The 57,671-nt window shown below is 28.3% G+C and carries 58 protein-coding genes and 1 other annotated feature (2 of these 59 cut by a window edge); of the genes, 47 read left to right on the forward strand and 11 right to left on the reverse strand.

Annotated elements, in window-relative coordinates; translation table 11 throughout:
* The 3 genes in view from J1C67_RS13880 to aspS are tightly spaced (at most 16 nt apart) and all read left to right on the forward strand, a layout consistent with a single transcriptional unit that may run on beyond the window.
* On the forward strand, positions 1-497 hold the final stretch of the coding sequence (locus J1C67_RS13880; protein ID WP_167867299.1) for a coproporphyrinogen III oxidase. It extends 928 nt beyond the left edge of the window; 497 of the gene's 1,425 nt are visible here — the last part of the coding sequence; its start codon lies beyond the left edge, outside the window; it ends in the stop codon at positions 495-497.
* Between the two features lie 13 nt (positions 498-510).
* The gene (gene hisS, locus J1C67_RS13885; protein WP_167867298.1) at positions 511-1,758 is read left to right on the forward strand and encodes a histidine--tRNA ligase; all 1,248 of its coding nucleotides are present in this window, start codon (positions 511-513) and stop codon (positions 1,756-1,758) included.
* Positions 1,759-1,774: 16 nt separating this feature from the next.
* Positions 1,775-3,562 (forward strand): aspartate--tRNA ligase, encoded by a 1,788-nt coding sequence (aspS, locus tag J1C67_RS13890; protein ID WP_089971317.1) that lies wholly within the window; start codon positions 1,775-1,777, stop codon positions 3,560-3,562.
* 189 nt (positions 3,563-3,751) lie between these two features.
* On the opposite strand, the gene J1C67_RS13895 is transcribed toward aspS, so the two are convergent.
* Positions 3,752-4,480, reverse strand: coding sequence for a phosphatase (locus tag J1C67_RS13895; RefSeq protein ID WP_167867297.1), 729 nt, complete (start codon positions 4,478-4,480; stop codon positions 3,752-3,754).
* Between the two features lie 315 nt (positions 4,481-4,795).
* Here J1C67_RS13895 and recQ point away from each other — a divergent pair, with 315 nt between their 5' ends.
* The 3 genes from recQ to J1C67_RS13910 all read left to right on the forward strand — a co-directional run bounded on the left by recQ (position 4,796) and on the right by J1C67_RS13910 (position 8,872).
* Positions 4,796-7,234, forward strand: a complete 2,439-nt coding sequence (gene recQ, locus J1C67_RS13900; RefSeq protein ID WP_167867296.1) for a DNA helicase RecQ — start codon at positions 4,796-4,798, stop codon at positions 7,232-7,234.
* 142 nt (positions 7,235-7,376) lie between these two features.
* Positions 7,377-8,555, forward strand: a complete 1,179-nt coding sequence (locus J1C67_RS13905; RefSeq protein WP_089971324.1) for a pentapeptide repeat-containing protein — start codon at positions 7,377-7,379, stop codon at positions 8,553-8,555.
* Between the two features lie 44 nt (positions 8,556-8,599).
* A complete protein-coding gene (locus J1C67_RS13910; protein ID WP_089971326.1) occupies positions 8,600-8,872 on the forward strand; it encodes a metal-sensitive transcriptional regulator in 273 nt (90 codons plus the stop codon).
* Between the two features lie 104 nt (positions 8,873-8,976).
* On the opposite strand, the gene J1C67_RS13915 is transcribed toward J1C67_RS13910, so the two are convergent.
* Together J1C67_RS13915 and J1C67_RS13920 are read right to left on the reverse strand one after the other, a co-directional pair.
* Positions 8,977-9,435 carry a threonine/serine exporter family protein gene (locus tag J1C67_RS13915; RefSeq protein ID WP_089971329.1) on the reverse strand — a complete coding sequence of 153 codons (459 nt, stop codon included), beginning with the start codon at positions 9,433-9,435 and terminating at the stop codon, positions 8,977-8,979.
* Positions 9,432-10,202 (reverse strand): threonine/serine exporter family protein, encoded by a 771-nt coding sequence (locus tag J1C67_RS13920; protein ID WP_167867295.1) that lies wholly within the window; start codon positions 10,200-10,202, stop codon positions 9,432-9,434. The genes J1C67_RS13915 and J1C67_RS13920 overlap by 4 nt, the downstream gene beginning before the upstream one ends.
* Before the next feature lie 312 nt (positions 10,203-10,514).
* On the opposite strand from J1C67_RS13920, the gene glyA reads away from it, so the two are divergent.
* From glyA to J1C67_RS13975, 11 genes are all read left to right on the forward strand, one after another.
* Positions 10,515-11,747, forward strand: coding sequence for a serine hydroxymethyltransferase (glyA, locus tag J1C67_RS13925; RefSeq protein WP_089971335.1), 1,233 nt, complete (start codon positions 10,515-10,517; stop codon positions 11,745-11,747).
* 233 nt (positions 11,748-11,980) lie between these two features.
* Positions 11,981-12,361, forward strand: a complete 381-nt coding sequence (locus J1C67_RS13930) for a GntR family transcriptional regulator (RefSeq protein ID WP_167867294.1) — start codon at positions 11,981-11,983, stop codon at positions 12,359-12,361.
* 3 nt (positions 12,362-12,364) lie between these two features.
* The gene (locus tag J1C67_RS13935) at positions 12,365-13,228 is read left to right on the forward strand and encodes an ABC transporter ATP-binding protein (RefSeq protein ID WP_167867293.1); all 864 of its coding nucleotides are present in this window, start codon (positions 12,365-12,367) and stop codon (positions 13,226-13,228) included.
* On the forward strand, positions 13,221-13,862 hold the full coding sequence (locus tag J1C67_RS13940) for an ABC-2 transporter permease (RefSeq protein WP_167867292.1): 642 nt from the start codon (positions 13,221-13,223) through the stop codon (positions 13,860-13,862). Before J1C67_RS13935 ends, J1C67_RS13940 begins: the two co-directional genes overlap by 8 nt.
* A gap of 128 nt (positions 13,863-13,990) precedes the next feature.
* Entirely contained in the window at positions 13,991-14,191 is a 201-nt protein-coding gene (locus J1C67_RS19910) for a catalase (RefSeq protein WP_207253517.1), read from the forward strand.
* Positions 14,134-14,316 carry a catalase gene (locus J1C67_RS13950; RefSeq protein ID WP_207253518.1) on the forward strand — a complete coding sequence of 61 codons (183 nt, stop codon included), beginning with the start codon at positions 14,134-14,136 and terminating at the stop codon, positions 14,314-14,316. Before J1C67_RS19910 ends, J1C67_RS13950 begins: the two co-directional genes overlap by 58 nt.
* A 264-nt stretch (positions 14,317-14,580) precedes the next feature.
* Positions 14,581-15,336 (forward strand): exodeoxyribonuclease III, encoded by a 756-nt coding sequence (locus J1C67_RS13955; protein WP_167867291.1) that lies wholly within the window; start codon positions 14,581-14,583, stop codon positions 15,334-15,336.
* A 246-nt stretch (positions 15,337-15,582) separates the two neighbouring features.
* The gene (truA, locus tag J1C67_RS13960; protein ID WP_175490869.1) at positions 15,583-16,320 is read left to right on the forward strand and encodes a tRNA pseudouridine(38-40) synthase TruA; all 738 of its coding nucleotides are present in this window, start codon (positions 15,583-15,585) and stop codon (positions 16,318-16,320) included.
* A 219-nt stretch (positions 16,321-16,539) separates the two neighbouring features.
* On the forward strand, positions 16,540-16,968 hold the full coding sequence (gene mscL / locus J1C67_RS13965; protein ID WP_167867290.1) for a large conductance mechanosensitive channel protein MscL: 429 nt from the start codon (positions 16,540-16,542) through the stop codon (positions 16,966-16,968).
* A 298-nt stretch (positions 16,969-17,266) separates the two neighbouring features.
* Positions 17,267-18,010: an N-acetylmuramoyl-L-alanine amidase family protein gene (locus J1C67_RS13970; RefSeq protein ID WP_167867289.1), complete on the forward strand. Its 744-nt coding sequence runs from the start codon at positions 17,267-17,269 to the stop codon at positions 18,008-18,010.
* Positions 18,011-18,634: 624 nt separating this feature from the next.
* Complete coding sequence (locus J1C67_RS13975) at positions 18,635-19,306, forward strand: hypothetical protein (RefSeq protein WP_167867288.1); 672 nt, start codon at positions 18,635-18,637, stop codon at positions 19,304-19,306.
* 64 nt (positions 19,307-19,370) lie between these two features.
* Here J1C67_RS13975 and J1C67_RS13980 read toward each other — a convergent pair whose 3' ends face one another.
* Positions 19,371-20,522, reverse strand: coding sequence for an amidase domain-containing protein (locus J1C67_RS13980; protein WP_244980252.1), 1,152 nt, complete (start codon positions 20,520-20,522; stop codon positions 19,371-19,373).
* Positions 20,523-20,757: 235 nt separating this feature from the next.
* On the opposite strand from J1C67_RS13980, the gene J1C67_RS13985 reads away from it, so the two are divergent.
* From J1C67_RS13985 to J1C67_RS14025, 9 genes are all read left to right on the forward strand, one after another.
* Entirely contained in the window at positions 20,758-21,732 is a 975-nt protein-coding gene (locus J1C67_RS13985; RefSeq protein WP_167867287.1) for a metallophosphoesterase, read from the forward strand.
* A gap of 2 nt (positions 21,733-21,734) precedes the next feature.
* Positions 21,735-22,670, forward strand: a complete 936-nt coding sequence (locus tag J1C67_RS13990; protein ID WP_167867286.1) for a dipeptidase — start codon at positions 21,735-21,737, stop codon at positions 22,668-22,670.
* 52 nt (positions 22,671-22,722) lie between these two features.
* The gene (gene ymfI, locus J1C67_RS13995; RefSeq protein WP_089971361.1) at positions 22,723-23,466 is read left to right on the forward strand and encodes an elongation factor P 5-aminopentanone reductase; all 744 of its coding nucleotides are present in this window, start codon (positions 22,723-22,725) and stop codon (positions 23,464-23,466) included.
* Positions 23,467-23,514: 48 nt separating this feature from the next.
* Positions 23,515-24,165: an HAD family hydrolase gene (locus tag J1C67_RS14000; protein WP_167867285.1), complete on the forward strand. Its 651-nt coding sequence runs from the start codon at positions 23,515-23,517 to the stop codon at positions 24,163-24,165.
* 253 nt (positions 24,166-24,418) lie between these two features.
* Positions 24,419-26,299: a molecular chaperone HtpG gene (htpG, locus tag J1C67_RS14005; protein WP_167867329.1), complete on the forward strand. Its 1,881-nt coding sequence runs from the start codon at positions 24,419-24,421 to the stop codon at positions 26,297-26,299.
* Between the two features lie 282 nt (positions 26,300-26,581).
* Entirely contained in the window at positions 26,582-27,052 is a 471-nt protein-coding gene (locus J1C67_RS14010) for a GNAT family N-acetyltransferase (RefSeq protein ID WP_167867284.1), read from the forward strand.
* Positions 27,053-27,161: 109 nt separating this feature from the next.
* On the forward strand, positions 27,162-27,695 hold the full coding sequence (locus J1C67_RS14015) for a GrpB family protein (RefSeq protein ID WP_167867283.1): 534 nt from the start codon (positions 27,162-27,164) through the stop codon (positions 27,693-27,695).
* Between the two features lie 150 nt (positions 27,696-27,845).
* Positions 27,846-28,184, forward strand: coding sequence for a hypothetical protein (locus tag J1C67_RS14020; protein WP_167867282.1), 339 nt, complete (start codon positions 27,846-27,848; stop codon positions 28,182-28,184).
* A gap of 121 nt (positions 28,185-28,305) precedes the next feature.
* Complete coding sequence (locus J1C67_RS14025) at positions 28,306-29,250, forward strand: phosphotransferase enzyme family protein (RefSeq protein WP_167867281.1); 945 nt, start codon at positions 28,306-28,308, stop codon at positions 29,248-29,250.
* A gap of 453 nt (positions 29,251-29,703) precedes the next feature.
* Here the strand turns inward: J1C67_RS14025 and J1C67_RS14030 are convergent, their stop codons facing one another.
* A complete protein-coding gene (locus J1C67_RS14030; protein ID WP_167867280.1) occupies positions 29,704-30,417 on the reverse strand; it encodes a GxxExxY protein in 714 nt (237 codons plus the stop codon).
* A gap of 241 nt (positions 30,418-30,658) precedes the next feature.
* On the opposite strand from J1C67_RS14030, the gene J1C67_RS14035 reads away from it, so the two are divergent.
* From J1C67_RS14035 to J1C67_RS14050, 4 genes are all read left to right on the forward strand, one after another.
* Complete coding sequence (locus J1C67_RS14035) at positions 30,659-31,609, forward strand: alpha/beta hydrolase (RefSeq protein ID WP_167867279.1); 951 nt, start codon at positions 30,659-30,661, stop codon at positions 31,607-31,609.
* A 175-nt stretch (positions 31,610-31,784) separates the two neighbouring features.
* A complete protein-coding gene (locus tag J1C67_RS14040; RefSeq protein ID WP_167867278.1) occupies positions 31,785-33,983 on the forward strand; it encodes a DNA topoisomerase III in 2,199 nt (732 codons plus the stop codon).
* A gap of 19 nt (positions 33,984-34,002) precedes the next feature.
* The gene (locus J1C67_RS14045; protein ID WP_089971388.1) at positions 34,003-34,194 is read left to right on the forward strand and encodes a YwbE family protein; all 192 of its coding nucleotides are present in this window, start codon (positions 34,003-34,005) and stop codon (positions 34,192-34,194) included.
* 250 nt (positions 34,195-34,444) lie between these two features.
* Positions 34,445-34,588: a hypothetical protein gene (locus J1C67_RS14050; protein WP_167867277.1), complete on the forward strand. Its 144-nt coding sequence runs from the start codon at positions 34,445-34,447 to the stop codon at positions 34,586-34,588.
* A gap of 80 nt (positions 34,589-34,668) precedes the next feature.
* On the opposite strand, the gene J1C67_RS14055 is transcribed toward J1C67_RS14050, so the two are convergent.
* Together J1C67_RS14055 and J1C67_RS14060 are read right to left on the reverse strand one after the other, a co-directional pair.
* A complete protein-coding gene (locus tag J1C67_RS14055; RefSeq protein ID WP_089971390.1) occupies positions 34,669-36,168 on the reverse strand; it encodes a sensor histidine kinase in 1,500 nt (499 codons plus the stop codon).
* Positions 36,161-36,838: a response regulator transcription factor gene (locus J1C67_RS14060; RefSeq protein ID WP_089971391.1), complete on the reverse strand. Its 678-nt coding sequence runs from the start codon at positions 36,836-36,838 to the stop codon at positions 36,161-36,163. Before J1C67_RS14060 ends, J1C67_RS14055 begins: the two co-directional genes overlap by 8 nt.
* Positions 36,839-37,021: 183 nt before the next feature.
* Between J1C67_RS14060 and J1C67_RS14065 the strand changes: the two genes are divergently transcribed.
* The 3 genes from J1C67_RS14065 to J1C67_RS14075 all read left to right on the forward strand — a co-directional run bounded on the left by J1C67_RS14065 (position 37,022) and on the right by J1C67_RS14075 (position 40,066).
* Positions 37,022-38,263 (forward strand): M16 family metallopeptidase, encoded by a 1,242-nt coding sequence (locus tag J1C67_RS14065; RefSeq protein ID WP_089971393.1) that lies wholly within the window; start codon positions 37,022-37,024, stop codon positions 38,261-38,263.
* Between the two features lie 13 nt (positions 38,264-38,276).
* Entirely contained in the window at positions 38,277-38,915 is a 639-nt protein-coding gene (gene recX, locus J1C67_RS14070; RefSeq protein WP_167867276.1) for a recombination regulator RecX, read from the forward strand.
* 83 nt (positions 38,916-38,998) lie between these two features.
* Entirely contained in the window at positions 38,999-40,066 is a 1,068-nt protein-coding gene (locus J1C67_RS14075; protein WP_167867275.1) for a transglutaminase-like domain-containing protein, read from the forward strand.
* Positions 40,067-40,095: 29 nt separating this feature from the next.
* Here the strand turns inward: J1C67_RS14075 and J1C67_RS14080 are convergent, their stop codons facing one another.
* The gene (locus J1C67_RS14080) at positions 40,096-40,452 is read right to left on the reverse strand and encodes a tetratricopeptide repeat protein (protein WP_089971402.1); all 357 of its coding nucleotides are present in this window, start codon (positions 40,450-40,452) and stop codon (positions 40,096-40,098) included.
* A gap of 388 nt (positions 40,453-40,840) precedes the next feature.
* Between J1C67_RS14080 and J1C67_RS14085 the strand changes: the two genes are divergently transcribed.
* The 5 genes from J1C67_RS14085 (at position 40,841) to J1C67_RS14100 (ending at position 46,932) form a co-directional block, all read left to right on the forward strand.
* Complete coding sequence (locus tag J1C67_RS14085) at positions 40,841-41,788, forward strand: carbohydrate kinase family protein (protein ID WP_167867274.1); 948 nt, start codon at positions 40,841-40,843, stop codon at positions 41,786-41,788.
* A gap of 209 nt (positions 41,789-41,997) precedes the next feature.
* A complete protein-coding gene (locus J1C67_RS19730; protein ID WP_278336674.1) occupies positions 41,998-42,129 on the forward strand; it encodes a CPC_1213 family protein in 132 nt (43 codons plus the stop codon).
* Positions 42,130-42,146: 17 nt separating this feature from the next.
* Positions 42,147-42,314: a hypothetical protein gene (locus J1C67_RS14090; protein ID WP_167867273.1), complete on the forward strand. Its 168-nt coding sequence runs from the start codon at positions 42,147-42,149 to the stop codon at positions 42,312-42,314.
* 194 nt (positions 42,315-42,508) lie between these two features.
* Positions 42,509-42,776: a binding site (T-box leader), on the forward strand.
* Positions 42,777-43,249: 473 nt separating this feature from the next.
* Positions 43,250-45,892, forward strand: a complete 2,643-nt coding sequence (locus tag J1C67_RS14095; protein ID WP_167867272.1) for a valine--tRNA ligase — start codon at positions 43,250-43,252, stop codon at positions 45,890-45,892.
* A gap of 497 nt (positions 45,893-46,389) precedes the next feature.
* Positions 46,390-46,932: a GNAT family N-acetyltransferase gene (locus J1C67_RS14100; protein WP_167867271.1), complete on the forward strand. Its 543-nt coding sequence runs from the start codon at positions 46,390-46,392 to the stop codon at positions 46,930-46,932.
* A gap of 65 nt (positions 46,933-46,997) precedes the next feature.
* On the opposite strand, the gene J1C67_RS14105 is transcribed toward J1C67_RS14100, so the two are convergent.
* Positions 46,998-47,429: a hypothetical protein gene (locus tag J1C67_RS14105; RefSeq protein ID WP_089971414.1), complete on the reverse strand. Its 432-nt coding sequence runs from the start codon at positions 47,427-47,429 to the stop codon at positions 46,998-47,000.
* A gap of 211 nt (positions 47,430-47,640) precedes the next feature.
* Here J1C67_RS14105 and J1C67_RS14110 point away from each other — a divergent pair, with 211 nt between their 5' ends.
* Positions 47,641-48,939, forward strand: coding sequence for a bifunctional folylpolyglutamate synthase/dihydrofolate synthase (locus tag J1C67_RS14110; protein WP_167867270.1), 1,299 nt, complete (start codon positions 47,641-47,643; stop codon positions 48,937-48,939).
* A gap of 46 nt (positions 48,940-48,985) precedes the next feature.
* Here the strand turns inward: J1C67_RS14110 and J1C67_RS14115 are convergent, their stop codons facing one another.
* Positions 48,986-49,237, reverse strand: coding sequence for a TIGR03905 family TSCPD domain-containing protein (locus J1C67_RS14115; protein ID WP_089971420.1), 252 nt, complete (start codon positions 49,235-49,237; stop codon positions 48,986-48,988).
* Positions 49,238-49,492: 255 nt separating this feature from the next.
* Between J1C67_RS14115 and J1C67_RS14120 the strand changes: the two genes are divergently transcribed.
* Complete coding sequence (locus J1C67_RS14120) at positions 49,493-50,371, forward strand: YncE family protein (protein WP_089971423.1); 879 nt, start codon at positions 49,493-49,495, stop codon at positions 50,369-50,371.
* Here J1C67_RS14120 and J1C67_RS14125 read toward each other — a convergent pair.
* Positions 50,368-50,901: a DUF4364 family protein gene (locus tag J1C67_RS14125; protein WP_089971426.1), complete on the reverse strand. Its 534-nt coding sequence runs from the start codon at positions 50,899-50,901 to the stop codon at positions 50,368-50,370. The two genes, J1C67_RS14120 and J1C67_RS14125, sit on opposite strands and share 4 nt — an antisense overlap.
* Before the next feature lie 129 nt (positions 50,902-51,030).
* On the opposite strand from J1C67_RS14125, the gene J1C67_RS14130 reads away from it, so the two are divergent.
* The 7 genes from J1C67_RS14130 to J1C67_RS14160 form a co-directional block, all read left to right on the forward strand.
* Positions 51,031-51,789, forward strand: coding sequence for a polysaccharide deacetylase family protein (locus J1C67_RS14130; RefSeq protein WP_089971429.1), 759 nt, complete (start codon positions 51,031-51,033; stop codon positions 51,787-51,789).
* 115 nt (positions 51,790-51,904) lie between these two features.
* Positions 51,905-52,567: a single-stranded DNA-binding protein gene (locus J1C67_RS14135; protein ID WP_089971476.1), complete on the forward strand. Its 663-nt coding sequence runs from the start codon at positions 51,905-51,907 to the stop codon at positions 52,565-52,567.
* A gap of 606 nt (positions 52,568-53,173) precedes the next feature.
* Positions 53,174-54,100, forward strand: coding sequence for an ABC transporter permease (locus J1C67_RS14140; RefSeq protein ID WP_089971432.1), 927 nt, complete (start codon positions 53,174-53,176; stop codon positions 54,098-54,100).
* Between the two features lie 13 nt (positions 54,101-54,113).
* Entirely contained in the window at positions 54,114-55,076 is a 963-nt protein-coding gene (locus J1C67_RS14145) for an ABC transporter permease (RefSeq protein WP_089971434.1), read from the forward strand.
* Between the two features lie 11 nt (positions 55,077-55,087).
* Complete coding sequence (locus tag J1C67_RS14150; RefSeq protein ID WP_089971437.1) at positions 55,088-56,092, forward strand: ABC transporter ATP-binding protein; 1,005 nt, start codon at positions 55,088-55,090, stop codon at positions 56,090-56,092.
* Complete coding sequence (locus tag J1C67_RS14155) at positions 56,092-57,075, forward strand: ABC transporter ATP-binding protein (RefSeq protein WP_423231038.1); 984 nt, start codon at positions 56,092-56,094, stop codon at positions 57,073-57,075. The genes J1C67_RS14150 and J1C67_RS14155 overlap by 1 nt, the downstream gene beginning before the upstream one ends.
* A gap of 93 nt (positions 57,076-57,168) precedes the next feature.
* Positions 57,169-57,671, forward strand: partial view of a peptide ABC transporter substrate-binding protein gene (locus J1C67_RS14160; protein ID WP_089971443.1) — the start only. Its footprint extends 1,138 nt past the window's final position; 503 of the gene's 1,641 nt are visible here — the first part of the coding sequence; its start codon is at positions 57,169-57,171; its stop codon lies beyond the right edge, outside the window.

Raw genomic sequence — 57,671 nt, forward strand, 5'->3', positions numbered from 1 at the left:
TAGGATTACCAGGAGAAGGGTTAGAAGATGCGAAAAATACTGCAAGAGAACTTTTAAAACTAAAACCAGATAACCTAACAGTTCATGGATTATCATTAAAGAGAGCGTCTATACTTTATGAAAACTTTATACTTAAAAAAGGACTTCAAATAAAACCACAAACAGAATTATCAGAAATGTATGAAGAAAGTAGAGACCTTGCTGAAAAATTAGGATTAAGCCCATATTATATGTATAGACAAAAAAATATGGTTGGAAATATGGAGAACTTAGGTTATTCTAAAAAGGGAAAAGAATGTGTTTATAATATTCAAATGATTGAAGATAAACAAACTATAATAGCTCTTGGTGCAGATGCTGTATCAAAGGTTGTCTTTCTAGATGAAAATAGAATAGAGAGATTCTCTAACATTAAAGATGTTAAGGGTTATACAAGTAGAATAAAAGAAATGGTAGAGGGGAAAAGGAAACTTTTGGATACTCTTTATCTTAAATAGGAGGAAATAAAAGATGGAAATGCAAGCACCTAAGGGGACTAAAGATATGCTTCCAGAAGATGCTTATAAATGGCAGTATGTGGAGAGTATATTAAGAGATGTAGCTAAAAACTATGGAATAAGAGAAGTTAGAACTCCAATGTTTGAAAATACAGAATTATTTTCAAGAGGTGTTGGGGAAACTAGTGATATAGTAACAAAGGAAATGTATACTTTTAATGATAAGGGTAATAGAAGCATTACACTTAAACCAGAAGTAACGGCTCCAGTTGTTAGAGCCTTTGTAGAAAATAGGTTGTTTAATGAAGCTCAACCAACTAAGTTATATTATATAAGTCCATGTTTTAGATATGAAAAGGCGCAAAGAGGTAGATTCAGACAGTTCCACCAATTTGGTGTAGAAGTATTCGGTTCAAAAGAACCTTCAATGGATGTTGAAGTAATATCTGTTGCAATGACTTCACTTAAAAAAATGGGATTAAAGAGTTTAAGCTTAAACATAAACAACTTAGGCTGCCCGAATTGTAGACCAAATTTTAATGAAGCATTGAAGAAATATTTAGAAGATAATAAAGAGTCTCTTTGTGGTCTTTGCCAAACAAGGCTTGAAAAAAATCCAATGAGGATTTTAGATTGTAAGGAAAAGAAATGTGGAGAAATTACAAAAAATGCTCCAATTATCTTAGATTATATGTGTGAAGAGTGTGATACTCATTTTGAAAAAGTTAAAAAGCATTTAGAAGTTTTAGAAATTCCATACAAGGTAGATGCAAGTATAGTTAGGGGCCTAGATTATTACACAAAAACTATATTTGAAATATTAAGTTCAGAATTCACAGTCTGTGGTGGAGGTAGATATGATAAACTTATTGAAGAAATAGGTGGACCTGATATGCCAGCTGTAGGATTTGGACTTGGACTTGAAAGATTATTATTAACTCTAGAAAAAGAAGGAATAGAAATTACAAAGGAAAATCTTTTTGACCTTTATATAGGGGCAAGAGGTGACAATGCTGAAATGGAAGGATTTAAACTTGCAAATAAGCTAAGAGAATCTGGAATTAAATGTGAAACAAATCATATGGGAAGAGCTGTAAAGGCACAAATGAAGTATGCTAATAAAATAGGAGCAGCTTTTACAACAATACTTGGTGATGATGAACTTCAAAATAAAACTATAAGATTAAAGAGAATGTCTGATGGTGAACAATTTGAAGTAAGTTTAGAAAATATAGAAGAAATAGCAAATGTGCTAAAATAGTTAGGAGGAAATTACAATGGGAGAAGCTTTAGGTGGATTAAGAAGAACCATGATGTGTGGTAAGCCAAGGGAAACTAATGTAGGAGAAAAAATTACATTAATGGGATGGGTTCAAAGAAATAGAAGACTTGGGGGTCTTAATTTTATAGATCTTAGAGATATAACAGGGATAATGCAAGTTGTTTTTGGTGAAGAAATTAATAAAGAGGCCTTTGTAAAAGCACAAGCAGTTAGACCAGAATATTGTATAGCTGTTACTGGAGAAGTTGTAAAAAGACAAGATCCAAATACTAATATGGAAACTGGACTTGTTGAGATTAAATGTGAAAGTATAAAAATACTTTCCGAATCAGAAACTCCACCAATATATATTAAGGAAAATTTAGATGCAGCTGAGAGTATAAGATTAAAGTATAGATACTTAGATCTTAGAAGACCAGATATGCAAAATATATTTATGATAAGAAGCAAAACTTCAAAGGCTGTACGTGATTACTTGGATTTAAATGGATTCTTAGAACTTGAAACTCCAATGTTAACTAAAAGTACTCCAGAAGGAGCTAGAGATTATTTAGTGCCTTCAAGAAACTATCCAGGAATGTTTTATGCACTTCCACAATCACCACAAATATTTAAACAATTATTAATGGTATCAGGTTTTGATAAGTATTACCAAATTGTTAAATGTTTTAGAGATGAAGATTTAAGAGCAAATAGACAACCAGAGTTTACTCAAATAGATTTAGAAATGAGTTTTGTAGAAGCTGATGATATTATGGCAGTAAATGAAGGCTTAGTTGCTCATGTATTTAAAGAAGTAATAAATCATGAAATTAAACTTCCTATAAGAAGAATGACATTTAAAGATGCTATAGAAAAATACGGTAGTGACAAGCCAGATTTAAGATTTGGAATGGAAATAACTAATCTTTCAGAAGAAGCTAAAGCTATTGATTTCAAAGTATTTAGTGATGCACTTTCAAATGGAGGGTCTGTAAGAGCTTTATGCTTAAAAGGCGGCGCTTCAATGGGGAGAAAAGATATAGATAGATTAGGTGAATTTGTTAAGACTTATAAAGCTAAAGGGTTAGCTTATATAATACTTAAAGACGATGAGATAAAATCACCAATAGCTAAGTTCTTAAAAGAAGAAGAAATGAATGCAATTATAGCTAAAATGGGAGCAGAAAAAGGGGATATTATCCTAATAGTTGCTGATAAAGATTCAGTAGTATTCCAAAGCTTAGGTGCATTAAGATTAGAATTATCTAAGAAATTTGAATTAGTTAAGGATAAATCAGAATTTAACTTCTGTTGGATTACAGAATTTGCACAATTTGAATATAATGAAGAAGAAGGAAGATACCATGCAGCTCACCATCCATTCACAATGCCAATGGATGAAGATATGCACCTTCTTGAAAGCGATCCAGGTAGTGTTAGATCAAAAGCTTATGATCTTGTGTTAAATGGAGAAGAATTAGGTGGTGGATCTGTTAGAATTCATGAAGCTGATGTTCAAGAAAGAATGTTTAGAGCTTTAGGATTCACTACAGAAGAAGCTTATGAAAGATTTGGTTTCTTACTTGAAGCATTTAAATTTGGGCCACCTCCACATGGTGGATTAGCATTTGGTTTAGATAGAATGGTAATGTTCTTAGCTGGAACAGAAAATATTAAAGATGTTATAGCATTCCCTAAAAACCAAAATGCGTACTGTAACTTAAGTCAAGCACCGAATGTTGCAGATGCAAAACAAATAGAAGAACTTGGATTAATGATAAATACTACAAAAGAAGTATAAGATATATTAATTTGATAGTCTGTTATTTTATTTCAAGAGTCTAAATAGAACCCTCAAATTTTCTTGTGAAATATCCTTTTAGAAGGTATACTTTACAAGAAAATGTAGAGGGTTCTTTTTTAGGCATTATAAAATAAATAATAGACCAAGGATACTGGTCTATTATTTATTTTATTATGTATTAGTGACTTATATCTCTAAATCAAGTGCTTTCCCTTTACTATGTAATTGAGCTAGTAGTTTAGATGGGTCGTTCATTATAAGTTCTTCTGGCATTTCTATTTCTCTTAGCATTTTTATAGCATTATCAAAAACACCAATAGTAGTACAAAAATGGGAATCAGAACTTAAAATTATTTTAACTCCATATTTTTTACATAATAGTGCGATATTTTTACATATAATATCACTACCTTTTCTCGAGTTACCAAGTAAAGAACTATTATTTATTTCAATCATAACATCTTTATCTTTAGCCTTTTTCAGAATTTTGTCAAAGTCTAATTCATAAGATGGATTTCCAATATGTCCTAAAATTTGAATGCTGCTATATCTGTCTAAAACATTTAGAACAGCATTTGTGTTTTCTTCTTTAGTTTTAGGTTTAAAGCATACCTCATGTAGAGATGCTATAAGGTAATCTAAAGATGGATGATCACCTATATCTAAGTCACCTTCAACTGAGAGTATATTAGATTCGCAACCTCTTAGTATAATAACATTATTTATAACTCTAGGTAATACTCTTAAGTTATGAAAGTACCAAGTATGTGGGGCTCCAGGCATAGTAGGTCCATGATCTGATACTCCAAGTATTTTCATACCTTTTTCAGAGCATTGTTTAACATTTTCAATTAAAGTGCTATATGCATGACCACTGACTATGGTATGTGTATGCAAGTCTGATAAATAATTCATTTTAACATCTCCTTCGTATATATTATTTGTACTGTATATAAATATAGCATAACTTAAAATATATAACAAAAGGATAAATAAGATTGTGTAAGGTAGCTTCAACAAAATAACAGCTTAAAGTACCATATATATTGATTAGTCTATTTTTTTGAAGATGACTAAAATTATGATATAATAGAATTTGAATAGGTAAAGACTATAAAATAATTGAATAAATATAATCTTATAGTATAAGAACATATGTTTAAGTCTATAATTTAAATATGATAAAGTAAGAAGAAATTTTATTTAGTAGAATAATTAGGGGTGGAAAAATTGATTGATAAAGGATTAGAAATTTTAGAAAAATATTACGGATATAAAAGTTTTAGAAAAGGTCAAGATGAAATAATAGAAAATATATTAAAAGGAAAAGATGTTTTGGCAATTATGCCAACTGGTGGAGGTAAATCAGTTTGTTATCAAGTTCCAGCAATGCTTTTAGAAGGGGTTACATTAGTAGTTTCTCCTTTAATATCGCTTATGAAGGACCAAGTTGATGCTATAAAAGCAATGGGGATTAATGGTACCTATATTAATAGCTCTTTAAGTACTGTTGAGTTTAATAGCGTTTTAGATGGAGTTAAACAAAATAAATATAAAATTATTTATATTGCTCCAGAAAGATTAGATTCTAATGAATTTATTAATGCGGTAACACAAGGAAATATAAGTCAAATTGCAATAGATGAAGCCCATTGTGTATCTCAATGGGGACATGATTTTAGGTCAAGTTACAGAAGAATTGCAGGGTTTATAAATAAATTAGAAGTAAGACCAATAGTAACTGCATTTACAGCAACAGCAACAGAAGAAGTTAAAGTTGATATAGTAAAACAATTAGCACTTCAAAATCCACAAGTGTTTTTGACAGGATTTGATAGAGAAAATCTTTCAATTAATATAAATAAAACAGGAAATAAAAGAAATTATCTTGTAAAGTATGTAGAAGATAATAAAGAACAGTCGGGTATAATATATGCATCTACAAGAAAAGAAGTAGACTCTGTTTATGAAATTTTAAAAGAGAGGGGCAATGCTGTAGGAAAATATCATGCAGGGCTATCCGATGAAATTAGAAGAAGAAATCAAGAGGATTTCACACATGATAGATTAAATATTATGGTTGCAACAAATGCCTTTGGTATGGGAATAGATAAATCCAATATAAGATATGTAATTCACTATAATATGCCACAAAACATAGAAGGATACTATCAAGAAATAGGTAGAGCAGGTAGAGATGGAGAAAAAAGTGAGTGTATTTTGCTTTTCGCTCCAGGGGATATCCATACACATAAATACTTAATTGAAATTGGTACAGAAAATGAAGATAGAAAAAATAATCAATATAGAAAGCTTCAACAAATAGTAGATTTAGTTTATAGTAATGGATGTTATAGAAACTATATTCTTAGCTATTTTGGAGATGTTCGTGAAAAACCATGTAATAATTGTAGTAATTGTTTAAATGAAGGTGAATTAATAGATAAAACAGTAGATGCTCAAAAAGTACTTGCTTGCATTTATAGAATGAAAAGAAGTTTTGGGGCAACAATGGTAATTGATGTTTTAAGAGGTTCTAAAAATAAAAAAGTAACTCAATTTAAATTTGATGAATTATCAACTCATGGGATTATGAAGGATTATTCAAATGAAAGCCTTAAAGAATTTATAAATACGTTAATTTCTCATGGATATGTTGATTCTTTAGAAGGAACATATCCAATATTAAAATTAAATAATAAATCTATGAATGTGTTAAAAAGCGAAGAAAGTGTACAATTTAAAGAATTTAAAATTGAAAGAACAATTAGTGATGTTAATGGATTATTTGATATACTAAGAGAATTAAGACTAGAAATTTCAAAAGAAAGTGGAATACCTCCATATATGATATTTGGAGATGGAACTATTCGTGAAATGAGTATTAAATTCCCAATATCTAAATCTGAAATGCTAGATATATCAGGAGTTGGAGAAAACAAATATGAAAAATATGGAGATAGATTTAGTGAAGTTATTAGTAGCTATGTAGAAGATAATAAAATAAAGGTTGAAAGAACTTTCGTAGAAGAAGAAAAAGAAGTTGTTAATATTCCTTTTGAAGTTTCTACTGATGATGAATTGTTATGTAGATTAATGGAAGTAAGAAAAGAATGTGCAAAAAAAGAAAAAACGCTACCTCAATTAATAATATCTAAAAATACATTAAAAGAAATAAGTGGAAGATATCCATTAACTCTAGACAACTTAAAGGATATTGGCGGAGTTGGAAAGAAGAAAATAGATTCTTATGGTAAAAGTCTAATTTCAGAAGTCCAAGGTTATGTAGTAGAAAAAAATATAGATACAAAATGGATAGAGAAAAAGAGAAGAAAATTAATAATAGATGGTGAAAATAGAACAAATCAAGAAATAGCTATAGATATGATAAAGTCTGGAAATGATTTAGATAATATAGTTGAAGAGATAGAACTTTCTCTTTCAACTATACTTGGCTATGTTACAGATTATATAAAGGAAAGTGGAGATGTAAAATTTAATTTGAATTTAGATGAACTATATAACGAAAGTGATTTTGAAGTGATTTTAAAAGCTTGTGAAAAACATGGATATGATAAAGTAAGCATAATAAAAAAAGAAGTTCCAGATGGGATAAAGTATGAAGCTATAAGAGCAGTAATACTTAAGGAATACTTTAAAGTTTCATAAAAAAAATTAAAGCATTAAAAAAAATATATTTTAAGAATGCTAAATTAATCAGTATGTAGAATAAATATTTTTTAAAATGATATGTAATAAAACTCAGTTAATTGCACAACATATATAGATAATACTTTATGAGGTGAAGATAATGGGATATATTAATTTTAAAGAAGAGAGATCAGCAGCATACGAAGAATTAAAAAAAAGAAAAGAAAATAATGAAAATATCTTTAGAGAAATGGCAAAGGATAGAAACTTAGATAAAAATTTTAAACCAGATAATAAGTTTAGTTATAAGACTTTTAATAAAGAATTTTTTGGAGATAAAAAAGATAAAAGTGAAGATGAATTTCAGTTAATTGAGAACATAGATATATTATGTGGAAAATTTTTAGAATGTAATTTTAGTAATATTAGATTTAAAGATTGTAAATTTATTGGATGTTATTTTGAAAAATGTAACTTCAAGGGTGGTGGAGTCACGTTTGATAATTGTATTTTTGTAAAATCAGATACAAATAAAGTTCCATCTTTAAACATAGATGATAATTTTTCTTGTTCATTTAATAAGTGTAATATATATAGTAAATTTATAGGATGCAATTTAATATATAGTATTTTCGAAGAGTGTACCCTTACTAATACTAATTTTGAAGATAGTGATTTAAGTAATGCAATATTTATAAAAAATCAGTGGAAAAAAATAGCGATTAAAGATTCTAATTTAAAAGGAATAAAGGTAGTGAAAACATATATCGAAGACTTAGATTTTAGAGATATATTAAAAAGTAAATTAGATGAAAAAAGCTTCTTTGATAAAATAGAGGTGAGAAAAAAAACAAGAGATGAGTACGAAGGTTTATATATGGTTTATGAAACTTTAGCAGATAAGTTTAAAGAAAATACTTTGAGTAATAACTTTGGAGAATATTACTATCTTTGTAATATTGAAAAGAGAAAAACTTTAAGACCACTGCCTAAAGCACAATCAATAGTATCCTGGGCAACTTGTGGTTATGGAGAGCGTCCTGAATTTACATTTATATCAGGAATAATTATTATTTTAATATTTTCAATAATATATTTATTTTCAGGAATTATTGTAGAGGAAGAGGTTATTCAGTACACATTTAGAGAAATTCCAAGTATTACATTAAGACATTTAAATGAAGCTATGAATTTAAGTTTTGGAATTTTTGGAGGAGTTGGATGGAACAGTTCAGAATTAACAGGGCTTAGTTACATAATAGAGAATGTACAGATTATAATTAGTGTTATATTAATAGGGTTAGGAATAGGTACATTAACTAGAAAAATAGTTAGATAAGATATAAATTTTGTATAATAAGTACGTTAATGGGAGAGGTAAAAATGAATGATGATAATGAAAAATTAAGAAAAGACATTCTTAATAGGCTTAATAGAATAGAGGGTCAAGTTAAGGGTATTCACGGGATGATAGAGAAAAATGTCTGTAGTGGAGATGTATTAGTGCAAATTTCAGCAATTAGATCTGCTATAAATAAAGTTGGTGGACTTGTAATAGAAAACTATGCTAATAATTGTTTAGGTATAGAAGAAGATACTCAGCAACAAGAAAATTTAAAAAAATTAATAAAGACAATAAATACTTTTGTTAAGTAGTATAAAAGATAGTAACAAATCGAAATAAACTATAATTGTTATTTCATTGCTCTAATATGAAAACCTTAAGGTAGACTTTACCTTAAGGTTTTCATTTTAAGATACTATAAATTTTGTCCTAAATTTTTAATTTCTATTTTTCTTTTATGAGACATTATCAGTTTAGTTATAGTTGAAACAAAAATTATACCAAGTGCTAAAACACCTGCACTTGAAATAGTATTTAGGCCAAGTGCTAATGATTTATTTATATCTCCAGTAACGGCTTCAAACATTGTGTAGTACATTCCGCCCCCAGGAACTAATGGAATTAAAGCGCAAACTACAAGTGTTGTTACAGGAGTTTTTAAAATTCTTGCAAATATTTCAGAATATGTACTAAATATTACTGAAGATAAGAAGAGCGATGATATTTCTGTTAAGCCAAGATTTAGACAAAGTGAATATACAAACCAACTCAGGGCGCCACCAAAAGCAGCAAAAAACAATTTTTTTCCTTTTATATTAAATATAATTCCAAATCCGAAGGTTGCAATGAAAGCTATAATAGTTTCTAAAATCATAATATAGAACCTCCAAATATACTAATCCAAAAGCTTATTACAGAACCAGTACCTACAGCAATTGATATTGCAACTAGGAAAGCTTCTGTTGCACGAGTAATACCAGCTAATAGATCACCGGCAATAGTATCACGGATCGCATTAGTAATTGATAAACCGGGAACAAGCATCATTATTGAGCCTATGATAGTTTTATCTAAATTATCAGCTATACCATATTTTACAAAAATAATTGCAAATGCAGCTGCAACAGCACCACAAATACTATTTACGAAAAATTGGTTGATTTCAAGAGCCTCGCCTTTTATATTAACAAGTTTTACTAGTAAACCAATTAAAAATGCGGAAAATAAATCCATGAATGTTCCTCCGAATAAAACAGAAAAGCATCCAGCGCCTAGAGCAGAAAAAATTATGGTAATAGGCATTGAGTATCTTTCTCCATTTTCAATAAGTTGTAACTCACTTTTCAACTCAGATACAGTAAGATTTCTTGAAAGTATATTTCTAGATAAGTCATTAACTTTATCTATTTTATCTAAATCTACAGTTCTTGTAGATACTCTTCTTATTAATGAATAAGTTTTTCCTTTATTGCAAATAGAAACCATTACTCCTGTTGGAGTTACAAAGCTTTCAGCTTCATCAACACCATATAATTTACATATTCTGCAGATTGTTTCTTCAGATCTATAAGTTTCACCGCCACTTTCAAGAAGTAGTTTACCGGCAAATGTGGCTACGTGAAGTAATTCATTCATATTCATATAGTTCGCTCCCAAAATAAAATTATTTTAATATTATATCATAAACATTAATATTAAAATATACACAAAGTATCCTTGCAGCAAATATAAATAAGTACTAGGGTAGTCCACTTTTACATATAATAATATGCTTTAAATAATACGTATCTTAATATTTTAAATATAAAAAATATTCGCAATAGCTTAAAATAGAGTAAATAGGAGAAAATAGGAAGAAAAACTAGCATGTGGAGTATTATTATGTTAAATAACTGTTGATTATTATAAGAATTAAACATATAATCTTATAAAAAGCAAATTGGGGTGAATGATATGAATTTTGATAAAATATCAAGAGAAGACGAAGAAATTTATGGATTAATGAAAAGTGAATTAAAGAGACAAAAAAATGGAATAGAACTAATAGCATCAGAAAATTTTGCATCAGAAGCAGTTATGGAAGCTATGGGTTCATATCTTACAAATAAGTATGCAGAAGGATATCCAAATAAAAGATATTATGGTGGGTGTCACGTTGTAGATAAAATTGAGGATATTGCAAGAAATAGAGTTTGTGAAATATTTGGGGCAGAGCATGCAAATGTTCAACCACACTCAGGATCACAAGCAAATATGGCAGTTTACTTTACAATATTAGAACCAGGAGATACTGTTCTTGGAATGGATTTAAGTCATGGAGGACATTTAACTCATGGGTCACCAGTTAACTTCTCAGGAAAATTATTTAACTTCGTTTCTTACGGGGTAGACATAGAAACAGAAGTAATTGATTATGAGGTAGTAAGAAAATTAGCTCTTGAACATAAGCCAAAACTAATTGTAGCTGGAGCTAGTGCTTATTCAAGAATTATTGATTTTAAAAAGTTTAGAGAGATTTGTGATGAAGTAGGGGCATTCTTTATGGTTGATATGGCTCATATTGCAGGGCTAGTAGCAGCAGGAGTTCACCCATCACCAGTACCTTATGCTGATTTCGTTACATCAACAACACATAAAACTTTAAGGGGCCCAAGAGGGGGATTAATACTTTGCAAAGAAAAATATGCAAAGGCATTAGATAAAAACATATTCCCAGGAATACAGGGTGGTCCATTAATGCATGTTATTGCAGCTAAGGCTGTATGTTTTAAAGAAGCTTTACAACCAAACTACAAAACTTATATGGAAAATGTAGTTGTAAACTGTAAAGTCTTAGGAGAAGAACTTATAAGTCATGGTTTCAAAATAGTTTCAGGTGGAACAGATAATCACTTAATATTAGTAGATTTAACATCTAAAGATATAACAGGTAAGGATGCGGAAATTCTTTTAGATACTATTGGTATTACAGTTAATAAAAATACAATACCAAATGAAACTAGAAGTCCATTTATAACTTCTGGTATAAGAATTGGTACAGCGGCAATAACAACAAGAGGATTTAAACTTGAAGATATGAAAGAAATAGCAGTTATTATAAATGAGGCTATTTCAAATAAAGGACAAGATTTAGAACCGCTTAAAGCTAGAGTAATAACTTTATGTGATAAATATCCTTTATATTAAAAATTTTTAGAATAAGCAGATAGAAATAATATATTTCTATCTGCTTATTTTATTTTTATAATTTTTTAAATTAGAGATATATAAAGTTCAATAATTTAAGAATCTAAAAATAAATTATTTTAAGGAAAGTATTGACAAAATATGTGTATAAGTATTAATATGTGTATATAGATAATATATACACATATTTTAGTTTGCTAGGTTAATAATAAGATGAAAAGAGAGGCGATTTTTTGAATATAGTAATTAGTAATTCATCCCCAATTCCTTTATATGAGCAAATTCAATCTCAGATAAAGAATCATATTTTAAATAGTGTATTAAAGGGAGGGGATATGCTTCCATCTATTAGAATGCTTGCAAAAGAATTGAAAGTAAGCATTATTACAACAAAAAGGGCTTATGAAGAATTAGAAAAAGAGGGATTTCTTAAAACATCTGCTGGAAAAGGTACATTTGTATCAACGGCAAATACCCAAAGACTTAGGGAAGTAGCTTTATATGAAATTGAAAGTAAATTAGAAGGGGTTATAAAATCAGCTAAGATAATAGGATTGTCATTAGAAGAAGCTATGGAAATATTTAAAAGTTTATATGAGGATGAGGAGGTATAAGTAATGAATGCAATTGAAATTAATAACTTAAAGAAAAATTTCGGAGGTTTCAGATTAGATATATCAAAATTCAATGTTAAAAAAGGTTATATAACTGGATTCATAGGACCTAATGGAGCCGGGAAAACAACAACTATAAAATTAATAATGAATATGCTTTTTAAGGATGAAGGAACTATTAAAATATTAGGGGAAGAAATGGACAGTGATAATATTAATATAAAAGAAAAGATAGGATATGTTGGAGAGACTTCAGGATATTTAGCAGAGTCTAAATTAAAGCATATTAAAAGAATGTTTTGTAGATTTTATAAAGACTGGGATGAGAATATATACAAAAAGTATATTAAAAAATTCTTGCTAGATGAGAATAAAATATATAAAGAATTATCATCAGGAGAAAAAAGACAATTTGATCTTGTAATAGCATTAAGTCACCATCCAAAGTTAATTATAATGGATGAGCCAACAGCAAACTTGGATCCGTTAGTAAGAAATGAGTTTTTAGAAATATTACAAGAGCATATGGAAAATGAAAATGTAACGGTATTTTATTCAACACATATAACTTCTGATTTAGACAAAGCAGCAGATTATATTGCATTAATATTTAAAGGTAAAATCATTTTATATGATGAAAAAGATGTTTTAATAGAAAAACATTCAATAGTTAGAGGAAAAAGAAGTTTGTTAACAAAAGAAACAAAGACATGTCTTGTTTCTTATAAGGAAAATTTATGCGGATTTGAAGGGTTAACAAATAATAAAAAAGAAGCGTATGAAGTATTTGGAGAAGAGGTTATTTATGACAAAGTTAATTTAGAAGATATATTAATGTACTATACAAGGGGTGGGGATAATGAATAATATAGTGAATTTAACAAAGGGTTATATAGAAACAATTATTACAATAAAAAAACAATTTATTTTCATTGGGATTGCTGCAGTAATATTTGGTGTTATAGGCGAACAATTTATAGTATATTCACCAGCAGTAGCTGTTATTTTACTTGTAAACCAAGTTTTAGCTTATGAGGATATAAGCAAAATTGATTTTTTAGTAGCATTATTACCAGTAAGAAAAAAAGAATATGTAATATCTAGGTATATAGGGGCATTAATAGCACTTATTATATCTATTATACCAATGACAATATCTTACTTGCTAGCAAATTTAGTTAATCAATCAGGGATAACATTATCATATGTTTATTTCTTAATAATTACAATTACATCATCTACAGTAATGATATCAGCAGTTATACCAATTAATTTGAAATATGGTCAAAAAGGTAGGTTAATAACAACGCTAGCTAAATTACTACCATTAGTATTAGCTATGTCTATGGTTGAAGTTTTAAGTTCATCTAACACTTTCATTACAATTATAAGAGATCCTACAACTTTAATCTTAGGCGTATTAGTATTAGATATTATATTAATATTTATATCGTATTTTATAGCAGCAAAATTATATGAAAATAAGGAAGTTAAAAAATAATGTGTATTCATAATTTATAGTAAAACTTTCATTTTAGATATTAATATTTTAGTCCAACTTGGATAGAATAATAATAAGTAAGATATTGGAAGGGTAAAGGTCACATAGAAATTCAAAAAAATAAGTATATGGGCAGAAATACAGGAGAGCCAATTACTAATGATACAAGTTCATTAACTGTTGGAGAAAATGGTCCAGTTTTATTACAAGATATAAACTTAATTGAAGAAATGGCTAATTTTGATAGAGAGAATGCCAGAAAGAGTTGTTCATGCAGGGATCTGGTGCTCATGAATTATATGATACTTTATCTAGTGGTAAAAATGTAGAATATGAATTGTTTGTACAGTTAATGGATCCTAAAATAGAAAATGACTTTAGTTTCAATCCTATTGATTCAACTAAGGCTTGTAAAGAATTTGGAGATAGAGTAAAAGGGGGATTAAAACTATAATAATCAAGTGGGTTTTAGTTTTTAAGATCTTGATCTAGATGAAGGTTAGAAGGTTATTTTCTTTCAGAGACCTAAGGGTGTAGATAGAATAAAATAGAGGAAAGATTTTAAATGTCTAGTAAATAATTAAAAGTTATTTACTAGATATTTTTTTATAGACAAAAGCTAGGTAAGTCAATAATAATTATTATATAATTTCTATTCATTCAATGGTATAAATGTTATAATAAAGGAAATAACTAAAGGTAAAAAGGAGATGGGAATATGAAATTAATATCATGGAATGTTAATGGAATAAGAGCTTGTGTTAAAAAAGACTTCTTAAATTATTTTAATGAAGTAGATGCAGATATATTCTGTATTCAAGAAAGTAAATTACAAGAAGGACAAATAGATTTAGAATTAGAAGGATATCATCAATATTGGAATTATGCAGAAAAAAAGGGGTACTCAGGTACTGCAATATTTACTAAAAAGAAACCTTTAAGTCATAGCTATGGGCTTGGAATACAAGAACATGACACTGAAGGAAGAGTTATTACTTTAGAGTTTGAAGATTTTTATATGGTAACTGTATATACTCCAAATTCAAAGGCAGAGCTTTTAAGATTAGATTATAGAATGGTTTGGGAAGACGCTTTTAGAGATCATTTAAAGAATCTTGAAAAAAGTAAACCAGTAGTAGTGTGTGGTGATTTAAATGTTGCCCATAAAGAAATAGATCTTAAAAATCCAAAGCCTAATAGAAGAAATGCAGGGTTTACAGATGAAGAAAGAAATAAATTTACAGAACTTTTAAAATCAGGATTTGTAGATACTTTTAGATTTATTTATCCAGAGGCAGAAGGAAGATATTCTTGGTGGTCATACAGATTTAATGCAAGAGTAAAAAATGCAGGATGGAGAATTGATTATTTTTGTGTTTCACAGATATTAAAAGAGAAAATCCAAGATGCAGATATACATAGTGAAACTTTAGGATCAGACCATTGTCCAGTAGAATTAATATTGAATATATAAGGTATCTAAAAGAAATAAGCGTATAAGATAGTTAATAAATAATAATTAGCTAATTAGTAATTAATGAGTTATAATAAGGAGTCCGTATAGGGCTTTCTTAAATTAGAAATATAAAAATGTAGACTAAGACATCTGAAAAAATGTCTAAATAATAAATTATTATTTAGGTGCTTTAAAAAAAAGACCAATTCGATAGTATATTTTTTTGAAAGTGCCTAGTATAAACAAGTGAAGGTGGATAAAAAAATGAGAAACTTAAAAATAGAAATTGAATATGATGGATCAAGATATAAAGGATGGCAAACGCAAAAAGGAAATATTGCAACAATCCAAGAAAAATTAGAAAGTGTAATAGCTAAAATGACTAAAGAGGAAATTCAAGTAATAGGTTGTGGAAGAACGGATACAGGAGTTCATGCAGAAAATTACATAGCAAACTTTACAACAAATTGTGAAAAAACTGTAGAAGAAATGTTAGATTATCTATGTGAATACTTACCAGAAGATATAGTGGTTAAAGCTATGAAAGATACAAGTGAAAGATTTCATGCTAGATATAACGTAATTTCAAAAACTTATGTTTATAGAATTAATAATAATAAATATAGAAATGTATTTAATAAGAAATATACTTGTCATATTCCAGAAAAGCTAGATATTGAGCAAATGCAAAAAGCTGCTGCTATTTTAGTTGGAACACATGATTTCATGAGTTTTACAACATTAAAAAATAAGAGTAAGGCAACTGTTAGAACTATTAACTATATAAACATTAGAGAAAATGATGGAAACATAGAAATGGAGTTTAACGGAAACGGGTTCTTAAAGAATATGGTTAGAATAATTACAGGAACACTTATAGAAATAGGCCTTGGGACTAAAAAGTTTGAAGATATGAAAAAAATACTTGAAGCTAAGCAAAGATCAGAAGCGGGCCCAACAGCTCATGCTCATGGATTAGCTTTGAAAAATGTACAATACTAAAAATAGCTTGATAAAAATTGGTTTATATTACTTATTATTATATAATAAGTAATATTTTTTTACTATTAGGACATAATATTTTTAGAATGTTCTTATTGATGTTAGATATAAATGAAACAAGTATATTTTAAGGTCGTCTAAAAATAAATTATTATTCAAAGGAAAAGATGATAATGATATATAGAAAATGTATTGGAAGATACAAAGGAGGAATAAGTAATGAAAAAAATTTTAGGAGAATTTAAACAATTTGCACTAAAGGGAAATGTACTAGATTTAGCAGTAGGTGTTATTATAGGTGCTGCATTTCAAGGAATAGTTAAATCTTTGGTTGATGATATAATTTCACCAATTATAGGGTTATTTGCAAAAAAAGATTTTAGCGATTTAGTATTAACAGTATTTGATGTTAATATTCGTTATGGTGCATTTATTACAGCAGTAATTAATTTCTTAATTATGGTATTTTTAATTTTCTTACTAGTTAAGGCTATGAATAAATTAAGCAATATTGGTAAGAAACAAGCAAATAAAACAGAGAAAGAAGTAACTACAAAGGATTGCCAGTTTTGTTTCACTAAAATTTCAATTAAGGCAGTCCGCTGTCCTAACTGTACATCAATTTTGGAAAAAGAAAAAATTAACTAAATTTTAATTATATTGCATTAATAAAAACCTTGATAGTATATAATATGACTGTTGGGGTTTTTAGTTTATAGAATAATAAATAATCCTTAGGGCAACTTATTAATAAGGTGTAATTAGGGATGTAAAAATAAATAACAAGTCAACTATGCCATAGATATTTTTTTGAAATGGCAAAGAGCGGTAGCAATTTGCTAGTGAAGTATCAGAGGTATCTGCCGATAAAGTATGATGAAAAATAGATTATAATACTGACTCACTATTTATTTAAATGTCCTTTAGCTAATCTAAGGAGGAAAATATGAAAAAAATAATAAGTACAATGATATTATCAATATTAATAGTTACAAATCTAATTACTGTAGTTCCAAATGCATTAATGGTAAAAAATGATACAGTGGATAACAAAGATTTTACTATTTGTATTGATCCAGGTCATCAAGAAAAAGGTGATAGTAAAACAGAACCGATAGCGCCAGGATCAGGTCAAAGAAAAGCAAGAGTATCATCTGGAACAGCGGGAGTTGCAACTAAAAAAGCTGAGTATATAGTTAATTTAGAAGCCTCTATAATTTTAAAAGAAATTTTAGAAAACAAAGGTTATAGAGTAGTCATGACAAGAGATTGTCATAATGTAAGGATAAGTAATGCAGAGAGAGCAGAAGTTGCAAATAAGTGCACTTCTGATTTAGCGATAAGAATACATTGTGATAGCTTAAATGATAGCGGAAAAACTGGTGCAACAATTTTAGTGCCATCTAAAAATGGAAAAGATACTAAATGTATTTTTGAAGATAGTAATAAGTATGGAAAAATATTAGAAAAAACTTTGAAAACTTCTGGAATAAAGGTTAATGGAGTTTTTGAAAGACCAGATATAACAGGCTTTAATTGGTCACAAGTGCCAGTTGTAATATTTGAAATGGGATTTATGAGTAATTGGAATGAAGATAAAATGTTATCTGATCCAGTTTATCAAAAGAAACTTATGGAAGCTGTTGCAAAATCAATAGATGAATATAAAAATGAAGCTGTATGTGAGTGATTTAATATTATACCAATATATTGCAGTTAGGGAACTTCGCAAAATAACTAGTCAGATTTACTAAGGAACTTTCAGAAATGATAGTTCTTTTTTTGTAGGAAACAATTTAGTAATAACTTCACTATAATTGGTATAATATTAAATTTATTTATAAAAACAGATTTAGAAGATGTTAATATAGTAGCAATAAAAAGTGATATGGAACAAATTTTAATTAATTTAATAGATAATGCAATTAAATATACAAAAGAAGATGTTATAGAAATTAATTTAAGCAAAGTAAAAGATAGAATTATATTTATGTAATGAAATTGAAAAAATGATTTTATATTAACTTATGAGATTTTACAAGAGGAGATAGGTTTTGATCTGATTATTATACACTATAGTCTATAATTGTATGTAGGGTTATGTTTAAATATAAGTAAAGTGATTGGCACCTTTGTATCAGTAACTTTGATTAGGTGTTTCTAAAAAAAATATGTTTTGAAACTTTGCTAAAGAAATTTACACTATTTAAATCGAATAATATATTATGATAAAGACAAAGGGAATTGTTTATAAGGTCTTAATAGATTTATAGATTTATAGATTTAATTAGGAATATAAAGGGGTGTATTATGAATGAAAGGTAAAGTTATAAAAATATTTTTGATAACAACGATGTTATTTGTATTTTTAACTGGATGTAGTAGTAAACAGCTAACAGGAGTAAAGAAAGAAGAAGTAAATAAAACTGAAGTAAAGAAAGAAGAAACAAATAAAACTGAAGTAGAGAAGCAAGGCGTAAGAGAACCAGAAGTAAAGAAGAAAGAAGTAAAGGAACCGGAGGTAGAGGTAGATTATTTCAATATATATACATCTAATATCGATACTTATGAAAAAGAGATAAAGATAAAAAAATCTGTGCCTAAAACAACAGAAAAAGATCCAAGAATGTATCAACTAAGGCATATTGTATATAGTTTATCAAAAAACTGTTTTTTAGGATTACCTATTGAGTTTATTAGAATTGAAAATATTAATGGCAAAGATATAGCTATTATTAATCTAAAGGAAAGTAAAGAGAATGAAGGAATAGTAGATTATGATAAACTTAAAGTTAAAGGTCAAACTTGGATCTGGTCATATCTGCAAGGATCAACTGGTGGAAAAATCACAACTGTAAGTCTTGAAGAAACTATATTACAAAGAGAGTATAATGGTAATTGGATAGATGGGGTTGAATTTTTATACAATGATAAAAAAATACAAATGCAACATGTTCCAAGGTTAGGTGATGTAATTTATAGATAAAAAATTATATATAAGTATGAGTAAAGGGACTATCAGATTTATAGCAGTCCCTTTACTTATATATTTAATAATGTGTATGAACTAAGTGGAAGGTTATATTTTCATTACTCCAACCTAAATCATAAGGAACAAGCAACCTATCTGTGTTATGACAAGTTACTAAAGGATAACCTTTAGAATCTAATCCAGTTACAGTTGAAATATGAACAATACGACCTTTTCTTTCATAAGCTACAAAATCTCCAGGACGCATATTATAGGCTGCTTTATAAACTTGTTGGTAACTACCTTTTGCTATAGAAGAGCCTCTGCCACTTCCAAGCATATATCCTTTAAACCCTTGTGCATTGAGCCAAGCTTTTGTTCCATTTTTTCCTGCATAATTCCAAGTTCCATTTTTTTTAAGCCCACCGCCTTCATGAAGAATTTGAGAAGCAAAATTTGCACAATCTCCTCCATCTGGGTTATGGTTTTTATATTTTGAAGAATTATACTTAAATATAAAATTTTCATCTTTAGATGCACCACAATAAGTATGAGCATAATCAATAGCTTTTTGCACTTTTTCGCTAGAAGTATATGCTGGAGCTTCTTTAGATAAAATATATTTTTTTACTTCTTCTGTTTTAATATTATTTAAATTAAGAGAATCGGCAAAGGGGTCAGTGTACCATTCTTTTGTAATAATATATCTATCTTCAGTTTTTTTCAGATTTAGATAGTGATTAGTTCCAAGTCTGAAAGTATTTATTACTTGCGGTGAATCAGTATAATAATAGTTGAATTCAGTAATTACATCACAAATTACTCCAAATAATCCTGGTTCTTTTTCTTTAACTTTTCGTACCTTTACAATAGAATCTAAATTTTTAAAAACAACAGACTGTTTACCAGACCAGTTCATAAGATATTGGGCTTTTTTAACTTCACTTTCATAGGCATATTGACTTACTTTAACATTTAAATCATAAAAATCTTTTAATTCTTCACAATCTCCAGAAACAATTGAAATATTTCTTTTAATAAATAAATCCTTAATTAAACAGTCAAACTCAGATTTGAGGGCATCGCTTGTAGGTGAAGTATCATTTAAGGTTGAAGCTGCCTCCTCTGGTAATGAGCATGGTTCATCAGCAAAAACTAAAGTGCTTCCAAGTGGGTCTAAAATTAAAATGATTATCATAAAAACTATGAATTTCTTTATGTTATTCTTCACATTAAAATCTCCTTTAAGATAGCTTTAAAAAAATACTAAATAAAGATTATATCTTTAATATTGTTGTCTAGTTGCCCAATATTTTTTTAGATAGGTTTAGTTTGTACAAAATACTATTATTTTATATATATTTATTTTTTTATTTTGTAATGAAAATATCAGTTATTTAATAATTAGCATATAGCTATGCTAATTCATATTATAAATTGGATAATAATAATTAATGGAGCGTAATATGTCTATAAAAAAATTAGAATATTTATATAATAATTCAAAAGAAATTAAATTTGATAATAAAGATAAAATAGTATTTATTTCAGATGTTCATAGAGGTGACGGAACATTTTTTGATGCATTACTATCAAATAGAAATATTTATAAAACAGCTTTAGGATATTATTTTAGGCAAGGATTTACTTATGTTGAAGTTGGAGATGGCGATGAACTTTGGAAAAATAAGAATTTTAAAGATATTGCATATGCCTATGAAAATGTCTTTAAAATATTAAATAAATTTAAAGACAAAAATAGACTTTATATAATATATGGAAATCATGATATAATAAAGAAAAGAGAAAGTTTTTATAGCAGCCAATATAGGTCTTTAAGAAAATGTGGATCAGCTTATGGGGAAAATTTTTTAAAATTTATTAAAGATATAGAATTTTATGAAGCATTAACATTTAAATATGAAGAAGTTTCAGAAAAATTTCTAGTTACCCATGGTAATCAAGGAGATTTTATGAACTCTACTGGATGGATGATTAATAGATTTTTAGTTAGATATGTGTGGAAGTTTTTAAATGGTATAGCGGGATTTAAAGATCCCACAAGCCTTGCAAAGAGTAACACTAAAGGTAATAAAATTGATAGACAGCTTAAGGGATGGGCAAAAAGTAATAGCAAAATGTTATTGTGTGGACACACTCATAATAGTAGGTTCCCAAAGAAAAATGAGCCACCATATTTTAATGATGGATGTTGTGTGTTGCCAGATTCTATGACATCTATAGAAATAGAAAATGGAGAAATTAGTTTAATAAAGTGGAGTGTAGAAGCACAAGATACAGGAATTCTTTGGGTTAGAAGAAAAGTTATTGGTGGACCTGAAAAAATTGATGATTATCTTTTATGGGTAAGAAATGAAAGATATAGAATGGAAGATGAAGTTAGAAATAAAATGCAAAATAAAACAAAGGAAGGAAGATAATTATGAACTCAATAGATTTACATTGTGATACAGCTCTTAGATTATTTCATGAGAATTTAAAATTAGAAAAAAGTATTTGTAAGGTAGATATAGAGAAATTAAAAAAATCAAAAGCATTAGCGCAGGTTTTTGCAACATTTATAGAATTAGATTGTGTAGATAATCCTTATAGTGAATTCAAAAGAATTTTTAGTAATCTTATTGCTGAAATAGAAGTTAACTCAAAGGATATAGTTATAGTCAGAAATTTAGACCAATTAGATAAAGCTAATGATAATGGGAAAATAGGAGCTTTTTTATCAATTGAAGAAGGTGAAGTTCTTGAAGGAAAAATTGAGAGAGTTAAGGAAATGTATGACCTTGGAATAAGGTTTATAACTTTAACATGGAATTTCCCAAATAGTATAGGATATCCTAATAGTAACTTTGAGCATAAAGATAAAGGACTAACAAAAAGAGGAAAAGAAATAGTAACCGAAATGGAGCATTTTGGAATTATACCAGATTGTTCTCATTTATCAGATGCAGGTTTTTATGATTTAATAGATATTTGCAAAAAGCCATTTATAGCAACTCATTCAAATGCAAGAGTTATAACAAATCATTCAAGAAATTTAACTGATGATATGATAGTAAAGCTTGCAAATAAAGGTGGAGTTATGGGATTAAACTTTTGCGGAGCATTTCTTGGGAAAAAAGAAATTCCTACAATTGAAGATATGATTTTACATCTTAAACATACAAAAAATATTGGTGGAATAGATATTTTAGCTTTAGGAACAGATTTTGATGGAATAGAAAATGAAGTTGAAATTGATAATATAGGAGAAATAGGAAAGCTTTCTTATGCTTTAAATAAAAATGGATTTAATGATGATGAAATAGAAAAAATATTTTTTGGCAATGTAAAAAGAGTAATGAAAGAATGTTTAAAATAATATTAATTGATAATAATTTTGAAATAGTAAAGATAGTGAGGTAAATGAAAAAATGGGAAGCTTAAGAGGAAAAGTAGCATTAGTAACAGGCGCATCAAGAGGAATAGGTAAAGCAATTGCATTAGAATTAAGCAGGGATGGCGCTTCTGTAATAATAAATTATTCAAAGGATGATAATGGAGCAGAATTAACATTAGTAGAAATAATTGCAAATGGTGGCTCTGCAAAATTATTGAAGGGTGATATATCTTCGTTTGAAAAGTCAAAAATAATAATTGATGAAGCAATAAAAATGTTTGGTAAAATAGACATTTTAGTTAATAATGCAGGAATATCACAAATAGGATTATTTATGGATTCATCAGAAGAGGATATAGATGCTATTATAGGAACTAATCTTTTAGGTGCAATGTATTTAAGTAAACATGTGCTTCCTCATATGATTAGTAAAGGGTGTGGAAATATAGTTAATATATCTTCAATGTGGGGGGAAGTTGGAGCTTCATGTGAAGTTTTATACTCTGCAAGTAAAGGTGGCTTAAACTTGTTTACAAAGGCTCTTGCAAAGGAAGTAGCACTATCTGGAGTTAGGGTAAATGCAATAGCACCAGGAGTTATAGAAACTGAAATGAATAGTTTTTTAGGCGAAGAAGAAAGGAAAGCTTTAGAAGAGGAAATACCAATGGGTAGATTTGGTGATGCAAAAGAAATAGGAAAAGCAGTATCATTTTTATGTGATGATAATTGTAAATACTTAACAGGACAAATTATAAGAATAGATGGTGGAATGATTTAAGACATGTTTATATGTTGAATTTTTGAATATGACTAAGGAGGATGAAAAATGTATAAGGCGATTATTTTTGATTTAGATGGTACATTATTAGACACGTTAGAGGATCTTGCAAATGCTTGTAATTATGCTCTTAAAGAGTGTGGACTTAGCACTTATGAGGTTAATAAATACAAGAAATTTGTTGGGGATGGAAGATATAAATTAATAGAGAGAATAATTCCAAAACAAGATTATACGGAGGACCTATTTAATAAGGTATTAAAATTATATGATGATTATTACTTAGAACATATGGTTGATGAAACAAAACCTTATGAAGGTATTTGTGAACTTTTAGATGAATTAAGAGGATTAGGAATTAAACTGGCAGTAGTTTCAAATAAGCCACATGAGTTTACAATAGAAATGGTTAAAAATTATTTTAATAATAAAATAGATATCGTCTTTGGGCAAAGAAAAAATTATCAAGTTAAACCAAATCCAGAAACTATTTTTGAAGTAATGAATGAGTTTAAATTAGAAAAAGAAGAGTGCGTTTATGTAGGGGACTCAAATGTAGATATGCAAACCGCTAAGAATGCCGAAGTTAAATCTATAGGAGTATCATGGGGGTTTAGAGGCAGAAAAGAGTTAGAACAATCAGGCGCAAATATTGTTGTTGATACAGTAGAAGAACTAAGAAGTGTACTTATCAATTAATAAGTTTACAAATATAAAAAGAATAAAAAACAGATGATCTGGTGCTGGGTATTAGGAGTTTGAAAGAAAATAAAACAGAATTTGACTAGTTATTTTTTTGAAGTCACATTAATTGTGCTTATAATAGGAAATAAGAGGGAAATTATATGTTGACATCAATTTTAAAATGGGTATATAATAATTATTATTAGCACTCTTAATGGTAGAGTGACAAAAAAGAAAATAGTTTTTAATGGGAAAGGAGAAGGTTAATTTGGAAACAAAACAATTTAAAGCAGAATCTAGAAGACTTCTAGACCTTATGATTAACTCAATTTATACACACAGGGAAATTTTTATGAGGGAGATTATTTCTAATGCTAGTGATGCAATTGATAAAAGTTATTATAAAGCATTAGTAGATGATTCTTTAACATTTGAAAAAGATAATTATTTTATAAAAATAACAATGGATAAAGAAAATAGAACATTAAAGATTTCAGATACTGGAATAGGAATGACTAAGGAAGAACTTGATGATAATCTTGGAGTTATAGCAAAAAGTGGGTCATTACAATTTAAAAAAGATAATGAGGCTAAAGATGGTCATGACATAATAGGTCAATTTGGGGTTGGGTTCTATTCATCATTTTTAGTAGCTGATGAAGTTACTGTAATAAGTAAATCAGCTGATAGTAATGAAGCTTACATGTGGGAATCTAAAGGGGTAGAAGGTTATACAATAAATCCTTGCGAAAAAGATTCTATTGGTACAGAAATAATACTTAAGTTAAAAGAAAATACAGAAGATGAAAATTATGATGAATATTTAGATGAGTACAAACTAAAAGCACTTATAAAGAAATATTCTGATTTTATTAGATATCCAATTAAAATGGATATAACTAAGAGCGAATTAAAAGAAGGAACAGAAAATGAATATGATGAGCATATAGAAGAGCAAGTTGTTAATAGTATGGTTCCTATATGGAGAAAAAATAAAAGAGAACTTACTAAAGAGGATTATGAAAATTTCTATAACGAAAAACATTATGGTTTTGATAAGCCTTTAAGTCATGTTCATATAAGTGTTGATGGAGCAGTAAGTTATAATGCAGTTTTATACATTCCAGAAAAAACGCCATACGACTTTTATACTAAGGAATATGAAAAAGGTTTAGAACTATATTCAAGTGGTGTTATGATAATGGATAAGTGTTCTGATTTATTGCCAGACTATTTTGGATTTGTTAGAGGTGTTGTAGATTCGGAAGATTTATCATTAAATATATCAAGAGAAATATTACAACATGATAGACAATTGAAGCTTATTGCTAAGAATGTAAAAACAAAGATAAAGAATGAATTAGAAAATATGTTAAAGAATGATAGAGAGAACTATGAAAAATTCTATGAGTCTTTTGGAAGAACATTAAAATATGGTGTGTACAATGAATATGGCGCTAATAAAGATATTCTAAAAGACTTATTAATGTTCCATTCTTCAAAAGAAGGAAAAATGATAACTTTAGCTGAATATATAGAAAGAATGCCAGAAGATCAAAAGTATATTTATTATGCGGCTGGTGAATCAGTTGAAAGAATTAAAAAGATGCCACAAACAGAGAGTGTCTTAGATAAAGGATACGAAATACTTTACTTTACTGATGATATAGATGAATTTGCAATAAGAATTCTAATGAATTATAAAGAAAAAGAATTTAAATCTGTATCAAGTAGTGACTTAGGTATAGAAGCAAATGAAAATGAAAATACATCTGAAGCTGATAATAAGGAAAATGAAGAATTGTTTAAAGCTATGAAAGATATATTAAGTAATAAAGTGAAAAATGTAAAAGCATCAAAGCGATTAAAAAATCATGCTGTATGTTTATCAAATGAAGGGGAGCTTTCAATTGAAATGGAAAAGATTCTAAAAGCTATGCCAAATAACGAAGCTGCAAAGGCGGATAAGGTTTTAGAAATAAACGTAAATCATGAAGTGTTTAAATCGCTAAAAGCTGCTTATGAAAATGATAAAGATAAGCTAAACATTTTTACAGATTTATTATATAATCAAGCATTACTTATAGAAGGATTAACTATAGAAGATCCAATGGAGTTTGCAAATAATATGTGTAAATTAATGATGTAATTAAAATAGAATTATAAAATATCTAATATAGAAAACGGTGATAAGGATTAAACTTTATCATCGTTTTTTTTATTGTTATTGATTTATAGAACAGGGATATTATATACATTTAATAACATAATTACCTTAATATATTACAATGTTTAACTTGATAGGGTATAATAAAAGAACGAAGTAGGGAACTGTAGTTAGAAAGTAAAAATAATATATAAAAAAATAATAGAGTATAATTGTAGATTAAGACGAAAAAATTATTGTTTATATATAACGGGAGGAGTAGAGATGCTAAGGGTAATACAGATTTCAAGCGACATTGCAGATATTGTTCACAATATACAGAAAAAATCATTTGAACCATTGCTTGATAGATATCATGACTATGATGTGAATCCTGCGATGGAAAGCGTTGAGGTAATTAAAGCGAAGATTGATAGAGCCAATACCACAGCATATATTTTTCAACTGAATGACATTAATGTTGGCTGGGTTAGAGTAATGGAATTTGGGGAAATGACATATAAAATTTCGGCTTTATCTGTTCTTCCAGAGTACCAAAATAGAGGAATTGCAAAAGAAGCATTAAAACAAATAGAAAGTTATTATCCAAATGCAAGCAAATGGATTTTGGATACAATATTTCAGGAAAAGGGCAACTGTCACCTATATGAAAAATTGGGTTATGTAAAAGTCGGTGAGCTAAGATTTATAAATGAAAGAATGACACTTGTTAATTATGTAAAAATATGCAATTAATTATTTTTTGTAAATATTTTAGGAGAAGGACCCCTAGGGAGTAAGATAGTTGTCGTAGTAAATAAAAAATTAAGAGAGAATTTAGAAAAATTAAAAAGGGGGTGTTGATATGATTGGATTATCGAGAAAATGTGTAAAATTAATTCCATATGATTCTTGTTGGAAAGAGGAATATATTAAAGAAGAAAAAGTATTGCGTTCAATAATGGGAGAGTACCTTTTCAATATTCAACATGTTGGGAGCACATCTATAGAAAGTCTTGATTCTAAACCTATTATAGATATTGCAGTAGGCGTTGAGTCTTTAAGTGTTGTAGATAACTTTAGGAGTTTGTTAGAAAGTGTAGGTTATGAATATAGAGATAATGCTGGTGTTGATGGAAGACTCTTTTTTTCTAAAGGGAGTGAAGAAAGAAGAACACACTACTTACATATAGAAGTATATGGTTCAAACATATGGAAAAACCATATTTATTTCAGAAAGTATCTTAAAAAATATGATGAATATATAGATGAATACTCAAAGTTAAAAAATGAATTAGCAATAAAACACGAAAATGATAGAGCTAAATACACAAATGGAAAGAATAAGTTTATTACTATGATATTAGAAAAAGCAAAAAAAGAATTTGATAATAATTAAAATCTACTTATTAAACGCTAAAAAGAGTATAAAATGAAGGGGGATAAAAGATGGCAACTAAATTGATTATAATAGAGGGTTTACCAGGGGTGGAAAAATCAACAACAGCTGAAAAAGTATATGATATTTTTAAAGATAGGGAGAAAATTTATGAGATTTATAGAATGTAAATCAGAAGAAATAGTTAAAGGGATATTTCTAGGTAGATTAGTTTATTTAATTGGGTATATATTAATATTTTCAGGACAAAGTTCCACTTCACCATCACTCGCTGGGCATTATATAGCAGTTGCTTTATTGCTTATTGGAACACTTTTTAGACCAATAGCAGACTCAATATTATATATAATTAGTTGTTTTAATTGCTCAGCAGTTAAATCGGTTTTTAATGCGATAGTTTCACTATCTAAAATATCTAATAAATTCTTATCAATTTCTAGCATAGTTTTTTGTGAAAAAGTAATTAACGGTAAAAATCTAATAATATAGTGTTTAAAGACAATGTAAAATAATATGGTGCAATTTTTATAGAGGTTGAGTAGAAATCATATCGACACAAATGTGATTTAACACGAAGTAAGGAATATTAGTTAAGGTGGTGAATAAGTAAATGATTTCTTCATATACAGATTATGGTAGTCTGCTTAAAAGCATAAATCAGTTATATAAAGTTGATGTTGTTAAGGTCAAGCTACATAGGGATATGATCGGGCGTGTATATTTATTTCAAAGCAATAATAAAAAGTATGTACTAAAATTATATCGTAGCTCAAAGTGCGGTGACGCTTTTCAGACAATTGATATTCTGCAATACTTAAGAGAAAATGGTTATCCGGCAATCTCAATCGTGCCTACAAAAAATGATAAAATGAGTGTTTATCTAGATACCCCGGAAGGTCGTTGTGTCGGAATATTATTTGATTTTGTTGAAGGTAAAGAGCCTGATAGAAAAATTGAAATCGAGAATATTGGCTTGCAAATTGGCTGGCTTCATAGGTTGATGGGAAAATATCCGTATAAACTTATTATTAGAACTAAAAGTGATTATATTGACGATTATATCTCCATTATGAGAGAAGTGAACTATATTCCGGAGCGCATTATAGAACTTGAAAAATATGGGGATGAATTATGGAACCGCATAGGGATACTGCCTAGAGGGTTTTGCCATGGTGATTTACATGTTGGGAATATGTTGCAAACAGAAGCTAGTGAATATGTTTTGCTTGATTTTGATGATGCATCAGGAGATTTCCCCATTATGGATGTAGCCTATTTAAGTGATGACACAAATTTTAATAACTTTAGCGAGGAATCATATGATAAAACAACTCGTTTATTTGACCGGTTTTATAAGGGGTATATTAAAGAACAGACAATAAGTGCTGCTGAAATCAATGCTATCTATGACTTTGTTGCAATTAGACACTATCAAATAATTGCTAGGATTGTACGTTGCCAAGGATTTCAAAGTATCGACCAAAAGGATATGGATAAGCAATATGAATGGTTATTGCATTGGAAAAATCTTTGCGAAATGAAAAGACATTATTAAGATGATGAACATATTTATCAGTTAATGTAATGGACAATATTCTTGTTCACCTAACATATATTTCCTTGTCTTTAAGTACAATTGCAAGTTCTTTTATATTGTATTTTTAAACTCAGCAGGAAAATTAATTGATAAAGACCATAAAAAGAACTCTAAGCAAATATAATATAAATTAGCCTCCAGTCGTTGGATGTTAGTTGTAGTGTGGTAAAAAAAAGAGGTGGGATAATATGTTATTTGCATCCGTATGGGGCGTAATAAACATTGCTTTATTAGGATTAGGAGTATATACATTAATACTTTTAATAAAAGCTTTAAAAATTTACATTGAAAATAATTCCTAGTATAAACAAATGGACTATAATCTTATTAAGCGAAACAACACCAGTAATTCTTGTTATGAATTACTGATATTGTGTTTAATTAGCAGATTATATTTCATGGTTTGTATCTTTATAAATATACCGTAAATAAATCTTTATTATTAATTTTAATTACTTCATCTTTATATTCTTTATCGGCATTAAAGTTAAATATTAATAGATACCCCTCATCTACACTGTGAATATCTAAATAATCATAAAGTTGCTGAATTCCTTTTTTGTGATAGCTTTCTCCGCGCCATATCTTTAGTTCTATAATATATTTGAAGTTATTATAGGTAACAACTATATCTAAGCGTTTTTCTTCAGAAATTTGAACTTCTTTAAAATCAAAACCCACACCATTAATTATAGGTTTCAAGAATGCTAAAAATAATGTTCTTCCATTGTGTTCTAAGAATTTCAAATCTTTAGTAGAGTATTGTTCCTTCATAAATTGTTGAAACTTCAAAAGAACTTTATTCATATCTAATCCACCATTTAATAGCAGAAAGTTATTTCTGAAATTATAATTAATAATATTAGAAGTAGTATTTTCAAGTTTAGATGAAAAATAATCATATATTATTTGTTCGTAAACTCTATTGCTCATTTTTATAATAGTATTCTCTTCTTTAAAGATTCCGTATAAATAACCTAGTGCAATTAAGGGATTATTTATATTAAATATTTTCATTTCTCCATTAAAAATAATATCAAAAATATAATCTGCATTTAACCATGTAATGTTTTTTAGGTACACATACACCAGTAGTGTTGAAATACTTTTCCATAGGTTTCTCATTTTAACTAGATGACTTTAAAATTTTTCTGATAATTTTATTATATCTAACTAAATTATTTAAAACAACTTTAAAACCAATATTAGAATAAACTATTTTAATGAAATAGTTATTAATATTTCTAGAGAATAACTTAAAATATTATAATGATTGCACCTATTTTAATTTTATAGTGAAAATATTTGACAATCAAAGCATGTTTTGTATAATTATATATAATAAACAAAGGATTTAGGAGGAATTATGATAAAGAAAAATAAAATAAAAATAGCTATAATATCATTAATAATACTATTTGTAGGTATAACATATATTGTTGGGAAGATGGTTTATGATGGGTCTATAGGATCTAAACCAGAAGTTTCAGTGCAAGCAATGGCAGAATATTATGAATCTAACGAGGACAAGCTCCTAGAAAAACTGGCTAATTATAAACAGGAAAAGAAACTTATTAAAAGTGAAAAAAACGGATATGATATTGAAGTTTTAAATATAAAATCAAATAAAGAAACAAATAATTCGATGATAGTTGTTCATGGAATTGAGAGAAATTATCATGATGTATTAAATACAGCATTTAACTACTTAGAAAATGGTTATAATGTAGTAGTATATAATCAAAGACAAACTGGAAATACTGGTGGAGACAATTACACTTTTGGATTATATGAAAGATTTGATTTAGATTCAGTTGTGGATTATACAGCAGAAAGTTATAAAGATGGACTTCTTGGGGTTCATGGATTTTCAATGGGGGCGGCAACTGCAACTATGCATACAGAATTAAATGAAGAAAAGAAAAATGTTGATTTTTACATATTAGATGCACCATATCATACAATGAAAAGTGGAATAGAAATGGGTATAAAAAGAAAAGATATACCTTTACTACCTGTTGAGTATGCAACTTTTGCAGGGAGTGTTTATGCAAAGATAAAGTGTGGGTTTTCATATAATGATGTTAAACCATTTGAATCAGTAAAAAACATAACAACTCCAATAATGTTAATACATGGAAGTGAAGATGATTACACATCAGTAGCTGGAAGCAAAATTATATATGATACAATACCTCATAATAAAAAGGAGTTATGGATTATAGATGGATTAAAGCATTGTGAGGCTGATGATATAATTGAAGAGGAGTATTTTGAAAGAATATATAAATTTATAAGGGAAAAAATTAAGAACTAAAGCATATTAAATAAATATAATTTCTTAATAAACCTATTATGAATAAAAAAGCCTATATAATTGTGAAATCTCATATTAATGTTATAATAAAGAGACAGTATAAATTTTAAAATAATTAAATTAGAATACTAAATAACAAGTTATAGAGTGTTTTAGAAAGAAAGGATATAAAAATATGGGAAAAATTTTAGTTTTTGCAGAGAAACCAAGTGTAGGGAGAGAACTTGCTAAGGTTTTAAATTGTAATCAAAACAAGGGAAGTTATATAGAAGGAAGTAAATATGTAGTAACATGGGCACTTGGGCACTTAGTTGGGCTTCAAGACCCTGAAGACTATGATGTAAAATATAAAAAGTGGAGCATGGAAACTCTTCCAATGATTCCAAAGCCAATGAAACTTACAGTACTTAAAAAAACATCTAAACAATTTTATGAAGTTAAGAAATTAATGCTAAGATCTGACATAGACGAAATAATAATTGCAACTGATGCAGGGCGTGAAGGTGAACTTGTAGCTAGATGGACAATAGAAAAAGCTGGAGTTCGTAAACCAATAAAAAGATTATGGATATCATCACAAACTAATAAGGCTATTTTAGATGGGTTTAAAAACCTAAGACCTGGTAGTGAATATGTTAATCTTTATAAAGCGGCTGTATGTAGAGCAGAAGCCGATTGGGTTGTTGGGCTTAATGTAACAAGAGCATTAACTTGTAAATATAACGCACAATTATCAGCAGGTAGAGTTCAATCTCCAACACTTGCTATGATAGTTCAAAGAGAAGAAGACATTAAAAGCTTTAAACCTAAAAATTATTATACAATTACAGCTAAAAACAATAATGTTTCACTTCAATGGGTAAATAATAATAACACTCAAAGTATTTTTGAAGAAAGCACAGCTAATAATATTTTAACTAAGGTTAAAGGAAGAGATGCAAAAGTAGTTAGTGTTACAGAAAGTCTTAAGAAAAAATTATCACCAGCTCTTTATGATTTAACAGAACTTCAAAGAGATGGTAATAAAATTTGGGGATATTCTGCAAAACAAACTCTTTCAATTATGCAAAGACTTTATGAAAACCATAAGGTACTTACATACCCAAGAACAGATTCAAGATATATTACAACTGATGTAGTAGCTACATTGCCAGATAGGTTAAAAGCAATATCAATAGGGGCTTATAGAGCTGCTGCAACTCAAATATTAAATGGTAGAATTGTAGCAAATAAAAGTTTTGTGGATAATAGTAGAGTATCAGATCATCACGCTATAATTCCAACAGAAGAAAGACCAAATTTAACTAACCTTAGCACTGAAGAAAAGCATATTTATGACTTAGTAATTAAAAGATTCTTAAGCGTAATGATGCCTCCTTTTGAATATTTACAAACAAACATAGAAACTGAGATAAATGGTGAAAAGTTTGTAGCTAAAGGAAAAGTTATAAAGTCTAAGGGTTGGAAAGCAGCTTATGATAGAGAAGATATGGAAGATGGTCCTAGTGAAGACGGGTTAAAGGATCAAGTCCTTCCATTATTAAAGAAGGGTGATACGCTGAAAATTAATTCAGTAGATTCAAATAAACTTCAAACAAAAGCACCAGCTAGATTTAATGAAGGAACTCTTTTATCTGCAATGGAAAACCCTCAAAAGTTTATATCTGTAGATAAAGATTCAGCAAGAACTCTTGGAGCAACAGGTGGGCTTGGAACAGTTGCAACTAGAGCAGACATAATTGAAAAACTATTTAACTCATTCTCATTAGAAAAGAAGGGTAAAGAAATAGTTCCAACAGCAAAGGCAAAACAACTTATGGAACTTGTTCCAAGTGAACTTAAATCACCATTACTAACTGCAAAGTGGGAAGGTGACTTAGAAGATATAAGTAAAGGACGCAAGGATGCAGAAAAGTTCTTAGTAGATATGAGAAACTATGCAACTGCATTAGTACAGAATGTTAAAGTTAATGGAAACAAGTTTGTTCATGAGAATATTACAGGTAAGAAATGTCCTAGTTGTGGAAAATATATGTTAGAAGTTAAAAATAAAATTGGTGTAATGAATGTATGCCAAGATAGAGAATGTGGACATAGAGAAGGGGTAAGCAGAACTACAAATGCTAGATGCCCAGAATGTAAAAAGAAGTTAGAACTTAGAGGGCATGGAGACGGTCAAATATATGTTTGTCCAGGAACTAGCTGTAACTTTAGAGAAAAAGCAGTTCAATTTAACAAAAGATTTAGTAATACGGGTAAAGTTGATAAGAGAGAAGTAAGTAACTACATGAATAAGATGAAAAAGGAAGCTGAAGAGGGGCTAGATAACCCATTTGCAGCATTACTTGGGAATATGAAATTTGATAATAAATAAAGAAAGTGAGATATAAATTATGGATGGAACAAATAGATCAAATATAAAAATTGGCGGGAAAGTTTTAGTTGTACAAAAGCAAGATCAACGTAGTGGGAAATTAACAGAGGGACTAGTTAAAAGAATACTTACAAATTCAGCAAACCATCATCATGGCTGCAAAGTTATGCTTGAAGATGGAATTGTAGGAAGAGTGCAAAAGATATTATAAAATATTATAAAATAAAATGTTGGTATAATTTATCAACATTTTATTTTTTTTTAGCTTTATAACGTAATAATGTTTTTCTATAAGGTAGAAAATAATAAAAAAATATAATTAATTTTCAAAAAAATAGAAATAATTTACAAATAATGAGTATAATATATGTATAGGGTTCTTTTAAAATGTACATGATACTTTTTACTGTTATTTTTTTCAGTTCCCTAATAAAATATATCATGAGATACGGAGGAATAAAATGGTGAATATAAACAATACTAAGATTGTTATATGTAGTAAATGTGGAACTGAGAATGTTGTAGATGATAATAATAAATTTATATTATGTACACAATGTAAATCTATAAAAAAAATAAAAGATAGCAAAATTGAATGTTATTAGTGCTAGGATAAGAAGCTCTCTTAACATGAAAAATAAAAAAAAGTAGTAGATTAAATAAAATCCACTGCTTTTTTTATTATTTATTCACAATCACTAGAGTCACCTTTACTTAGAGTAAAACTAAAATCTACACCTGAATTTGTATTTTTAATAGTATAAGCACTTTTATGTAGATTTAGAATTCTTTCAACAATTGATAGTCCAAGCCCTGTGCTATTATCGGTTCTTTTTCTCGATTTATCAATTCTATAGAATTTAGAATAAATATTTTCAAGTTCGTCATTAGGAATTGATGCCCCTGTATTCTCAATAGAAATTAGAAAATCAGAATTTTTATCAATTACAGATATAATAACTGTTTCTCCACTTGGAGTATATTTTAAAGTGTTTGTAAAAAGATTAGTTAACACCTGATCAAGTTGAAAAATATCACCGTTCACATAAGCATATGGAATAGTATAATTAAAAACTACTTTAATTTCTTTTTCTTTAAAATTAAGAGTGTGTTTATTTATAATTTTATTAATAAGTCTTAATATATTAAAGTTTTCAATATTAAGTTCAATAGTTCCTGATTCTAATTTAGAAAGCTCTAGCATATCTGAAACAAGTTTACTCATTTTATGAGATTCATCAATAATTGTTTCTATATATAAATCTAAATCTTTTCCAGAAACAATACCATCTTTTATTCCTTCCGCATAGCCCTCTATAATTCCAATTGGAGTTTTTAATTCATGGGATACCCCAGCAACAAAATCTTTTCTAAGGTTCTCAAGTTTTCTTTCTTTATCAATATCATCCTCAAGTTTTTTGTTTTTATTTTTTAAATCTGTAAGGGCATCTTTAAGATTAGAGGATAAAAAGTTTAATGTTTTACCAAGATATCCTATTTCATCTTCAGAATTAACTTCACACTTGGCACTAAAATCCATAGAAGACATTTTTATTGCTACCTTGTTAATTTTAAGAAGAGGCTTCGAAATAAGATTAGCATATAGATAGGCTAAAAAAATTCCTAGAAGTAGAAATCCAAAAATTAAATATTTATAAAAATCTCTAATTACAAGAGCCGCTTCTTCTATTGGTTGAGTAGGGGATACTGAAATAATTAATGAATCATTATCCTGGGATAATGACATAGGAGCTATTACTCCTATTTTTTTATTGTCACTACCAGCATTTTTAAATACTGTAGTTTTTGTTTTGTTAGAAGATAATACCTCATTAATTAAAGCCTTATTGGATAAAAGTTCGCTACAGAAAGCTGTAAGTGTTTTAGCATCTTCATTTTGATTATCTCCACCAGCTATATAAATACCGTTTGTAGAGAAAATAGCTATTTTTGAGTTATTTCTATGTTCGTAGTCAGTTAAGGCTTTACTTAAGCTAATATTATCAGATATTTGATATGCATAAAGGGTTCTGAAATTATTCACTTCATGAACTAGTTGATTAGTCTTTTTTGAGAAATAAAACCTTTCAAAGAATAATAATTGAAATAATATTGATGATACAATAAGAGTAAGAATTAGTCCGAAAGTAATTGTGAATATTTTTTTAGAAATACTTTTACTCATTATTGCCCTCGAATCTATAACCACTACCACGAACTGTAATAATATAAGAAGATTTTTCCTTAAGTTTTTCTCTTAATCTCTTTATATTAGTATCAACTGTTCTAATATCTCCATAATAATCGATTCCCCATACTTTATCTAAAATGATATCACGTGATAAAGCTATACCTTTATTATCAGAAAGGTAGGTTAATAGCTCGAATTCTTTAGGGGATAGGTTAATTATTTCATTGTTTATTTTCACCTCATGAGATAGTTTATTTATAGTTAAACCGTTAAAGTCATTTGTAATTGAAACTTTATCTTCAGAAGTTCTCTTAAGCAGTGCTTTAACTTTAGCAATAAGTACTTTGGGTGAGAAGGGTTTAGTGATATAGTCATCTGCACCAACTTCATAGCCAAAAAGTTTGTCGTCTTCCTCACTTTTGGCAGTTAATAAAATAATTGGCACATTAGAAACCTCTCTTATTGTTTGTAAAACTGTAATTCCATCAACTTTAGGCATCATTATATCAAGAAGTATTAAATCTACCTCATTTTCTTGAAAGGCCTTAAGACCTAAATCTCCATCCTCGGCTTCTATTATGTTAAATCCTTCTTTAGCAAAATAATCTCTAAGAAGAAATCTAATTCTAAGTTCATCTTCAATAATTAAAATATTTTTACTCATTATAGCCTCCGTTAATAATATGTATTTGAAATGTTACTTAAGCTTAGTATATTATAATATAATGTCAAATTGAAGACAAATATATTATTATACTTTATTTTAGTTAAATATATATGGTTTTTAGTATATAATGATAGTATAATAATAAGTCTAAAGAAAAATTAAAGGAATGGGTGTATATACATGTTAAAGTTAAATTTTGATGTCAAAAGACATTTTTTAGATAATGGATTGGAAGTATTAACTATAAAAAAGGATACTCAAATAGCGTCAGTAAATGTTGGTATTAGTGTAGGATCTTTATATGAAAATAAAGAAGAAAAAGGGATAGCACATTTTATTGAACATATGTTATTTAAAGGAACAAAAAAGAGAAGTTATGAAAAAATTAATGATGATTTAGAGCTTTTAGGGGGAGAGTACAATGCATATACTGATTATGCAGCCACTGTTTACACTATTAGCTGTTTAACAGAAGAAATTAAAAATGGAGTAGAAATTTTAAGCGATATGATAATAAACTCTGCCTTTATAGAAGATGAAGTAGAAAAAGAAAGAGGAGTTATTTTAGCTGAAATTAGGACGAGTAAGGATGATATTGAGGATTTAAGTTTTAAGAGAATTAATGAAGAAGCTTTTGAAAATAGTCCATTAAGATATGATGTTGCAGGTCTTGAAGGAAATGTAAAGACTTATAGTAAAAGTGATTTGGAAAAATTTTATAGTAAATATTATGTTCCAAATAACGCAGTAATAACAATAGTGTCATCTTTTGACCATGAAGAATCTTTACAAACAGTTTTAAAGTGGTTTAGCCCTTGGAAAAAAGGAGAAGATATTAAAAGAGATATTATAGAAGAAAAGAATATAGAGAAAATAGTAACAACAGAAAAAGCCAATATAGAGCAAAGTACAATAGTGTATCTATATACTTTCTATGACTTAGATAAAAAATATGAATTGCCTCTTAGGATATTAAATCATAGACTTGGAGAAAGTGCTAATTCGCTATTGTTTAGAGAGGTTAGAGAAAATAAGGGGTTAGCCTATGATATTTATACAAACTTAGATATGACTAAAAATGTTAAAACTTTATATATTTATACAGCAGTTGGAGAAGATGATGTGGATGGCGCATTACAAGCTATAGATGCAACTTTAGAAGGCATAAAAAATAGAAGTATACCTATTGGAGATAGAGATTTAACATTAATGAAAAAGGTTCATAAAACAGCAGTGATTTCTACTTTAGAAGATCCATCAGAATTATGTAACTATATACTTCACCAATCTTTAGAGGGAGAAGATATACATGAATTTGTAAAAGATATGGAGAGATTAAATAATTTAGATACTAATAAAATTTATGAAGTTTCCAAAGAGGTTTTAAAAAATCCTACAATTCATATATTAAAATCATCTTAAGGTGGCAATAATTATGGGTATAATAACAAAAATAGAAGCTCAAAAGAGAAATAAAGAAAGAGTTAATATTTATATTGATGAGGAATATGCATTTTCTTTAAGTGCAGAGATTGTTTATAAACAAGGTTTAGTAGCTAAAATGCAGGTAGATAGTGAAGCTTTAGGTAATCTCGCTGAAGAAGAAGGCTTTTTAAAATGTAAGGGTTCAGCCCTTAGAATAATTGAGAGAACTTATAAAACTGAAAAAGAAATAAGAGATAAACTACTTTTAAAAGAATTTGATATTAATTCAATTGAGAGAACGATAGAGTTTTTAAAAGAATATAATTTACTAAACGATGAAGACTATGTAAGAATGTATGTTAAAGATAAAATGAAAAATCAAGGGCAAAATAAAATAAAATATGCTCTTATACAAAAAGGTATTAGTGAAGAATTAATTAAAAAAGAAGTTTCTAAATTAAATGAGGATTCACAAAAAGAAATAGCTTATGACCTTGCAGTTAAAAAATATAATTTATTAACTAAAAGAGAAGATGATAAATATAAATTATCACAAAAAATCTATAGGTTTTTAACAGCTAAGGGATATGATTATGCTATTGTGGGAGAGGTTGTTAAAAAGGTTGTTAATTCAGAGGAACTATACTAAAATAAGAAATCTTCAAAAAAATATATACAAATAGTGTTTTTTAAAATATCAAATATATTTTAAAATGACTAAAGGAGAAGCTAATGAAGGGTAATTTATCATATGTTTTATGTTTTGCACTATTATTTATTGCAATTAGAGGAAGCGTAAAAGAATCATTAGAAGGGCGTAACTCAAAATATGCCTTAGATAGGTTAGTATATTATTTTGCGGTTTTTATAACATTTTTAATTATGATGTTGAGTCTAGATAAACTATATATTGGTATATTAAAAATTAGTAGTAATTATTTAAATATAGTAAATGTAAATAGTAATATAGTAAAAATAGTGGGACTTACATTAGTGTTTTTATTAGGTCAATTTATAATTTATAAAATATTACTTGTGTTATCTAGTCCATTGATTAAAGCGTATTCTCTTTTCTTATCTAAAGGAAAAGGTAGAATAATAATATTCTCTACTATTTTTGGGTTTATTAAGGGATTAATTATTATATTAATTTTATTTATTGGAGTTAGTGCTTTTAATAATACTGTTGGTATTAATAATAATATAAATATTTTTACAAATATAAAGGGATATAATACAGTTCAACAACTAATGGCAACTAATAGACCTGTAATTTCTAATGAAGAATATAAAGAGTATTCACAGTCAGGTGCAAATATAATAATCTATTATAACGGAGTTACTTTGGAAGATGGGATAAAATCAACAGATAAAATTGATAAAAAAGCAGTTGATTTAGTTAAAAATATTAAAACAGATAGGGAAATAGCTAAAAGACTATATGCTTGGATTGGATCAAATGTAGAATATGATTTTGATAAAGCAAATAGAGCTTTAAGCAATGATAATTTAAGTAATAGCGGAGCTATAGAAGCCTTTAACACAAAGAGGGGGATATGTTTCGATTACGCTTGTCTTTACGTTGCTATGGCTAGGAAAGCAGGACTAAAGGTGAGAATAATTACAGGCCAAGGGTTTGATGGTAAAAATTATGGACCCCATGCGTGGAATGAAGTTTATATTGAAGAGGAAGGTAAATGGATTAATGTAGATCCTACTTTCTATTTTGCGGGAGATTATTTTGATAATAAAGATTTTGATAAAGATCATATAAAAGAAAGTGTAGCTGGAGAATGGTAAAATAAATAGTAAAAACGTCATAACCTAGGTTATGACGTTTTTTTATTTTTAGACATAATTAAATTAATTGCTTTTTCACAATCTACATCCTTGGAATCTAATGACCAAGCCATGTTAAAGTAAATTAAGGCTTTATTAGTATCTTCTTTCATAGCATAGCAATAAGCTAGGTTAAAGAAGTATTTACTTTCTTTTTGAATAGACAGAGCATTTTTTATCATTGCAATAGCATTATCAAAATCTTTAAGTTTTATAAAGCATACACCAGAATTATAGCAAGAACAGGCCTCATTTTCACCAGTAGCTATTGCTTTTTTATAATGTGTAAGAGCTTTAGAATATTCTTTTGTGTTATAAAAATTATTGCCTTCATTAAAGTTACTCATTTATACCTCCAAATGTTTAGAAAATTTATAAAATACATTTAGATTATAGACAGTAGTGTTATTTTATATTCAATTATATATATTTAATTTTAAATTAGAATAGTACAAAGTTTCATTAATAACTTAATAAAAATGTGAAAAACTAATAAAAATAAAAGAATTCGACATAATTATTAAATTTAGCTTTATTTTTTTGCATTCCTCTACTATAATATATTTAGGTTTTTTCTTTAGGTATTTAAAATAAATTTACTAGAAGAGTGGGTTGATATTTATTTTAAGCATCTTAAAAAAAATAACTAGTTAATATATATGATGCTTTGACTCGTTATTTTTTAGGTGCCTTAAGAATACTTAGTAAAGAAAAATAAAAATCGGGAGAGATAGTATGATTAATAACAGTCCGTACATATTAGTATTAGGAGTTTCTATAGTAGACATAATAGGATTTAGTAAAAAAAATTATAGCTCAAAAGATTCTATTCCTGGAAATATTAAAATTTCTTTAGGTGGAGTTTGTAGAAATATATCTGAAAACTTAGCTAGAGTTAATGTTAGAACAGAGTTTATATCTATTTTAGGAGATGACGATCAAGGAAGAAATATTATATCCAATTCAAAAGCTATTGGATATAATATGGAACATTCGCTTATTTTAAAAAATGAGGTTACTCCAACCTACATGGCAATTTTAAATGAACATGGAGAAATGGAGTCTGCAATAGTTGATATGGAAAGTTTAGATAAAATGGATAAATCATTTATAGACTCTAAAGCAGATATTATCTCAAATTCAGAATATACTATTTTAGATTCTGATAATCCGGAAATAATGGAATATTTATTAACTAATTTTAGAGATAAGACTAATTTTATATTAGATCCAGTATCTGCAACTAAAGCAGGGAAAATAAAGCACTTAGTTAAATATTTTCATACAATTAAACCTAATAGAATAGAAACGGAAGTATTATGCGGGTTTGAAATTAATAGTACAGATGATATTAGAAGAGCAGGAGAATACTTTTTATCTCTTGGAGTCAAAAATGTATTTATAAGTTTAGATGAAGACGGGATTTACTTTACTAATGGAACTGAAGAAGGGAAAATTGCATGTGGTAAAGTGGAGGTTAAAAATGTTACTGGAGCTGGAGATTCATTTGTAGGAGGCATAGGCTATGGATATATGAAAAACTATTCTTTAAGAGATACAGTTAAATATGCTATAGCAATGTCGGTAATTACAATATCCCACGCCGAAACGATAAATCCAAATATGAGTGAAGAGTATGTAAATGGATTTATGAAAAAAATGAATTGGATAGAAGAATTTTAAATAGTAACAAAAAGGGGACATTGCTTAAAATAATTTTAAGCAATGTCCCCTTTTTATCACAAAGAAGCTTCGAAAGCTGTGGCTTCTTGGTGATTCACATATTGATATTTAAAGCACTTTCAAAAAAATCCATTAATAAACTATTATGTTTTAAATTTAATAAAATAAAAAAGATGATATTTGTACAACATAATACCGAGGTGATAATAATGGGTAATAAAATGATAAAAACAAAAAAACAACATAAAAATGTAAGTCATAATCCACAAGTAGAAAGTGTAAAAGCTTGCTTTGGAGAACCAAAAGCTAAAACCTACGATCCTACAGATTTTAAAATCTAAATTGTGAGGTGTTAAATATGGATAATAATAAAGGTAGATTAAAAGAAAGACCAAAATCAAATGCAGAAATGAGAAAAATAAAGCCTAATGATAATTCAGACCTTGGAATAATTGATGGAGAAAAAATAGGGTCACATGCACAGGGGAAAAATCCAGATAAAACCTATGAATGGCTTAACAAGTAATTCTAAATGTAGTAGAGAAAATTTATTGTTTCTATATTAAAAAAATAAAACGTCGATGAAAATCGACGTTTTTTATTATTATAATATTTAAGAAAAATATTATAATTTATATATGCATTATTTCTAAAAAAAAAAACAGGAATATTGACAAATTAAGTTATATAGAATAAAATATTATTACAAAACTATATATTTATAAAGCAGTGATAAAGAGGAGTAAGGAATATAGAGTATTTAGAGAGGAAGGTTTTAGCTGTAAGCCTTCTATACAAAGTATCCTGAAGGTAGCTTTTGAGTTTCTTTACTGAAATTAAGTAAGTAAAGACGGCTTTCTTAGTCGTTATTATATAAGAGCCCATTAAAAGTAAAATTCATTTTATATTTTAGTAGAGTAATTAACTATTAAATTTGAAATCTTTTATTTAAGGGAAAAAAGGTGGTACCGCGGTCTTCGTCCTTTTGTGATGAAGGCTATTTTTATGTCTTAATTTAAGTCATACTCAAAAAATATGACTAACTTGCGCAAGTTATTTTAAGTTTATAAAAAATAAATTAATACATAATTTCAATTTGAAACTATATATTAAAAATACTGGTACCCAAAAAGACTAAATTCTATTAAAAAAGGTAATAATCTAATTATTATTAGAAGATATAGGTTAGAGAATACAAAGTAAAATTTAAAATGAAATTAATAATGGACCTTCAACCGTATTAATAAACTTAAATTTATAAGTTGATTATATGAAAATATAATAGTATTCAATAATTTTAATCAATAACATAAATATGATTAATGACTTGTTTAGTAGTTTAAGGGCTCTTAAAGAATCTGATTAGTTATTTTAAAAAAACGCCCTAATTTAAAGGCAATTACTATAAATAATTACATAAAGACACTGTTTTAAATCTAGATAAAGGAGGGATATATATATATGTCAGAAAAGAAAAATATATCTACAACTTATGATCCTAAGGAATTCGAAGAAAGAATCTATAAAAATTGGGAAGAAAAAAAATATTTCTCGCCGGAAATAGATAAAAGTAAGAAGCCTTATTCTATAGTTATGCCACCACCAAACATAACAGGTAAGCTTCACTTGGGTCATGCACTTGATAATACTCTTCAAGATATGCTTATACGTTTCAAAAGAATGCAAGGATACTGCACTCTATGGCTACCAGGTCAAGATCATGCAAGTATTGCTACTGAAGTTAAGGTGGAAAACGAACTTTTAAAAGAGGGTTTAGTTAAAAAAGAAATGGGTAGAGAAGCATTTCTTGAAAGAGTATGGGAATGGTCAGATGAGTATAGAGCAACAATAAGGCAACAACTTAAAAAAATGGGATGTTCTGCTGATTTTACAAGAGAAGCTTTTACAATGGATGACAATCTTGATAAGGCAGTTAGACAAGTTTTTGTTAAACTTTATAATGAAGGTTTGATTTATAAAGGAAATAGAATAACTAATTGGTGTCCAAAATGCCAAACTGGAATTTCGGATGCTGAAATAGTATATGAGGAACAAGATGGTCATTTTTGGCACATTAACTATCCATTAAGCGATGGATCAGGTTTCTTAGAAATAGCTACAACTAGACCAGAAACAATGTTGGGGGATAGCGGAATTGCTGTTAACCCAAATGATGAAAGATATAAGCATCTAATTGGTAAAACTGCTATATTACCACTAGTTAACAGAGAAATTCCTATAGTGGGGGATAACTATGTTGATATAGAATTTGGAACTGGTGCAGTTAAAATGACTCCAGCTCATGATCCTAATGATTATGAAGTTGGCAAGAGACATAACTTAAGAGAAATCAAGGTTATGGATGAGAAAGGTGCTATAAACGAACAAGGTGGCAAATATCAAGGATTAGATAGATATGAAGCTAGAGCTCAAATTGTTAAAGATTTAGAAGAGCTAGGATTGCTTGTTAATATTAAACCTCATACTCATAATGTAAGTACTCATGATAGATGTGGTACTTGTATTGAACCAATGATTTCAAAGCAATGGTATGTTAAGATGGAAACACTTGCAAAACCTGCTATAGAAGTTGTTAAAGATAAAAAAACTAAATTTGTACCTGAAAGATTTGAAAAGACATACTTTAACTGGATGGAAAATATTCAAGACTGGTGTATTTCAAGACAATTATGGTGGGGCCATAGAATACCTGTATGGTATTGCCTAGATTGCGGTGAAATAATAGTAGCTACTGAAGCTCCATGTAAGTGCACGAAATGTTCTTCGAAAAATCTTAAGCAAGAGGATGATGTGTTAGATACATGGTTCTCATCAGCATTATGGCCTTTCTCAACTTTAGGTTGGCCAGATGCTACAGAAGATTTATCATACTTCTACCCAACTAATGTTTTAATTACTGGATATGACATTATATTCCATTGGGTTGCAAGAATGATATTCTCAGGACTTCACAATATGGGAGAAACTCCATTTGATACTGTATTGATGCATGGTTTAATAAGAGCTGCAGATGGTAAAAAAATGAGTAAATCTCTTGGTAATGGAGTAGATCCACTAGAAGTTATTGAAGCTTATGGTGCAGATGCTTTAAGATTTATGTTAGTTACAGGAAATTCACCTGGAAATGATATAAGATATTTACCAGAAAGAGTTGAAGCTTCAAGAAACTTTGCAAATAAAATCTGGAATGCATCAAGATTTGTTATGATGAACTTAGATAAAGAAGTTATGGCAAAATACAAAGATGTTACAGATTATAGTTTAGCAGATAAGTGGATTTTATCTCATGTAAATACATTAGTTAAAGAAGTTACAGAAAATCTAGATAAGTATGAACTTGGAATTGCTATGCAAAAAGTTTATGACTTTATGTGGACTGAATTCTGTGATTGGTATATAGAACTTGTTAAGCCAATATTATATGGAGATGATGAAAAGCAAAAGGGAATAGTTTATAATGTATTAAACACAGTATTAATTACAGGATTAAAATTATTACACCCAGCAATGCCTTTTATCACAGAAGAAATATACACTACTTTAACAGATGGTGAAACAATAACAATTTCTGCGTGGCCAGAATATAACGAAGATATGAAGGCCGAAAAAGCAGAAAAAGATATGGAATACATTATCGAAGCAATAAAGGGATTAAGAAACGTAAGAGCTGAAATGAACGTTCCTCCTTCAAGAAAGGCTAAAGTGATAGCTTTTGTAAATGAAGAGGCTAAGGATGCTTTTAAGGCGGGTAGTAGCTATATAGAAAAGTTAGGATCAGCATCTGAAGTTTTATTAATTATAGATAAATCTTTAGTTCCTGAAAATTCAGTATCACTAGCTATTAAGGGTGGAGAATTATTTATTCCACTTTTTGATTTAGTTGATAAGGAAAAGGAAATGGATAGACTAGACAAAGAAAAGAAAAAGCTAGAAGGTGAGATTGAAAGAATTAATAAAAAACTTTCAAATCAAGGATTTTTAGCAAAAGCTCCAGCGTCAGTAGTTGCAGGAGAAGAAGAAAAGAGAACTAAGTATCAAGAAATGCTTGATGCGACACTTGAAAGAATAAACTCTTTAAAGTAAATCATTAGATTTAGGTGGAACCTGTGAATGCTATACAACAACATTTACTAAAATAACTTAAAACTAGAGAAAATTTCGAAATAAGCTGAATGCTATACAACAAATATTATTTATGTTTATACGAAATACTATTAAATGAAAATCTATCATTTAAAGCATATAAAAAAAGCAATCCATTCATACAGGTAATTGTTTTTAGAATATGTTTGATATAAAATTAAGTGTCAGATAAAAGGCAGCTAAGGCTCTAAATACTTATTTATATAAGTATTTAGGGCCTTAGTTGTTTTTAGTATGTTAAAAAACAATGTAAAGTGGAAGTACACATTGGATTATTTTTTGTGAAATGACTTATTTACATAATAATATATATAGGGTATAATTTACAGTAATAAAAATCTATAGATTATATATAGGATCTTAAAAAAATAACTAGTAAGAATTTTTGATTTATTATTTTATTTCAGCTTATATATATTGAAAAAGGGGGAGAAAAAATGTATAAAGGAAAGCTAGTAGAACTTAGGGCATATAAAGAAGAGGATATAGAAATTGCTACTAATTTTATAAATGATGAAGAAATTAAAAAATTCTTGTGTCTAGGGGTACCTTTTCCAATGACTAAATGGGAAGAGGAAGCATGGGTGAAAAGTAGAAAAGCAGGAGCGGATTTTACTTATGATTTTGCTGTTTGTGATTTAAAAGATGGAAAATATATTGGTGGGTGTAGCATTAATGAAGCAAACATTAAAAATAAAAATTGTACTATAGGAATTATGATTGGTGATAAGGATTATTGGAGTAAGGGGTATGGTACAGATGCGTTAAATATACTTATAAAGTTTATATTTGAGGAATTAAACATGGAAAAAGTGAAACTATCTGTATTTGGATTTAATGAAAGAGCAAAAGCATGTTATAAAAAAGTTGGATTTAAAGAAGAAGGAACATTTAAAAAAGAAATATTTAGAAATGGAAAATATCATGATGAAATAAGGATGGCCATATTTAGAGAAGAATGGCAGGATAAAAACATATAAATTTTATTGAAATCTAAAAAAAGAGTTGTTGTTAATTTTTAATAACAACTCTTTCCTTCGGAGTGCTAATACATTTCAATTATGGTATTAGCTATAATGCTTTCTGAATTAATTTTAAGAACTTCTTCTGCAAGTTTTAATATATCATAAACCTTCATAAAATTATTTGGTAATGTTCCAAACACAAGAAGCCATTCTTTGTATTTAATATCTGAGCTTAGATTAGTGGCTGTAAAGCTATGAGTAAAGGCTAACTCTTCATAACATAAAGGAGTTAGTATAATAAAAATATAATAAGATATTAAATAGTGACAATAGGCCAATTCATCAGTTTTATTTTCTTTTTCTAATTTATAAGATTTATTTATAAGCCAAAAATACAAATTGCTTTGAGTATAATAATCTTCCGATTTTAAAGCTATTAGTTTTTCTTCATCGATACAAAACAAACTAACAGTGTTAAGCTGTAAATCAAGTATGGTATTTAAATTGTTCATTCAATTTCTCCTAGTAATATAATTTGTTATCTTCTTTCAACTCTTTAATTATAAATGAAAAAATAAAAAAAATAAATACATATATAATAATAGAAATTTATTATGACTTTTATTATTTTGCAATTTATATTATTATAGTAAGTAAATTAGAAATATAGAAAGTTTGAAAAAATAACTAAATTTAGTAGAAAGATTTAATGAGGTAAAAGTAATGAAATATGAAGATGCAATGAAATATATAACAGAGGTAGGTAACTTTGGTTCAAACTATGGACTTAAAAGAACTTTTAGATTATTAGAGTTATTAGGTAATCCTCAAAATAAGATTAAACTAATACATATTGCAGGAACTAATGGTAAGGGATCAACAACTGCCATGATTAGCAAAATACTAATGGGAAATGGATATAAAGTTGGAATGTACACGTCACCATTTCTTGAAGAGTTTGAAGAAAGAATACAAATAAATAGAGTTAATATTCCAAAAGAAAAGTTAGCTAATTTAATGGATGAGTTAAAAATAGCTGTAGATAAAGTTATTGAAGAAGGATATAATCATCCAACAGAATTTGAAATAATAACTTGTCTGATGTTTTTATATTTTTATAAAGAAAATATTGATTTTGGAGTAATAGAAGTCGGACTTGGTGGAAGATTAGATTCAACTAATGTAATAACACCAATAATATCAATTATTACATCTATAAGCTATGATCATACAAATATTTTAGGAAATACTTTAACTAAAATTTCTAGAGAAAAATCTGGAATAATTAAAGAATGTGTACCGGTTGTAATATTTCCACAAGAAGAAGAAGTGTTAAAAGTTATAAAAAGTAAATGTAAGGAATTAAATGCTCCTTTGCATATAATAAATGAAATAGATAGTGAATTAATAGAAATATTACAAGAAGAAAAACCTTATCAAAAGGTAAAGATTAAAGGAATAAAGGCTGAATATAATATAAAATTACCATTACTTGGAGAACATCAAATATTAAATTTATCATTAGCCATAAAAGCAATAGAACTTTTAGAAAAAAATAAAAAGGTAAAAATTTCCAAGGAAATATTGGAAAAAAGTTTAGAAGATGTGTGTTGGAATGGGCGTTTAGAAGTTATGAAAAAATCTCCATTAGTTGTTCTAGATGGAGCTCATAATATTCAAGGGATAACAACACTTAAACAAAATATAGAAAAATACTTTAAATATAAAAATATATATTTAATATTAGGCATTTTAGCTGATAAAGATGTAGAGGAAATGATCAAAGTTATAACACCTATGGCAAAGGAAGTTTATGCTGTAACTCCAAATTCCATAAGAGCAGAACTTGCAGAAGATTTAAAAAATGAGGTTTTAAAATATAATGAGAATTGTATTGCCTTTGAAAAATATGAATATGCTTTAAATAAAGCGTTAGAAATAGCAAAAGAAGATGATATTATTGTTGCGTGTGGATCTCTTTATATGGTAGGTGGAATGAGAACAATAATAAAAAAATTATAAAAAGGAATCTCAGCTTTAAATAAGCTGAGATTTCTTTTTATATATTTTAATTATAACTATGATTGAATTCTTCTAAGGCTTTTGCTAGTTGATCAGGGCAGGAAGTGTCTTTATATCCACATTTTATTCCTTTTAATTTATTAATAGCTTGGTCTATTTCCATGCCTGTTACAAGGCTGCCTATTCCAAGCGCGTTACCGGCACATCCTCCAATGAATTCTACAGATTTAATTTTGTTAGCTTCTACATCCAAGCGTATTTCAGTTGAACAAACTCCTTTAGTTTTAAATATAAACAAATTTATATTCCTCCTTGTATAATGAACATTCAAATGTTATGTCCCTAATTTAGTTATTTTTTCAAGTGACTTAAATAAACTAGATAAAAATATTATATAGTTAAAATGAAAATATTTAAAGGCTGATTAAGGATCTTTAAAAAAATAATTATTTATTCCCTTATTAGAAAAAATCAAAATGAATAGTAAGTCACATTTTATCGATATTTGAATATATTAAAGAATATATAGGTTTTATCCTACGGAGGTGCAAAAATGAAATCTTTATTTGTTTGTAATACAGGATCAGATTCCATTTCTAAAATTAATATTAAAGATTTTTCTGTAGAAAATTTGGTGCTGAAAATAGGTGAAAAGCCAATAGGCCCGCAAGGGATATGTTTAAATGAGAATCTAATGTACACAGCTAATAATTATAATAATAGTATATCTATAATAGAAAAAGAAACATTAATTGAAATAGATAACTTTTATATTGGACCATATCCTAATGACTTAGTATATTATCATAATAGATTATATATAGCTTGTGGAGACGCTAATGCAATTATTGTCTATGATTTAATTGAAAAAAAAATAGTATTTAAATTGCCAACTGGATTATGGCCGCATAATATAGAATTAGCAAAAAGTAAGGGATTGATATTGGTATCTAATCTTCAAGGCAATAATGTAAGTATAATAGATGCTAATATTAATAAAGAAATTGCTAATATAAAAACTTTAGAATATCCAACACAAATAAGAATTTCAAAAGATGAGAATAAGTTTTACGTTTGTGAAAGCTATATTGGAGATATTAAATGTGGATATATAGAAGTATTTTCATTAGAAGATTTTAAATCTTTAAAAAGAATAAAGGTTGGAAAATCACCTATGGATATATGGGATGATGGTAAGCTTTTATATATTTCTAATTTTAATGATGGAAGCATAAGCGTTGTAGATGTTAGTTTAGGTATGGAAATTGATAATATAATTGTAGGTGGAATGCCAAAAGGGATTTTGAAATATGGAAACAATTTACTTATAGGAGACTATTTAAGAAGTAAAGTAATAGTTTTAAATTTAGATAACAAATTAACAAAAGCCATAGCGGTAGGTGTTGAACCTAATGCTATGGCACTATGTTAAATTTCATCGTTAAACAATGAATTTATGATTTTAGTATAAAGGTCTGTAGGGTTCTCTTTCCACCTGCTGCATAAAGAAGCTGCTTGCTTTTTAGAGGGAACCGATACTTTAATCTCCATAAGAAGATTTTCATCTTCTAGAGCTTTAAGATCAACTATGAAGGTGTCATCCTTAACTATAGTGTAATCACTGTGAATAGTAAGTTCTCTTTTTATTGAATCAATAGTTGAAAGAAGGTAGTCATCGATTACTTTCTTTTTTATTGATGAAATTCTTCCATTAAAGAAAGAGAGAACACTATCACCTTTTTCGGTTAGTGTTAAAAGGTTTTTCTCATTCATTACTTGGTATTTCAAAAAGTCAGATAAAACAAGTTCACTAACATATTGTTGAAGTGTAAAGTAATTTATGAAATTATTCTCTAATATTATTTCAGTTAGTTGAGTATTAGAGATTGGATGTTTTAATGCTTTAATAACATATAAAACAAGTAACTTATTTTCTGCAAGCTCAATTGAGTTTTCGTACATAATAAACCTCCATATTCGAAAGTATCTATTTAATTATATCATAAAATTTACAAAGTGGAATATTATAGTCATTAATATTATATAAAAAGAATATTAATGATTATAATCAATGTAAAAAAGGTTGAATATATGAAAAGAAAAAATAAAATATTTATATCATTAGCATTAATATGCGGAGTTATGATTTCTTCGTTAATGATGAAGAATAGCAGCACTGAAGTATTTCTAAATATCACTGAGGAGCAACCTATATTTAGAGTTGAGAGGGAAGATAAATCGATTTCTTTAACAATTGACATAAATTGGGCGGAAACCGATTATCTTTACAGCATATTAGAAGTATTAGATAAATATAATGTAAAAGGTACATTTTTTATTATGGGAGGATGGGTAAATTATACACCTGAAAATAAGGAAAAATTATTAAAAATATACAAGGAGGGACATGAGATAGCAAGTCATAGTTATATACATCCTATTTTCACTAAAATAGGAAAGGATAGAATTAAAGAAGAACTAGATAAGACAGATAAAATTATAGAAGAAACAATAGGAATAAAACCAAAGTTGTTTAGATTTCCAAGTGGAGAGTACAATGAACAGTCATTTAATACAGTTACAACACTGGGGTATAAGTGTATTCAGTGGGATGCAGACTCTGTTGATTGGAAACAATTAGGAAGCGAAGTGGAGTATCAAAGAGTAATGAAGAAAGTTAAACCAGGATCAATTTTACTTTTTCATAATAATGCAAAGTATACACCTGATAATCTTGATAGAATAATTAATAAGCTTCAAGCAGATGGTTATAACTTTATACCTGTAGGAGATTTGATATACAATGAAAATTATTACATTGATGAGACGGGTGAGCAAAGAAAAAAATAAATATTAGAAATATATTGAAAAAGGAACTTATAATGTATTATAATGGAAATATATAATTGTAAGATTATAAACAGATATAAAAATAAAATTAATTACTAAGGGAGAGGGGATTATGATGGACAATTTGATGTTAAATAATAAAATATATTTAGAGGGAACAGTAATATCAGGCTTAGATTTTAGTCATGAAATGTATGGGGAAGGGTTTTATACATTTTCAATTGAGGTTACAAGATTAAGTGATTCAGTAGATGTTTTAAACATAACTGTATCAGAAAGATTAATTGCTAATTTAGATTTAAATATTGGCAACGATATCATAGTAGAAGGACAATTAAGATCTTATAATAAATTTGTAGATGGATCAAACAAGCTAATATTAACTGTATTTGCGAGAAACATTGAACCTTGTATAGAAAGAAGTAAAAATCCGAATGAAATATTCTTAGATGGATATATATGTAAAGAACCTGTATATAGGACAACTCCATTTGGTAGAGAAATAGCAGATGTTTTATTAGCGGTTAATAGGGCGTACAATAAATCAGATTATATACCAACTATTGCTTGGGGAAGAAATTCAAGATTTTGTCAAAATCTTGAAGTTGGTGATAATATTAGAGTATGGGGAAGACTACAAAGTAGAGAATACCAAAAAAAAGTTACAGAAGAAGATGTTATAAAGAAGATTGCTTATGAAGTATCTATTTCTAAAATGGAGAAAGTGGGCAAGGAAGATGAAGTTGATATTATTATGCCTGAAGAAGGCGCAGTTTAATAAATAAATGAATATAGATAAGAAGGGATGAAGAAATTCATCCCTTCTTTTTAAGTTGCTTTTTAATAAGGAATATTCAAAAGAATAACAGGCGAAGCTCGTAATCTAGTATAAAATATATATAACATCGTGACTTGTTAATTTAAAAAATGCTTAATTTTAAAAAAATAATGGTTTATGAATAAAATTAAATAAAGATACAAATAAATAGTATATATAAACGATAGTAACAAGAAAAATGTAATAATTATATGTAGAATTTTAATAAATAATGAAGTAAAATACGGACAAATAATATATATGTCCGTATAGTGTGGATTTATAAAAGAAATTATAAAAATTGATTTGTTAAATTTACAATAATAAGAAAAATGAATTAAACATGTTAATAGCTTTCATAAACCTAGATAAATAGTCAATGTAAACGTTTCTAATAGATTTAGATGAAATTATCATATTGAAAAATAATAGGGGTTAATATTGATGCTTTAATAATATAACAAATATAAAATTACTAAAGTGCATTGACAAAAATTTAAAATATAATATAATTATTAATATCTATATTTGCAGAAAATGTAGAATCATGAATGGGGGTTAAAACAAATGGTGAAGTATATAGGTAAAAGGATTTTTACAAGTATTTTAACAATCTGGGTAGTTGTTACCTTAACATTTTTTTTGATGCGTGCTATGCCAGGTGGTCCTTTCACTGGAGAAAAGATGACACCAGAAATTAAAGCGAATCTTGAAGAAAAATATGGATTAGATAAATCTTTGGGACAACAATATGGAATGTATATGAAAAATTTATTAAAGGGAGACCTTGGTGTTTCAATGATTTTTAAAGGTAGAGAAGTAGTTGATACTATAAAAACATCATTACCAGCATCGGCTAAGGTTGGTGGAGCTGCAATTATGTTTTCAGTAGTTCTTGGAGTGTTACTTGGTATAATATCAGCACTTAAGATCGGAAAATGGCAAGATAAATTGTGTATGCTTATTGCAACACTAGGAGTAACAATACCAAGCTTCGTTATAGGAGCAACATTAATTTATATATTTACAGTTGAATTAAGATTGTTACCAGCAACTGGATTATCCAGCTGGAAAAATTATATAATGCCGGTTATTGCGCTGTCAGGAAGCTCATTAGCATTCATAACAAGATTAACTAGAAGTAGAATGTTAGATGTTTTAAAGGCTGATTATATTAGAACAGCCAAGGCTAAGGGATTGAGCAAAAAAACAGTTGTATTTAAACATGCATTAAGAAATTCATTAATACCAATAGTTACATATTTAGGACCGCTAATAGCGGGTGTATTAACAGGAAGCTTTATAGTCGAGAAGGTATTTGGAATACCTGGACTTGGTAATGAATTTGTTTCGTCAGTAACAAATAGAGATTATTCAACAGTATTAGGTTTAGTTGTATTTTATTGTACATTTATTATTATATGTAATTTAGTAGTTGATATTTTATATGTAGTAATAGATCCAAGAATAAAACTAGAAAATACAGAAGGTTAAAGGGGGTATGGATATGAAAGAAGCAATGGATTTTGACAAGAGTTTATTTACTCCTCTAACAGCTGAAGAAAAGAAAGTTCCTGCAATAGTAAGACCAAGTGTTGGATATTGGAGTGATGCTTGGAGGAGATTGAAAAGTAATAAGGTTGCATTAATATCATTAATAGTACTTATTATTATTATAATATTAGCACTAGTAGTTCCAGATTTGTGGAGAGTTAAAGGATTAGGTATGTTTAAATTTGATCAAACAGATTTATCCATAGTAAATCAAAAACCTAGTGGAGCGCATATGTTTGGAACAGATGCATTAGGTAGAGATTTACTTGTTAGAGTTATGTATGGTGCAAGATACTCATTAATTATAGGGTTTGCAGCAGCAATTATAAATTTAGTTATTGGAGTAGTTTATGGTGGTATAGCAGGTTTCTTTGGTGGAAAAGTTGATAACATCATGATGAGAATAATTGATATTCTATATTCAATACCAACTATAATATATGTAGTAATCATAATGGCTATGTTATATGATCCGGATAAAGCTACCGGAGGACTTGGTCCAATTATAATGGCACTTGCCATTTCATATTGGATTGGTATGGCTAGAATAGTAAGAGGAGAAGTTCTTCAGTTAAAAGAGCAAGAATTTGTATTAGCTGCAAGATCGCTTGGAGCATCAAAACTTAGAATATTATTTAAGCATTTAATTCCAAATTGCTTAGGATCAATAATAGTAACTATGACTCTTTTAATACCTCAAGCTATTTTTACAGAGGCTTTCTTAAGTTTCATAGGTCTTGGGTTAAACCCGCCACTTGCATCACTTGGAACATTGGCTAATGAAGCTATGCAATCAATTTATGTATATCCATATCAATTATTATTCCCATCCGCAGTAATATGTATTATTATTTTAGGATTTAACTTATTGGGTGATGGATTAACAGAAGCACTTGACCCTAAAAATAAGAGGTAGGAGGAGCAGAAATGAGTAGATTATTAGAAGTAAAAGATCTGAGGACCTCCTTTACAACACATATTGGAGAGGTACACGCAGTAAGAGGAGTCTCTTTTAATTTAGATAGAGGAGAGGCTATAGGAATAGTTGGAGAATCAGGTTGTGGAAAATCAGTAACAATGATGTCAATTATGAGATTATTATCAGATAACGGTAAAATTGCAGGTGGAGAAATAATTTTCGATGGAAAAGATATTTCTAAAGCTGATGAAAATGTTATGGAAGGAATTAGAGGAAATGATATTGGAATGATATTCCAAGATCCTATGACTTCTTTAAACCCTGTATTTACAGTTGGGGATCAATTAATTGAGCCACTTATTAAACATAGAAAGTTAAGTAGAAAAGAAGCTAGGGAAGTTGCTTGTAAAATGCTAGAACTAGTTGGGATGCCAAGTGCTGAAAAAAGAATGAAGCAATATCCCCACGAATTCTCAGGTGGTATGAGACAAAGAGTTATGATAGCTATGAGCTTGGTTTGTGAACCAAAACTTATTATAGCAGATGAACCAACAACAGCACTTGATGTAACAATTCAAGCGCAGATATTAGATTTAATGAAGGATTTAAAAGATAAATTAAATACTTCTATAATATTAATAACTCATGATTTAGGAGTTGTTGCAGATCTTTGTACAAAAATAAATGTTATGTATGGTGGAATAGTTGTAGAAGCTGGTAGCGATGAAGATATTTTTTATAGAGGACGTCATCCTTATACATGGGGATTATTAAATAGTATACCTAATCCAAAGAGTGATGTTAAGGAAAAACTTAAACCTATAGAAGGGCAACCGCCAGATTTATTAAATCCACCAGTTGGATGTCCATTTACGGCTAGATGCGATTACTCAATGAAAATATGCTTAGAAAAGCAACCTCCACTGTTTGTTGTTGGAGAGGGGCATAAAGTTGCGTGCTGGCTATGTCATGAGAATGCACCAAAAGTTGAATCGCCAATAGGGAGGGAATAATAGTGAAAAAGAAAAATGATGTAATTATTGAAGTTAATAATTTGAGTAAATACTTCCCTGTGAATAAAGGTATATTTTCAAAGAAAAGTTATGTAAAGGCTGTAGATAATGTTTCTTTTACTATTAAAAGAGGAGAAACTTTAGGTTTAGTTGGTGAATCTGGTTGTGGTAAAACTACAACGGGAAGAACTGTATTAAAGCTATATAATTCTACTGCTGGACAAATAATTTTTAATGGAGAAGATATAACTAATTTTAGTGAAAAACAAATGGTGCCACTCCGAAAAAATATGCAAATGATATTTCAGGATCCATATGCATCACTAAATCCAAGAATGACAGTTGGAGATATTATTGGTGAAGCTATAGATATTCATAAAATATTACAAGGCGAAGAGCGAAATAAAAGAATAAGATATCTATTAGATAAAGTTGGATTAAATGGAGATCATATAAATAGATATGCTCATGAATTCTCAGGAGGGCAAAGACAAAGAATAGGAATAGCAAGAGCATTAGCTGTTGAACCAGACTTTATAGTTTGTGATGAACCTATTTCGGCATTAGATGTGTCAATCCAAGCTCAAGTTATTAATATGCTTGAAGAAATTCAAGAAGAATTTGGATTAACTTATTTATTTATAGCTCATGATTTATCAATGGTAAAACATATATCAACTCATATAGGTGTTATGTATCTTGGAAGAATGGTTGAAAAGGGCCCAAGTAATGATGTTTATTCAAAGCCAAAGCATCCTTATACACAAGCACTTTTATCAGCAGTACCAGTGCCGGATCCTAGAGCGTCAAAATCAAGTAAGAGAATAATCCTAGAAGGCGATATTCCATCACCTATAGATCCACCACCGGGGTGTAGATTTAAAGGGAGATGTCAATATGTTAAGCCGATATGTGATATGGTTGACCCTGAGTTAAAAGAAGTAGAACCAGGGCATTTTGTAGCATGTCATCTATTTGAATAATACAGTTAAAGATGTTTAAAATAGCAATAAGTAAAAAGTTAGTAATTTGCATGTGCAATTATTATAGAAATATTTAAAAGGGAGGCTATAAATATGAAATCAAGTAAAATGAAAAAACTATGTGCTTTAGCACTAAGTCTTGTACTTGGAACATCAGTTCTTGCCGGATGTGGCGGAAAAGATAGTTCAGCGAGTAAACAACAAGTTATCTATAACTTAGGGGCAGATCCTAAAACTTTAGATCCACAATTAAACACTGCAAGTGATGCAGGAAATATAATATTAAATGCATTTGACGGTCTTACAAGAATGGATAAGGATTCAAAAGCAGCACCTGGGGTAGCTGAAACTTGGGATGTATCTCCAGATGGATTAAAATATACATTCCATTTAAGAAAAAATTCTAAATGGTCAGATGGAAAAGATGTTACTGCAAATGATTTTAAATATGCATGGCTTAGGGCGTTAGATTCAAAGACAGCAGCAGATTATGCTTACCAACTGTACTATATTAAAGGTGGAGAAGAGTATAATACTAATAAAGGAACAGCAGAACAAGTAGGAATTAAGGTTGTTGATGACTATACTTTAGAAGT

Origin of the sequence: Clostridium gasigenes, from assembly GCF_017348895.1 — a bacterium.
In the GTDB taxonomy this organism is placed as follows: domain Bacteria; phylum Bacillota; class Clostridia; order Clostridiales; family Clostridiaceae; genus Clostridium; species Clostridium gasigenes.

What these genes read in the sequence shown, in the direction of transcription:
- hisS (WP_167867298.1), top strand. Translation starts at nt 511, where the DNA reads ATGGAAATGCAAGCACCTAAGGGGACTAAAGATATGCTTCCAGAAGAT.
- aspS (WP_089971317.1), top strand. Translation starts at nt 1,775, where the DNA reads ATGGGAGAAGCTTTAGGTGGATTAAGAAGAACCATGATGTGTGGTAAG.
- J1C67_RS13895 (WP_167867297.1), bottom strand. Translation starts at nt 4,480, where the DNA reads ATGAATTATTTATCAGACTTGCATACACATACCATAGTCAGTGGTCAT.
- J1C67_RS13905 (WP_089971324.1), top strand. Translation starts at nt 7,377, where the DNA reads ATGGGATATATTAATTTTAAAGAAGAGAGATCAGCAGCATACGAAGAA.
- J1C67_RS13910 (WP_089971326.1), top strand. Translation starts at nt 8,600, where the DNA reads ATGAATGATGATAATGAAAAATTAAGAAAAGACATTCTTAATAGGCTT.
- J1C67_RS13915 (WP_089971329.1), bottom strand. Translation starts at nt 9,435, where the DNA reads ATGATTTTAGAAACTATTATAGCTTTCATTGCAACCTTCGGATTTGGA.
- J1C67_RS13920 (WP_167867295.1), bottom strand. Translation starts at nt 10,202, where the DNA reads ATGAATATGAATGAATTACTTCACGTAGCCACATTTGCCGGTAAACTA.
- glyA (WP_089971335.1), top strand. Translation starts at nt 10,515, where the DNA reads ATGAATTTTGATAAAATATCAAGAGAAGACGAAGAAATTTATGGATTA.
- J1C67_RS13935 (WP_167867293.1), top strand. Translation starts at nt 12,365, where the DNA reads ATGAATGCAATTGAAATTAATAACTTAAAGAAAAATTTCGGAGGTTTC.
- J1C67_RS13940 (WP_167867292.1), top strand. Translation starts at nt 13,221, where the DNA reads ATGAATAATATAGTGAATTTAACAAAGGGTTATATAGAAACAATTATT.
- J1C67_RS19910 (WP_207253517.1), top strand. Translation starts at nt 13,991, where the DNA reads ATGGGCAGAAATACAGGAGAGCCAATTACTAATGATACAAGTTCATTA.
- J1C67_RS13950 (WP_207253518.1), top strand. Translation starts at nt 14,134, where the DNA reads ATGCAGGGATCTGGTGCTCATGAATTATATGATACTTTATCTAGTGGT.
- J1C67_RS13955 (WP_167867291.1), top strand. Translation starts at nt 14,581, where the DNA reads ATGAAATTAATATCATGGAATGTTAATGGAATAAGAGCTTGTGTTAAA.
- truA (WP_175490869.1), top strand. Translation starts at nt 15,583, where the DNA reads ATGAGAAACTTAAAAATAGAAATTGAATATGATGGATCAAGATATAAA.
- mscL (WP_167867290.1), top strand. Translation starts at nt 16,540, where the DNA reads ATGAAAAAAATTTTAGGAGAATTTAAACAATTTGCACTAAAGGGAAAT.
- J1C67_RS13970 (WP_167867289.1), top strand. Translation starts at nt 17,267, where the DNA reads ATGAAAAAAATAATAAGTACAATGATATTATCAATATTAATAGTTACA.
- J1C67_RS13975 (WP_167867288.1), top strand. Translation starts at nt 18,635, where the DNA reads ATGAAAGGTAAAGTTATAAAAATATTTTTGATAACAACGATGTTATTT.
- J1C67_RS13985 (WP_167867287.1), top strand. Translation starts at nt 20,758, where the DNA reads ATGTCTATAAAAAAATTAGAATATTTATATAATAATTCAAAAGAAATT.
- J1C67_RS13990 (WP_167867286.1), top strand. Translation starts at nt 21,735, where the DNA reads ATGAACTCAATAGATTTACATTGTGATACAGCTCTTAGATTATTTCAT.
- ymfI (WP_089971361.1), top strand. Translation starts at nt 22,723, where the DNA reads ATGGGAAGCTTAAGAGGAAAAGTAGCATTAGTAACAGGCGCATCAAGA.
- J1C67_RS14000 (WP_167867285.1), top strand. Translation starts at nt 23,515, where the DNA reads ATGTATAAGGCGATTATTTTTGATTTAGATGGTACATTATTAGACACG.
- J1C67_RS14010 (WP_167867284.1), top strand. Translation starts at nt 26,582, where the DNA reads ATGCTAAGGGTAATACAGATTTCAAGCGACATTGCAGATATTGTTCAC.
- J1C67_RS14015 (WP_167867283.1), top strand. Translation starts at nt 27,162, where the DNA reads ATGATTGGATTATCGAGAAAATGTGTAAAATTAATTCCATATGATTCT.
- J1C67_RS14020 (WP_167867282.1), top strand. Translation starts at nt 27,846, where the DNA reads ATGAGATTTATAGAATGTAAATCAGAAGAAATAGTTAAAGGGATATTT.
- J1C67_RS14025 (WP_167867281.1), top strand. Translation starts at nt 28,306, where the DNA reads ATGATTTCTTCATATACAGATTATGGTAGTCTGCTTAAAAGCATAAAT.
- J1C67_RS14030 (WP_167867280.1), bottom strand. Translation starts at nt 30,417, where the DNA reads ATGAGAAACCTATGGAAAAGTATTTCAACACTACTGGTGTATGTGTAC.
- J1C67_RS14035 (WP_167867279.1), top strand. Translation starts at nt 30,659, where the DNA reads ATGATAAAGAAAAATAAAATAAAAATAGCTATAATATCATTAATAATA.
- J1C67_RS14040 (WP_167867278.1), top strand. Translation starts at nt 31,785, where the DNA reads ATGGGAAAAATTTTAGTTTTTGCAGAGAAACCAAGTGTAGGGAGAGAA.
- J1C67_RS14045 (WP_089971388.1), top strand. Translation starts at nt 34,003, where the DNA reads ATGGATGGAACAAATAGATCAAATATAAAAATTGGCGGGAAAGTTTTA.
- J1C67_RS14050 (WP_167867277.1), top strand. Translation starts at nt 34,445, where the DNA reads ATGGTGAATATAAACAATACTAAGATTGTTATATGTAGTAAATGTGGA.
- J1C67_RS14055 (WP_089971390.1), bottom strand. Translation starts at nt 36,168, where the DNA reads ATGAGTAAAAGTATTTCTAAAAAAATATTCACAATTACTTTCGGACTA.
- J1C67_RS14060 (WP_089971391.1), bottom strand. Translation starts at nt 36,838, where the DNA reads ATGAGTAAAAATATTTTAATTATTGAAGATGAACTTAGAATTAGATTT.
- J1C67_RS14065 (WP_089971393.1), top strand. Translation starts at nt 37,022, where the DNA reads ATGTTAAAGTTAAATTTTGATGTCAAAAGACATTTTTTAGATAATGGA.
- recX (WP_167867276.1), top strand. Translation starts at nt 38,277, where the DNA reads ATGGGTATAATAACAAAAATAGAAGCTCAAAAGAGAAATAAAGAAAGA.
- J1C67_RS14075 (WP_167867275.1), top strand. Translation starts at nt 38,999, where the DNA reads ATGAAGGGTAATTTATCATATGTTTTATGTTTTGCACTATTATTTATT.
- J1C67_RS14080 (WP_089971402.1), bottom strand. Translation starts at nt 40,452, where the DNA reads ATGAGTAACTTTAATGAAGGCAATAATTTTTATAACACAAAAGAATAT.
- J1C67_RS14085 (WP_167867274.1), top strand. Translation starts at nt 40,841, where the DNA reads ATGATTAATAACAGTCCGTACATATTAGTATTAGGAGTTTCTATAGTA.
- J1C67_RS19730 (WP_278336674.1), top strand. Translation starts at nt 41,998, where the DNA reads ATGGGTAATAAAATGATAAAAACAAAAAAACAACATAAAAATGTAAGT.
- J1C67_RS14090 (WP_167867273.1), top strand. Translation starts at nt 42,147, where the DNA reads ATGGATAATAATAAAGGTAGATTAAAAGAAAGACCAAAATCAAATGCA.
- J1C67_RS14095 (WP_167867272.1), top strand. Translation starts at nt 43,250, where the DNA reads ATGTCAGAAAAGAAAAATATATCTACAACTTATGATCCTAAGGAATTC.
- J1C67_RS14100 (WP_167867271.1), top strand. Translation starts at nt 46,390, where the DNA reads ATGTATAAAGGAAAGCTAGTAGAACTTAGGGCATATAAAGAAGAGGAT.
- J1C67_RS14105 (WP_089971414.1), bottom strand. Translation starts at nt 47,429, where the DNA reads ATGAACAATTTAAATACCATACTTGATTTACAGCTTAACACTGTTAGT.
- J1C67_RS14110 (WP_167867270.1), top strand. Translation starts at nt 47,641, where the DNA reads ATGAAATATGAAGATGCAATGAAATATATAACAGAGGTAGGTAACTTT.
- J1C67_RS14120 (WP_089971423.1), top strand. Translation starts at nt 49,493, where the DNA reads ATGAAATCTTTATTTGTTTGTAATACAGGATCAGATTCCATTTCTAAA.
- J1C67_RS14125 (WP_089971426.1), bottom strand. Translation starts at nt 50,901, where the DNA reads ATGTACGAAAACTCAATTGAGCTTGCAGAAAATAAGTTACTTGTTTTA.
- J1C67_RS14130 (WP_089971429.1), top strand. Translation starts at nt 51,031, where the DNA reads ATGAAAAGAAAAAATAAAATATTTATATCATTAGCATTAATATGCGGA.
- J1C67_RS14135 (WP_089971476.1), top strand. Translation starts at nt 51,905, where the DNA reads ATGGACAATTTGATGTTAAATAATAAAATATATTTAGAGGGAACAGTA.
- J1C67_RS14140 (WP_089971432.1), top strand. Translation starts at nt 53,174, where the DNA reads ATGGTGAAGTATATAGGTAAAAGGATTTTTACAAGTATTTTAACAATC.
- J1C67_RS14145 (WP_089971434.1), top strand. Translation starts at nt 54,114, where the DNA reads ATGAAAGAAGCAATGGATTTTGACAAGAGTTTATTTACTCCTCTAACA.
- J1C67_RS14150 (WP_089971437.1), top strand. Translation starts at nt 55,088, where the DNA reads ATGAGTAGATTATTAGAAGTAAAAGATCTGAGGACCTCCTTTACAACA.